We start from the raw sequence: 55463 nt of genomic DNA on the forward strand, positions 1-55463 counted from the left end.
ACCAAGACTTTTGGTGGCCGCCCACCAGGAACCGGTGTCCGTCAGCCGCGACTTTTCTGTCCGCCGATCAAGAGTTCCACGTGACCGCTCTCAGTTCGCCCGCAGGACGGGCAGAGCCCTCCACGAAATGTGTGCCGGATGGGTGATCAGGCTGGTGTGAGCTACGAGGGCGTCAGGAGGCCTGGGCGGTACCGCATCGGCTTGAGCCGGGTGCGGATCGGACCGCCGAGTCAGGTGGCCAGGTCGCTCAGTACGCCGTGCCGACCGACCGGCCTCACTGCGTCGCCATGACGATGCAGCGCCGTAGCTCCTCGACCGCCTCAGGGGCGCCCTCGACCGTCACGCCGCTCGGCTCGCCGGCACTCTCCCGGTTCCACATCCAGCGCAGCACGGCCGTCGGCGGACCGCTCACGGTCACGTCGGCCGCGTCGTCGCCGGCGCCGTCTTCGACGGCGAACAGCCCCGGACCGGTCCGCACCCGCCATGCCGCGCCGTCGGTCCGCACCGTGTATGTCCGGCCCGGCGAGCCCGCCAGGATGTCGGTGAAGTAGTCGCCCCACTCGGCGACGCTGTATGCCGCGAAGACCTTGAGCAGCTCGTCGATGCCGTCGATGGCGAGGTCCGCCGGGACCGGCGTGACCGGCTGGCCGGTGCCGAGCTCGGCGTCGATGCGGTGGATGACCGTCTCCTGCGCCATCCGCCGGATCCAGAAACCGACGGTCTGATCCGGGGCGTACCAGGAGATGGCCGGATCCTCCGGCTCGCGGGCGCCGAACTCGTCGAGCAGCCCGGCGTACGCACGGTCGAGCAGCGCGATCGGCTCCTCGTCCGCGAGCTCCTTCGGCGGCCACGGATCGGGTTCGGCGCCCGCGCGCATGATCAGAGACTTATGCAGGTACACCTCGCCGATGTGACGGGTCAGGTCGGCGACGGTCCAGTCGGGGCAGCTCGGCACCATCGCGCCGGGGTCGGTCGGCACGACGGCCCGCAGGTGGCCGAAGTCGGCCGCGAGACACTCAAGGAGTCGGGGATATTCCATGCCGAACAGTTCAGCACACGCTCACGGCTCGTTCAGTCAGCCCGGCAGCCATCGCCGACCATCATCAGCCTGCGTCGACAACCTCCGTTACGAGCCGGCCGCACCCGGCAAAGTCCACGTTGGCATGAAAAGGGCGCGGCCTGTCCACCCGCTGTCATTTTTCAGCGACGGGGACAAGAGTAGAGCCAAGGTCTACAAGGTCGGCGGCAAGGGCCTCAAGACCGTTCGGCTGTCCACGTCGATCAAGGCCACCGGCGACGCCCGTGGCTGGGGCGCGGTTCGCCTGGCCGGCCCGGTGAAGAAGACTTCCAACAAGATCCCGTTCTCTGTCACCTGTACCGCTGATGGGCAGGGTACCGGCGACGTGTGGGACAGCGTGGCCCCCTCCGCCCAGGAGGCCGAAAAGCCGAACGACCCGGCCAGACGACGAAGAGCCTGCTTCCGTTCCAGTGGCCGTCGCAACACCCCGGTTGAGGGGATGCGATGGACTTCGAGATTCGGAAGGACCGGGAACGCGCTCACGAGTGCAGGTATGCCGCCCGCTCGCGGGCGGCATACCTGCACTCGTGCGACAAGGCTGAAGTAACAAGGAGGCATGCCGGGTCGTCGGCGTCAACACCGGGACAGGCCGGCCCGTTCGGGCCGGCCTTGAGACGACATCGGAGTCTGAGACGCCGAAATCCGTCCCGGCGAACCTGCCGCCCACGCAGGAACCCGAACCGTCACCTCGCACTCGAGGAAAGAACCTCTAAGCCGCGGCAGGACCCTTTCCGGCCTACCTGGTCTGCCCCCCTTCAACACTCATCGACAATGCCGCGTCTCTCCCGGCTCATGTACCGCGGAAGTTGTAGGCGGCCTACCGCTATGGGTGCAGAGAGAATCAGCTTCGCGCAGTATGTCGATCCGCTGCCCGTGTCGATATATTAAGAATGCAACTCATCGACCAAGCGGATTTTCCGTAAAACTGCAAAGAGGAGGTGGGGGCGTCGATGGTCACTGTGGTTGCATTAATGGTCCAGGCGCCTTCGGCTCGTTCCGCAGTGTTCGCACCATTCGTCGGCGCCTGGTCGATCCCTGCTCCCACTGGCTGTAAGCCGTATTATACGAATCGCTGTAATCGAAGCGTGTGCGGCGAAATGAATATTCCCGTTCTTCTCGGAAATCGGGGCTGCTGACCGGACGTCCGTGCTGAGATGCCGCCGTACGTGGAAGGCTTGCGGGCGGGTGGGCGCTACGTCCACTCCGTAGCTGAGTCCTGGCCCGGTAGGTCGCAGGTGAATGAGATCTTCGGATTCCTTTGATTTCCGTTCGCCCGGCCCCTCGAAGGTTGTGCCATATTTAATTATGGAAGCATTTTCGCGAGCACTATAAATTCAATACGATAGGAAGGAGTTTCAATGATGAAGAAGGTGATCCTGGCGTCCATCGGCGCAGGATTAAGTGCAACCCTCCTGCACGGCGGCCCCGCCTTCGCTGCCCAGGACACACCCCCTCCCGCTCCGGACAGCGAACAGGTTGAGATCCTGGCGCGCGCGCCGGACTGTGTCGCTGGGTGGGTGAACAGAGGCACAATCACCCAAACCGCATACGCACAGAATCAATGCGGACACGGAATGCGCCTGAAAATCATCTGGGCGTACGGCGCGGACGGAACATGTTCCTGGGTGGAGCATCAAGGGACCATAGGAAGCCGGGTGGCCATAGAGCCACGCCGCTTCGACGGGGTAAATCTTTGCTGAAATCGCCTACTGTGCGAGGTTCGGCAAGACACTCACTGGACGCCACTTATTCGGCTCCAACCAGGTCGGCGATTAGGAGGCGAAGGTCGGCGCCCCGAGGCCGCAACAGGAATGGGTAACATCGATAAAGGCTTCGGTGTGCCCAGTGTATCGCCACCGTTCGAGATAATTTCCCCGGCTGTTCAGGCAACACAAGAGCGATTAGGAAGTCAGGAGTCGGAAAAGTGAAAACGGCAAGAAAGATTGGCCTGGTAGCAGTGTTGAGCGCTGCCTTGCTGGGACCTGTCGCAATCGGTGCGACTCCGGCCAACGCCGCATCGATCCGGTTCATTGGCTACTTCTACCCGCCCGGCGGAGGCACCTGGGAACAGGCTAAGGCCGAGGCGGCAAGGAGCTGTCAGTCCGAAACGGCAAGATACGCAGCCTTAAACGACTGGGATTACACATCGTGTACCTGGACGACAGGACCCCGTGGTTATGCTTACGCCGGACATGTTTATAGGCGATAGGGGTGGTCGTTGATCGCCGACGAGGTCCCGGATCCCGTTCCTACGGGATCCGGGACCTCGTTGCGGTAATACAAGCGTGACCTTCGGTCCGCATGCCCACGCGCGGGCTTCCTCGATCATCCTCAGTCGCAGACCTTGGTCCAGCGTTCATGGGCGGCCCGGTGGGTGATCAGATCAATGCCTCGATCGCTTGCCAACACGGTGGCTCCCGTGTCTCGCGGTCGCCTCGGTGAAGCTTCAGTAGCCCGAGCCTCCACCATTCGGCTTCCTTGGCCATCGCCCTGATGGAGGACCATGGTGGGTCGGGTCTCACATCGCTACTGTGAGGAGATCACCGCTTGGAGGAGCCGATGCCCGCTGGCCCGTTGCAGCCGGGAGACCCGCGCCTGCTGGGGGAGTTCGAGGTCGTCGGGCGTCTGGGCGAGGGCGGGCAGGGGATCGTCTACGAAGGGTGGAGCCGGTCCGGCGAGCGGGTGGCGATCAAAGTACTTCGCAGCGGCTCGGATCCCGCCACGCGCCGCCGGTTGGCCAGGGAGCTGCAGTCGGCACTGCGAGTGGCACCCTTCTGCACGGCCCGGGTGTTGGCGGCGGAGACCGACCGGCCGGACCCCTACGTCGTGAGCGAGTTCATCGCGGGTCCCGCACTGCAGGATCGGGTGCGTGACGAGGGTCCCCTCCGTGGCGGCGACCTCGATCGTCTGGCGGTCGCCACGGCTACCGCGCTCGCCGCCATCCACAGTGCGGGAGTCATCCATCGGGATTTCAAACCGGCCAACGTGCTGCTCGGCCCGGACGGCCCACGGGTGGTCGACTTCGGCATCGCCCAGTTGCTCGACGCGAGCACGATGCCCTCGGCCATGTCCGGCACCCCGCCGTACATGGCTCCCGAGCAGCTCAGCGGTGTGCACGGATCGCCCGCGGCCGACGTGTTCTCCTGGGCCGCGACCATGGTCTACGCCGCTACCGGCCGGCCGCCGTTCGGCAGCGACACCGTTGCCGCGGTCTTCGGCCGGATACTCAACGCCGAGCCCGACCTCACGGACATCTCATCGCCGCTGCGGGAGACGCTGGCCGTCTGTCTGGCCAAGGACCCCGGGGTACGCCCCTCCGCCCGGGCGCTCATGATCCGCCTGGTCGACTCCGGAGCCCCCACCGTCACGGTTCCCGACGTCGGCCCGGTGCCCACCGCCTACCTTCCCGCCGACTGGAGCGACCGGGCGGATCAGGTTCCGATCACGGCCGGTTCGGCTGGGGCACAGGGGCCGGCCGGATCCGCGTACGGCCCGACTCCCACCCGTCATCTCGGCCCTTCCGACACGGCGGTGCGGGAAACGGTGCCGCGGCATGGTGAGCCGGTGACCCGACGGCGGCGGGGGCCCGCCGCCGTACTGATCACGATCACCGGCGTCGTCGCGGTGCTCGTGACGGCAGCGGTCCTGTACGCCACAGGAACGCTCGGCGGCTCACCCGGTGACGGCTCGGCGAGGCCGGAGGTGGTCACCGGCACCGGTGGGGACTCCGGATCACGCTCTGTCGCAGGCGGACGATCGTCTTCCGAAGCGCCGCCTTCTGAGGCACCGGCTTCCACGGCGCCGTCTTCTGAGGCGCCGGCGGCACCGCCCTCGGCCCAGCCGGGAGGCGGAGTCCCGGAGGCTTTCGCCGGAACGTGGACGGGCCAGGTCGTCTCGCAGGACGCTCGGAAGGAGACCGTCGCGGTCACGCTCATCCTGATGAGTGACCGGTCGGACGGGATATGGCGGGCCGACGGGTGCGAGCAGCAGGTCATGCTGACCCGGGTCAGGGCCGGGAACGTGCTCGACCTGACCCGCGGGCAGCGGAACCAGTGCGTGGGGGGAGACATGACCCTCACGCTGAAGGGCCCGGCGACGCTGGACTTCGTGGGTCAGGAGGGCATCGGCGGGCTGGAGTATCGCGGGAGCCTGAGCCGGTCCTGACCCGGGACCGGCACAGGCACGTGACATCCCTCCCCGGCCTGAAGGACTCTTATCTCTGGTCGACCTTTGGCGGTCCCGCACCGAACGTTGGGAAAGCCCGGTCAAGGTTCGGAGACGCCTCACCGGCGTCGTCATCCGGCGCCGGACATGCGGGTCGCGGAGATCGAAAACGAATCGGGGACGGCGTCCTGAAGGCCGGGGCATCCCCGGACGCCCGGCCGACGTTCAGCCCGCCCGCGCGATCTGGAACGAGTAGGCTCCGGTCTTCGCCGTACCCGATCTGACCACGAGCGCGTACCTGCCGTCGCCGTTGGAGAGCGGGATGTCGGACTCGTATCCGCAGAGTGGGACGGGCTGCCGTGGGGCGGCGATGTTCTTCTCGGCGGCGTCGGTGAGCTCCAGCTCGATGGCCGTGCACGCCCCGGTCCCGCCGAGGACCTTGATGGCCGACGCGCCGTCCGCGTCGAACTCGAAGCGGTCGATGCGTCCCGGGACGTCCAGCCGCCCCGCGCCGTCCGGGCTGCCCTCGCCGATCTGCAGGCCGAGCGTCGCCGGGAACGTGCGGACCTTCACCGTCGCGATCCTGAGACTGTACGGGCCGATGACGTTCGTGCTCCCGAAGACCTCAAGCCGGTACTTGCCCGCCTTGGTCAATTTGATGACCGATGTGCCCCAGCTGAGAGCGATGTCGGACGGGCCGACCGGCTTACCGTCGACCTCGGAGAACACCTGGAGCTGGATGTCGTCGCCGGACATGTCGGTGACATAGAACTCCCTGGCGCCGCCCAGGTCCAGGGTGAACTTGTCCCGCTGCCCGGCGCGGGTGAGTTCGGCCGAGACGGTGCCGCCGTCGACGAGAGTCCCACCCGGCTGCACGGCCGTCTGGGCCTGGGCCGGTTCGCCGGTCTCGGTGGGCTCCGTGGGCTCGGTGGTCGGGGCGGTTTCGGCGGTCTCGGTGGTCTCGGTGGTCTCAGCGGTCGCCGTGCTGGTCACACGTTCCGGAGCGGGCCGATCGTTCCGGCGGGTGTCAACGCCGGCACCGCATCCGGCGACGGTCAGGAGTACGAGGGCCGCGCCGGCGGCAAGCCGGAGGGGCGCGCTGGGGTGTCCGGTGAGGGAGGCTCTCATGCCAGTCATTGTGTGAAGTTCGCTTGCAGTCGGCTTGCCGTCGTGGATGGCCGGTCTTCGAGACCAGGTCGACCACTCGCGCCGATTCGTCCTGCCACAGCCGGTCGCCGAACCGTTGGGATGCGCGTCGCGACCCGAGGGTGAACGTGGGCATGCCGGACTTCGCGCGGCGCCGAGGCGTTTCGACAGCGGCCTCGGGCGTGAACGTTTCCCAGGCCGTCACGGATGGGGCGCCTGCTCCTCGCATGAAACCGCAGATGAGCCGCCCCGGAGCCCGATCCGCCCGGGAGGGCCACAGGTTTATTTGTTGACTACCCCAATTAACTCGTGTTAGCTCCGCGGTACGGCCACTGATCGACATCCGTACACCATCGGCCGGTACGTGAAACGAGAGGTGTTAGCGCTAACAAAGCTGTCGCCGTGACGGCGGTTGGCGCTGACCCTGACCACCGCGCGTCCGCGTGCAGAAGGGAGAACGGCCGTCATGCCGATGTCGCCCCAACAGGGCAGATCCACCCCCGAACAACGCCCGTCGCCGGGAGCACGGATGGTCGGAACGGTCCGGCGTGTCACCAGGGGCATGGTCCTGCTGATCACCACTGTCCTCGTGGTCTCGGTCGTTCTCGTGGTCCCGGCGCGGGCGGCGGTGCCCGTGGTCGGTGGGACCTACCAGATCAGTGTCACCAAGAGCGGTAAGTGCCTGGACGTGGTGGCCGGTTCGAAGGTGGACGGTGCGTTGCTGCAGCAGTGGGGCTGCACCGCCGATGTCTGGCAGCGGTTCACGCTGCGGTCGGCCGGTTCGGGGGTCTACACCATCGCCAATGTCAACAGTGGGCGCTGTGTGGACGTGCCGAGTGGTTCGACGGTCTCCGGGGTGCGGTTGCAGCAGTGGGGGTGCGGTGACGGTACCAAGCTCAACCAGCAGTGGCGTCTGGTGGCGTCCGGCAGCGGCACGTACCAGGTCGTCAGCGTGGTCAGCGGGTTGTGCATGAGTGATCAGGGTGCCTCCACCGACTCGGGGGCGGCGATCATCCAGGAGACCTGCACCGCCAACACCAACAAGCAGTGGCTCTTCACCCCGGTGGGCGGCGGACGCGACTGGTCCAACGCGGCCGACGGATTCGCCTCGACCAGCGGGATGGGCGACGCCACCACGACGGGCGGTGCGGCCGGAACCACGGTGACCGTCTCGACGTACGCGGACCTGGTGAGGTACGCCACGGCGAGCGCCCCCCACGTCATCAGGGTCAATGGCGCGATCACGGTCACGCCGTACGGTACGGAGATCAAGGTCGCCTCGAACAAGACCATCATCGGCGTCGGGACCAGCGGCCACATCGTCAACGGCGGGTTCTTCCTCGGCAACGGCGTGCACAACGTGATCATCCGCAACCTGACGATCCGCGACACCCGAATGGCCTCCGACGACCCGGACGACAAGGACTTCGACTACGACGGCATCCAGATGGACAACGCCCACCACGTGTGGATAGACCACAACACGATCACCCGGATGAACGACGGCCTGATCGACAGCCGCCTGGACACCAGCTATCTGACCGTGTCGTGGAACGTCCTGTCGGAGAACAACAAGTCCTTCGGCATCGGCTGGACCGAGAACGTCACCTCAAGGATGACCATCCACCACAACTGGATCCACGACAACAAGCAGCGCAACCCCAGCACCGACAACGTCGCCTACGCGCACCTGTACAACAACTACCTGCAGAACATCGCCTCCTACGGCAACTACGCCAGAGGCGCCACCAAGATGGTGCTGGAGAACAGCTACTTCGAGAACGTCAAGGACCCGTACTACCGGGACGCCGCCGCCCAGCTGCGGCAGTCGGGCAGCATCGTCGTCAACTCCACCGGCAGGCAGGAGAGCGGTGGATCCGCCTTCACGCCGAGCTCGTTCTACTCCTACACGCTCGACCCGGCGGCGAACGTCCCGGCGCTGCTGCGCGCCTACGCCGGCCCGCAGGCCGACATCGGCCTCTAGAAGCCTCGGTGACCGGAGGCATGAGCCGACGGTCAGGGTTTTGCCGCCGTCCATCTTCGAGGCGACGTATGGCCGTGTGCGGGCACGGAGGTCGGCCCGGTCCGCCGTGACCCGCGGGAGCGCCTTCCCCCCCAGAAGGCGCTCCCGACAAGACGGCACATCCGGTCAGTGCGAAGCGGGCACCGGGTCACCACTCACGGTGGCTGCGCCGGTGCCGTCCCACACCGAGACTAGGACGGCATCACCGGAGTGCACTCCATCCATATCGAGGCCATTTTGGACTGCGTGGTCCCGGAGTTGTTGAAGAAGAACGTCGCCTGCTGCCTGTATCCCGGGAACCCGGCGGGCGGCGACACCGAGCGCACGTAGGGACCCTCCCACCAGATCCTCTTGAAGTACGGGTGGGAGTCGGGGCACTTGAGCCACAGGGAGGCGCCCTCCCACGGTGCCAGGAGCTTGCTGTTCGTGATGGTGACCGTGTCGGGTTCGGTGGCGGCCGAGGCCGGGAGCGCGGTGGTGAGGAGCCCCCCGGCCAGGGCGGCGGCGGCCGCCACACCGGCGATTCTGCGTACTCTCATGACATTTCTCCTTGTGCTGTGTTTCCTGGGGTGCGGAAATTCGTACCGGAATGGCGGGAACGGGCGCGGCAAGCGGCCTGTCATGCGGACGCACGATGAGGCGGTGCGGACCACCACGTTCTCGCCGCGGCGCCCAGAGGGCCTCCGGACTTTTTCTCACCGGCCGAATGGCGAATGTGATATCCGGGCTGAAAGACGACTTTTTGCAATTCCTCCCCCAAGAGATCTCGTGGAGGAGTCTGCTTCCGGCATCTTGGATGTATCTTGGGTCTCGCTTGGAGCGCAGTTCCGCCACGATGCCCAGGGGTCTTCGGGCGGGATCGCCAAGGCTTCCGCCGGGCGGTCGGCGCTTCCGGGGCGCCGCCGTCATCCTCGCCCACAACGTCGGAAGTTCCCCTAGGCTGTGTGTCCGCAGATGATCTAGAACCCTCTTCCCGCCGGATGATCTGACCTGCCCCTGGCGGATGACCGGCGCTGTGCCCTACGTGGCAGAAAGCGCTTTATGTGCATAGAACAGGGTTAAAGTCTAGAATCTACGCTTATGTCGGAACGGGGTAACGAGCAGTCAGGGGCCGCGTCGAAGATCATGCGTCTTGCCGCGGTGGGGGCGGCGGCGGGTGTGCTGGTCGCGGGGATCGCACTACCGGCCGTGGGGGGTGCGGGGCTCGGCATCGTGTCGGCGACCAACGGGCTGAACCTCAACCCCGAGGATCTCGTCGAGCCTCCGCCGGCGGAGGTCACCGTCGTGCAGGACGCCAGGGGCAAGGAGATCGCACGGTTCTACGAGGAGTACCGCGAGGTCGTCAAGCTCGACAGGGTGGCCGAGATCATGAAGACCGCGATCGTCTCGATCGAGGACTACCGGTTCTACGAGCACGGCGCGATCGACATCGAGGGCACGATTCGCGCGTTCGCCAAGAACCTTCAGGCGGACGGGGTGAGCCAGGGCGGCTCCAGCATCACCCAGCAGTACGTCAAGCAGGTGCTGCTCAACTCCGCCGAGACCGACGCGGAGAAGAACAAGGCGCTGGAGGCCAGCTACGCGCGCAAGCTCAACGAGCTGCGCCACGCTATGGCGGTGGAGCAGAAGTACTCCAAGGACGAGATCCTGGAGAAATACCTGAACATCGCCTACTTCGGCGCGGGTGCCTACGGCGTCGAGGCGGCGGCCAAGCGGTTCTTCGGGGTGTCGGCGGACAAGCTCACCCTGCCGCAGGCGGCGACGCTGGCCGGCGCGGTGCAGGACCCCAACGCCACCGATCCCAACCTGGGCAAGAAGCAGCGCGAGCGGCTGCTGAACCGGCGCAACGTGGTGCTGAACCGGATGGCCGAGCTGGGCAAGATCACTCCGGCTGAGGCGGCCAAGGCGAAGGCCGCCAGGCTCGGCTACAAGGGTACGAAGCTGCCGGGCGGCTGCGAGGTCAGCGACTACCCGTACTTCTGCGTCTATGTCCGCAACGAGATCCTGAAAAATCCGGACTTCGGGAAGACGGACAAGGAGCGCCTGGCGTTCCTCAACCGCGGCGGTCTGACGATCAGGACCACCATCGACCCGACCATGCAGGCGGCGGCGGACCGGGCGATCAGGAAGTGGGTCAACCCCACCGACAACCCGGTGGCGGCCGAGGCCCTGGTCCAGCCGGGCACTGGGGCGATCAAGGCCATGGCGGCCAGCCGGACGTACGGCCAGAACAAGGCCAGGAACGAGATCTCCTACAACCTCGTCGCGGACGCCGCGCACGGCGGTGGCGTCGGCTTCCAGGCCGGTTCGACCTTCAAGACGTTCACGCTGCTCAACGCGCTGAACAAGGGCATGAAGGTCGACGACGGCTTCAACGTCGGCGCCGGTTACCTCGCCCCGGGCTACTCGGCGTTCAAGAACTGCAAGGGCGAGAACATCGGTGACCCGACCCACACCGTGACCAACGACGAGGGCAGCCCCGGCTGGCGGACCCTGCAGACCGGCACCTGGGGCTCGGTGAACACCTTCTTCATGACGCTGGAGCAGCACGTCGGGCTCTGTGACACGGTCAAGGTCGCCAAGTCGCTGGGCATCCACCGCTCCGACGGGCTGAAGCTCCAGGAGTACGAGACGTTCACGCTCGGCATCAACGAGATGGACCCGGTGACCGTGGCGAACGCGTACGCCGCGATCGGCGCGCGCGGCAAGTACTGCGCGCCGATGGCGATCAGCCGGATCACCGACCGGGACGGCAAGGTCACCGACTATCAGCCCAAGTGCCGTCAGGCGCTCGACCCCGAGGTGGCCGACGCGGCGGCCGACGTGCTGTCCGGGGTGTTCACCAAGGGCACGATGCGGAGCGTCGGCGGCATCGGCCGCGACGCGGCGGGCAAGACCGGCACCACCGACGGCTACGCCACCGCCTGGTTCGCCGGGTTCACCCCGGACCTGGCCGGCGCGGTCAGCATCGGCGACCCGCGCGGCTCGCAGAAGTACAAGCTGACCGGCGTCACGATCGGCGGACGCTACTACGGCTCGGTCTTCGGCGGCAGCATCCCGGGCCCGATCTGGAAGGACACGATGCTGGCGGCGCTGCGGAACGTGGAGCCGACGTCGTTCACCCCGATCAACCCGGCGCGGTTCGGCGGCTGCGGCCAGAGCTGCCGGCCGGCGCCGCCCCCGTCGAACGACGACGCCCCCGACGGCCAGGAGCAGATCAACATTCCCTTCGGCGGCTACGGCGACTGACGCGGCGCGGGGGCCCGCACCGATCCGATCATCGGTGCGGGCCCTTGTCGCAGGCCGGGTCTACCGGCGGGAGCCGTGTTTCCGGGGCGGCACTCCGGACGCGTCGGTACCGTCGTCGGCCGCCCGGGAAAATGGTGCCGAGCGAAACGATCAATGCTGGGAAGAGCCTGGATTCAGGCCGAGGGCTTCCGGGGTGAACACGTAGCGTTTGAACCAGCGGTGCATCTGGCGCTGCAGGACCGGGTCACCGTGTACGCGTACTCCCCGCTGCCGTAGCAGCCGCGCCCAGGACAGGTCACCGAGCCACCACCGGGTCGCCGCCGCCGTCGGAGCGGTGAGCCAGACGTCGACGGGTGCCCCGGTGTCCTGCCGGCACAGGTCGACGCCGGTCCGGGACAGATGCAGCCAGTACCTGCTGTCGGCCGGCCTGCGGTCGGTGAACTCGATCGCGAGCACGACCGTGCGCTCGGGTAGGGCGGTGGCCTCCACCCGGCGCCGCATGTCCCAGGTCAGTGCGGCGGTGTCGAGATCGTCCTCGGTCAGGGCGGCGCTGTCGGTGGCGACCGCCCACCGGGCCAGTTCCCGCACCACCGGAGCCAGCGCGGCGCCCGCCTCGGTGAGCCGGTAGCCGTCGTCGACGACGCCGGCGGCACGCAGTGCGCGTAGTCGTGCGGACAGCGTCGCTCGCGGGATGCGAGGCAGGCCCCGGCGGATGTCGGTGAAGGTCGAGGCGCCCAGCAGCAACTCCCGCACGATCAGCAGCGTCCACCGCTCACCCAGAAGTTCCAGAGCACGCGCCACCGCGCAGAACTGCCCGTATCCGTTCACCGGTGCATGGTACGAGGCGCTGGTTCAGAAGTTGAACTGGTGGTGGCGGCACGGTCGGCTCGACGATCGAGGTCATGAGCGAGGACATCAAAAGGACCGGCGACGTACTGCGGACGATCGGAAACACGCCGCTGGTGAGGCTGCACAGGGTCGTGCCGCCCGGGTGCGCGGAGATCTTCGTCAAGATCGAAGGACAGAACCCGACAGGCAGCATGAAGGACCGCATGGCGCAGGCGATGATCGCCAGGGCCGAAGGCGACGGGCGGCTGAGGCCCGGCGACACCGTTGTCGAGTACACGGGCGGCAGCACAGGCGCCTCCCTTGCCCTGGTCTGCGCGGCGAAGGGATATCGGCTGCGGATCGTCAGTTCGGATGCCTTCAGTGCCGACAAACTCCTTCAGATGACGGCGTTCGGCGCGGAACTCACCGTCATTCCCAGTGAGGGGGGTCTGATCACCAAGGCGCTGATCCTGAGCATGATCGAGAAAGCCGGGGAGTTCGGTCGCCGGCCGGGCGCCTACTGGACCGATCAGCTCAACAACGCCGACAGCATCGCCGGCTACCACCCGATGGGCGAGGAGATCTGGGAGCAGTCGGGTGGGCGGATCGACGCGTTCGTTCAGTCGATCGGTACGGCGGCCTCGCTGCGCGGGGCGGCGGCCCCGCTCCGGCGCCGCCATCCGGGACTTCGGGTCGTCGCCGTCGAACCGGCCGAGTCCGCCGTGCTGTCCGGAGGCCGGCCCGGTGCCCACCGCATCGAAGGCATCGGCATCGGTTACCCCCCGCCCATGTGGGACCCCACCCTGGTGGACGAGATCGTGCCGATCCCCACCGCCGACGCGGAGGAGATGGCCAGGCGCCTGGCCCGGGAGGAGGGCCTGTTCGCCGGAACGTCGTCAGGGGCGAACGTCCTCGCCGCGATCCGGGTCGGACAGCGCCTTGGGCCGACCGCCAGGGTCGTCACCCTGCTCGTGGACTCGGGGCTGAAGTACCTCAGCACCGAGGTGTACCGGCGCCGTGACAGGCCTTGACGACTCAGCGGCCGAGCAGCGTCAGGGCGGCGTCGACGATGGAGGCGGTGTCGATGCCGTGGACGCGGTAGGCGTCGTGCAGGTCGCTGGACTGGCCGAAACCGGAGACCCCGAGGTTGCGAATCCGGTCGCCGCGCACGCCGGCCAGGAAGGACAACGTGTGCGGGTGTCCGTCGAGCACCGTGACGAGGGGCGCGGGGCGGTCGGCGGGGAACAGGACGTCGACGATGCCGCCGCCGGACGCGCCGAGGGAGCCCCGGGCCTGGAAGGCGCGGTACACCAGGTCGGCGCTGGTCAGGCAGACCACGCCGGCGACGATCGAGCGCTCGGCCAGGTGTTCGGCGGCGGCGATCACCTCGGGCATGACGGCTCCGGCGCCGACGAGGGTGACCTGCTCGGTCGCGGGGTCGTGGTCGGTGATGCGGTAGCCGCCCGCGACGGCGTGCCGCCGGCGCCGTTCGAGGAGCAGCTCGTCCTCCGGCACCCGCGCCAGGGCGGGGTCCAGCGGCCGGGTCGACAGCCGGAAGTACGAGGAGGTGCCGCCCTCGACGCCGACCCGTTCCATGGCGGCCAGCATCGTCCACTCCAGGTCCCGGGCGAACGCGGGCTCCCAGGCGATGCAGCCCGGCTGCTCAAGGCCGATGGACGGGGTCGTGATCGACTGGTGCGCGCCGCCCTCGGACGACAGCGTCACACCGGACGGCGTGCCGACGATGATCGACTGCCCGCCGGCGTAGATGCCGTACGACCAGGGTTCGAGCGCACGTGAGATGAACGGGTCGTAGAGCGTGGCGATCGGGATGAGACGCTCGGCCCAGCGACTCCAGGTGGCGCCGAGCTCGCCGAGCAGACCCACCAGGTTGACCTCGGCGATGCCGAGTTCGATGTGCTGGCCGCCGGTCCCCTCCGACCAGCGGAGCAGGCGTTCGGTGTCGTCGGCGAACCAGTCGTGCCGGTCCTCGATCGACCACACCCCGGTCTTGTTGATCCACCCGCCGAGGTTGGTCGAGGAGGCGACGTCCGGGCTGCAGGTCACCACCCGCGCGCCTGCCTCGGGGGCGGCGCGCAGGAAGTCGACGAGGAAGCGGCCGAGGGCGGCCTGGGTCGAGATCGGCGAGCGGTACGAGCGGCCGAGCGTCCTCGGCAGCGGGCCGAGGGCCCTGCCGGTGACCTGGGGGCGGCGCAACGCCGCGCCTCGGGCGGCGCACAGGTCGGACGCGGCGGTGCCCGGCTCGAAGGCACGCCAGGGGTCGGCGAGGTCGGTGCCGCAGGAGGTGGCCAGCGCGAGCATCTGCGCCTCGGTCAGCAGCGCCGAGTGGTTGTTCGGGTGCCCCTCGGTCGGCAGGCCGCGCCCCTTGACCGTGTAGGCGAACACCACCGTGGGCCGGGTGTCGTCCACCTCCCGGTAGGTGTCGAGCAGCAGGTCGAGGTCGTGGCCGCCGAGGTCGCGGATCGCCCGCGCCAGCTCGGCGTCCGGCAGGGACGCGACCAGGGCGCGCAGTGCCGCGCCGCCGTGTTCCCCGACAAGTCGCGGACCCACCTCGGCGGCGTCGACCCGCAGCAGGCGCTGGTACTCCTCGTTCGGCATCCGCTCAAGCCGCTGCCGCAGCTCGTCGCCGCCCGGCCGTTCGAACAGGGCGGTGATCGCGCGCCCCCACTTCAGGGTGACGACCTGCCAGCCGGCCGCCTCGAACATCGCCCGCAACCGGTGGATCTGCACGTCCGGCACCACCCGGTCGAGCGACTGGCGGTTGAGGTCGACGATCCAGAGCAGCTCGCCCATCCGGGCGACGGACGGGTCGGCGACGGCCTCCCAGATCGCACCCTCGTCGAGCTCGGCGTCCCCGAGCAGGCTGACGAAGCGTCCCGCCGCCGGAGTCGACGCGAAGCGCGAGCGCAGGTAGCGGTGGGAGACGGCGGCCCACAACGGCGCGGTCGCGCCGATGCCGACGGAACCGGTCGAGAAGTCGACGGTGTCGGGGTCCTTGAGCCGGCTCGGATAGCTCTGCAGCCCGCCCAGCTCGCGCAACCTCGGCAGATAGCGGACATCGAGATCGCCCAGCAGGTAGTTGATCGCATGCAGCACCGGCGAGGCGTGCGGTTTGACGGAGACCCGGTCGAGGTGGGTCAGCTCGGAGAGGTACAGCGAGACCATGATGTCGACCATCGAGGCGCTGGAGGCCTGGTGACCGCCGACCTTCACGCCGGTGTCGTTGGGCCGTCCGCGGTTGGCGGCGTCGACGATGGCCGCGGAGAGCCAGAGCACCCGCTGCGCGACCTGCCGTAGCACCTCGGTCCGGGCGGACGCCCCGGCACGCTCGTCGGCGGGCGGGGGCAGGGGGATCGCCATCATCTGTCTCTTTCCTGCGGAGACGTTCATTGCACCCGGAGGTGCCCCGCAGGGCAAGAAAGACGCAGGAACCCGCCCCTTGGCGCACGTTCAAGCGGTCAGGCGGCCTGGAGCGCGCATTCTTCCACCCCCTCGGCGCTACCATCCACCCATGCCTCCGAACGCCGAACTGGACTCGATCGACCGCCGGATTCTGGACCTGCTCGTCGAGAACGGGCGTCGGAGCGTGCGCGACATCGCCACCCGGGTGCGGCTCTCGCCGAGCCCGGTCAAGCGGCGGATCGAACGGCTGGAAAGACTCGGCGTCATCGTCGGTTACACCACACTCGTCGACGAGGGCCTGCTCGGCGACACCATCGAGGCCTTCGCGGAGGTCCGCTTCAGCGGCAACACGGACGTCGAGTCGATCACCGCCTCGGCCAGCCGTATCCCCGGGGTCACCGAGGTGTTCACGGTGGCCGGCGACCCCGACGCCCTGGTGCACTTCCGGGTCGACAGCCTCCAGCACCTGCACCGGCTGATCGACCAGATCCGCCGCGACGAGAACGTCATCGGCACCAAGACCCTCATGGTGCTGGACTCCTGGCGCCGGGTCGAGCGACCGTCCTGACCCGCGCGGGAGCACACCGGTCGCCACCCTGTCGTCGGGATCGTCGAGGCGGTAGCGGACGGCGTTGGGGTGCCCGAGAGGCCACCCACGTGACGTACCGGGTCGGGCGGGTCGGACCCCGACCGATCCCGGCCGCGGCAGGACCCGCGAGACCCGCCTCAGCGGCGGCCGGAGGCGAGTCCCGGAGGCGCCGCGGCCAGGGCCTTCTGGATGGCGTCGATCAGTGCCAGCGCCGACTCCTCGGTGAGCTCGACCGCGACCCGCGCCGAGGGGCCCTCGGCCGGGTTGGTGAAGTCGATGTTCACCGTGTGCTCGTGACAGGCATGGTAGGGGTGGTCGACGTAGACCGCGCCCTGGCTGAGCGTGAACCAGCCGTTGCCGCCCTTGCCCGCGCCGTCGAGTTCGATCTTCTCGGTGAGATAGGTGCACATACTGATCGCTCCGGTCAGGCGCCGAGGTGGCGGCCGTAGAAATTGAAGATCTTCTTCCAGCCCTCCACCGCGGCGGCGGGCCGGTAGGCAGGCCGGTCGGTGGCGAAGAAGGCGTGCCCGGCGCCCTCGAAGGTGTGGAACTCGTGCTCCTTGCCCAGCCTCTCCAACTCGGCGTCCAGCGTCGCGACCTCCTCCGGCCCCGGGTATTTGTCCTCGGCGCCGAACAACCCCAGCAGCGGGCAGGACAGGTCGGCGGCCTTGGAGATCAGCGGCTCGTGCTGGAGCGGGAACTCCGCGGGCGGGGTGTTCACCACGAAGGCGCCGTAGCAGTCCACCGCCGCGTCGATCTGGAGCGAGCAGGCCACCAGGAACGTCTGCCGCCCGCCCGAGCAGAATCCGATCACACCGATCCTGCCGTTGGCGTGGTCGAGGGAGTTGAGGTACGCCGCGGCTCCGGCGACATCGCCGACGAGCTGCTCGTCCGGGACCCCGCCCTTGGCCCGTACGGCGGCGGCCTGGTCGTCGGGGCTGACCCCGGCGCCCTCGCGGGAGTACAGGTTCGGGCAGATCGCCGCGTACCCGCGCGCCGCGAACCTGCGGACGATCTCCTTGGTCGCGTCGTCGTACCCGGGCAGGTGGTGGATCACCACCACACCGCCGCGCGGGCCGTCACCGAGCGGCCGGGCCAGGTACGCCTCCAACTCGGCCTGCTCGTGCCCGGCGACCGTGACCGTCCCGGCCCACATCGCATCGTTCATGTCGTTGCCTCCTGTACCCCCACGGGAGCGGCTGCGAGGTGCCTGGATCTGATCTTATTCAGCGGCCTCGCCACGCCGTGTGACCGGGAGACCTCAGCGGGGCCATCAGATGCGATCGTCGACGCCCTACGTCCCTTGACGATCCCCATGAAGGGACGTGACGGGAGGACCGGGGGCCTCGATGAGCACCCCCAGGCCGTCCAGCAGGCAGCGGAGCCCGAACTCGAACAGAGTGTCCAGGTCGAGGGAGTCGGGCGGAATGCTCGACAGCAGCGGGAATTCCGCCATGCGCGGGAGCACCGCCGTGTCGAGCCACTCCTGGTCGGTGATGCCGGTCTGTTGTACGGCCTCGGTCTCGGCCTCCAGGTTGATCGCGGTTCCGCGTACGTAGTTGGCCACGGTGACGTACACGTGGACCATCGTGGCCGGGACGAGACCGAGGCCGTCCACCGCGCGCATCGCCCACTCGCCCAGTGCCATCGCGTTGGCCGTGGGCATCGGGCGGGTGAACGAGGTGACCTGGGCCAGCCAGGGGTGACGGTGGTAGAGGGCCCACTGCGCCCTGGCGATCAGCTCCAGCCGGGCGCGCCAGCCCGCCGGTGACTCGCTGAGCGCGCACTCGGCCAGCACGGTGTCGGCCATGAGCATGAGCAGTTCCTCCTTGCCCGCCACGTGCCGGTAGAGCGACATCGCCGAGACCTCCAGGTCGGTCGCGATCCGGCGCATGGACAGGGTCGCCAGCCCCTCGACGTCGGCGATCCCGATCGCGGCGCGCACGATCCGTTCGCTGGTGAGCTCGGGCGCGGGCCTGTGGGGAGGGCCGGTGTCCGTGACGGCGCCGTCCGCGACGATGGTCCCGACGCCGGGGGCGACCCGCACAAGCCCTTCCTGGCGCAGGGTCGCCAGCACCTTGCCGGCGGTCGCCATTGCCACGCCCCACTCCCGGATGATCTGCCGGGTCGAGGGCACCCGATCGCCCGGGCGCAGTCGGCCCGTCGTGATACGCCGTCGCAGCTCGGCGGCGATCCGCAGGTACGGAGGCTCTGTCCCGTCCATCTTCCACCCTCCAGGTGCTCTAGTGCACCATATCCTTGTTTACCTGGTCATATGCTGTTGTAATTTTGGTGCACTAGTACATAATTTACAAGGTAAGCGCACTATGCGTACGGTGTGAACACCACCTAGCGAGGAGCGCTCATGAGGACCGTTCTGATCTCCGGTGCCGGTATCGCGGGGCAGTCCCTGGCCTACTGGCTGCACCGCCACGGCTTCACCCCGACCGTGGTCGAGCGAGCCCCGGCTCCACGCGCCCAAGGCCACACCGTCGACCTGCGCGGGGTCTCCTTCGACGTGGTCAGGCGGATGGGTCTCCTGGAGAAGGTCCGGGACGCGGCCGTCGACTCCCGAGGGATGTCCTATGTGGACGCCACCGGCAGGCGCGTCGCCGACATGCCCGCCTCTTTCCTCGGCGGGAACGGTGTGGTCGGCGAGGTGGAGATCCTCCGCGGTGACCTGGTCGACATCTTCCACCAGGCGACCGAGGGCAAGGTGGAGTACGTCTTCGACGACACGATCACCTCGCTGGCCCAGGCCCCCGACGGCGTACGGGTCACCTTCGAGAGGTCTGCGGCGCGCGTCTTCGACCTGGTGGTGGGCGCGGACGGCGCGCACTCGGTGACCCGGTCCCTGGCCTTCGGCGAGGAGTCGCGCTTCAGCCGCGAGCTCGGCTGCCACCTGGCGTACTTCACCGCGCCCAACGTCTTCGGCATCCAGGACTGGGAACTGTTCCACAACCTGCCCGGCAGGAGGGTGGCGGCGCTACGCCCGTCCCGGCGGGCCGAGGAGGTCAAGGTCCTGCTCGGGTTCGCCTCGAAGCCGCTCGACCACGGTGATGCGCGGAGGCAGAAGCAGATCGTGGCCGAGGTCTTCGCCGGAGCGGGCTGGCAGGTACCCGCCATGCTCCGGGAGATGGCGGCGGCCACCGACTTCTATTTCGACGCTGCCACCCAGGTCGTCATGGACGGCTGGTCCCGCGGCAGGGTCGTGTTGCTCGGCGATGCCGGATACAGCCCGTCGCCGTTGGGCGGCGGCGGCACCGGGCTGGCGGTGGTCGGCGCCTATGTGCTGGCCGGAGAGCTGGCCGAGGCCGGCGGGGACCATGAGGTCGCCTTCGCCGCCTATGAGCGGGAGATGCGCGGTCTTGTCCGGCAGCGCCAGAAGCTTCCGCCGGGCGGTGTCAACGGCTTCGTGCCCAACTCGCGGGTGGCCATCGGGATGCGCAACCTGTCGATCAGGCTGCTACCCCACCTGCCCTGGTCCGGCCTGATCGAGAAAATGGTCACCGACCCCGATGCCATCACCCTCAACGACTACGGCCTGCCGTCACCACCCCCCATCCTCTGAACCGGAGCGGCGAAGCGAATGTCGGTGAAGGTCGAAGCGCCCAGCAGCAACTCCCGCACGATCAGCAGTGTCCGCCGCTCGCCCAGGAGTTCCAGCGCGCGCCACCGCGCAGAACTGCCCGTATCCGTTCATCGGTGCATGGTACGCACCAGGCGCCGGAGGTGCTGGTTCAGAAGTTGAACTGGTGGTGGCGGTACGGTCGGCTCGACGATCGAGATCATGAGCGAAGGCATCGAAAGGAGCGGCGGCGACGTCCTGCGGACGATCGGAAACACGGCGCCGAACTCCTTCGGATGGTGGCGTTCGGCGCGGAACTCACCGTCATTCCCAGCGAGGGGGGGCGATCACGAAGGCGCTGATCCTGAGCATGATCGAGAAAGCAGGGGAGTTCGGTCGGCAGGCCGCGCCCCTTGACCGTGTAGGCGAGCACCACCGTGGGCCGAGTGTCGTCCACCTCCCGGTAGGTGTCGAGCAGCAGGACGCCGGTCGTGGCGCCCCGCTCGCGGCGGCGTCGGCGACACCGTCAACACCGAGGGCGACGTGGACGGCGTCCGGGAACTCGTGGTGGAAGGTACTCACCTACGAGGCCACCGTTCCGGGTGCCGGTGGGGCGTCCAGATCGGGGTCGCCCAGGGTCAACGGTAGCGGTCCAGTTCCCACGGATCGTGAGCACTGATGACCGAGACCTCATCGCCGTGGTCGCGGACGAGTTCGCGCAGCCGGGCCTGAGTGCCCAGTCGGAGGTCGTGGTGGACTTCCGAGCTGGTCTGCACGAAGTCGAGGATGGGGTGCGGATGTGGATTTCTGTCGAGTTCCCGGTGGTAGTAGTAGGCGTCACCGCAGTGCAGGAGCCAGCGATCGCCTTCGCGTACGGCGACTCCGGTGTGGCCGGCGGTGTGACCGCCGAGTGGGACCAGCCGGATCTCCGGCGGCAGGCCCTTCGGCTGGACGGAGCTGAACCCGAACCAGTCCTCGCCCGGCTCGGGGGTGTAGGAAACCCACTTCGGGCCGTGTGCCCAGTGTGCCGGGCGGTAGCGGAAGCTGGGTGCCTCGGTGATCGCGGCTTCAAGTTCGGCGGCAAGGACATGGACCTGGGCGTCCGGGAAGTCGGGGAGGCCACCGCAATGGTCTACGTCGAGGTGGGTCACGATGATGTGGCGTACATCGTCGGGTGAATATCCCAGCCGGGCGACCTGGCGAACGGCGGTCTCCTCCTCGGCCAGTACAGGCTGGGCCATCTCGACCCAGTCGGAGCCGAGGGTGTCGCCTGGGTTGCGGATGTCGTCGAGGCCGAGGCCGGTCTCGATAAGGACCAGGCCGTCAGAGTCGGTCTCGACCAGCAGACAGTGGTTGACGGCGTGGGCGGGAGCCGGGCCGTCGTAGGTGGCCTCGATCTGCCGTACGGACCCGCAGTTGAGGTGATGGATGTTCATGGCGGCTAGTCTGTGACTTGAAGCGTGGTTCAAGTCAAGGGGACGTGGTGGTCGAGTCGCTGCTGGACATCGCCGAAGTGGCCGAGCGTTCCGGGCTGGCGCCTTCGGCGCTGCGGTTCTATGAGAAGAGAGGCCTCATCGCCTCGGCGGGTCGCAACGGCCTGCGCCGCGCCTTCCGGCCCGACGTTCTTGAGCGCCTCGCACTCATCGCCTGCGCCCGCGGCGCTGGATTCACGATCGCCGAGATCGCCGGATTCCTGGTGGCCACACCCGACGACACCAAGCTGCGTGCACGGATGGCGGAGAAGGCGCGGGAGTTGGAGGAGGACATCGCCCGGCTCACTCGGATGCGCGACGGTCTCCACCATGCCTCGACGTGCATGCACGAACCGCTCGTAGAGTGCCCCGACTTCAAGCGCACATTCGAAAGCTCGGCGACTCTCACGCCGTCCCCTGGCCATCGGTAGGGCCTGATCAGGTCTTCACGGGACCGGCACGCCGTCGCGTCCGAAGCCCGACCAGGCCCTACCGATCATCATGAACGGCCTGAGGGGACCGGCCGGTCCCGGGGATGATCCGCAGATCGGCCAGAACCGGATGCACTTCGATTCCCATCACGTCAGGAGGGCGCGCCAGCGGTCTGGCCGAGCGCCTCACCGGAATCACGCTGACGCCGCAGCCGCTGGAGGAGTCCACCTACCCATGCGGAGTCGTGCCCAGACCGAGGTGAGCGGTGGTGGATCACTCCGCTGCGGGCTCCACGGGGCACCGTTCTCCGCGGGCCTGCAAGTAAGTCGCAATAGCCCCGCCCTCTCTAAGTAGCCCCGTCAGGGGAGGCCGTACCGTTGTTTGATCATTTTGGCCTCCTCCTCGCTGACCTGGCGGGGGGTGACGGCCAGGGTCTGTCGCAGGTCGGAGATGATCTTCTCGCCCGCGCCCCGGACCCGGGTACGGTGCTGGACGAGCTGGGCGTCGAACCGCTTGGCGGCCGGTCCCGTCCACACCTTGCCCTCGTGGAAGTCCCGGTACGGGGCCTCGATACCGTTCTCGATCTCCTGGACCAGCGGCTCGACCGTCCGCAGGGCATCCCCCAGTGCCGCGTGGAGCGGATTGGGCACCAGCTTGGCCATGATCCGATCAGTCCTTCTTCGGGGTGGGGGAGGTCTCCGTCTTCGCGGAGGGCGCACTGGCGTCGGTGAGCAGCTTCGGCGCGATCAGCTTCATGAGCGCCAGCACATCGGCGGCGTTGTCCCGTCCTGCGGCGCCGATCTCCATCTGGATGCTTATTTCCGCTTTGCCGCGCACAAGCAGCGCGTATGCGTCGTTGGTTTCGCTGTCCGAGGGTTTGAAGTAAGAGCCGATAACCCCGGGAAGTATCTCCGGCAACCGCAAGGCGCCATCTTCGATCTGCTCCTCAACCGCCCCTGGGTACCCTCCCGGTGTGAGGCTGATCTGCAGCACCTTCAGCCGCTCACCCTCTCGCTGGTAGACCGCGCAGCCTCCGGCGCCAAGGCCCTCGGAAATCGTGAAGTCGAAGTAGCCGCGGACCAGCGGATTGTGCACCCCGGTCATCAACTCCACCGCCTTCAATGGAATGTGATCGCAGATGTACGGAGGTGCGGCCACTGTTGGTAACGGACTACGATCGACCGGCACCTCATCGCTCTGGCAAGCCAAGGAGATGGCCAGAGCACAGGCCAACACCGTCATGACGACTAACGCTTTTCTCATCATGATCCGTACTTGGCGAAGCCTTCGGAGAAACCCAGATCCAGGAGGCTCTCAGTCTCCCGCCAAGGTTTTCCTGACAGCCCGTTGTAGAGCCAGCGGTCGTAGGCCTCGACTCGCCGATACTGGTCAGTGGTGTTGGTGGCTGTTTTGTCAATCATCTCGTCCATGATCATAAGGGTCCGGCCATCGTCTTTGAGGAAGTTGTTGGGGTTGTCGCGAGGGTCGTCCCCCTTCTCCAGGCCCTCCAGGGTGGCCCAGGGATGGTTCCGGCCGGCGGGTTCGGCGGAGCCGAAAAGACCGTTTCTGAGCATGGCCTGAGCGGCGAGATCGTGCACAAGCCCTCGGGTCTTGTCGACAGCGGCATTGGCGTCAACACGGGCATTGTCTTCCGCCTTGCCCTTGGCTATTTCTTCCGCAAGTCCGCTCCATGCTCCGACAACACCGGCGGTGATCGACCAGGTTCCCGACTGCGGGATAGCGAGACCGGTATTGACTGCTGCCAGGAGCATCTTCATGTTTCGCTGCTGTGCCTCGTCCAGATCCTTGCCTTCCTCGATCTTCGCCAGGCCAGCCGCATCGGTGATCATTCCGAAGCCTGCTCCGGCCCGCCTCGCACTGTTCAGGAGGGTTTCACCGCCATGCCCGGCGGCCATCTCGGCGGCACCGTGATTAAGGAGCCAGCCAGTGAATACCGCCTGAGCAGCCAGAACGGGGGCAAATGCTTCAGATTCCGCGAACGCCTCCTTCATTACCTGACGAAGCTCCCCCGTATTGAACTGGGCACCCCAGGAGTCAGGTCCGGGTGTGGCGGGATTGTCGGCGCTTCGTACTCCGAACGACACGGGATCGCGGCCTCGCTGAGCGGCGTGGTTGATGTCGCTGATGTAGCCCGCCAAAACGCGTCCCATCGAGGTGGGGCTCACCAAGGAGTCGGGGAGCTTGCCGTCCTTGATTCGTACGGCTTGCAGGTGGACGATCTCCGAGGCGAGTTTGGCCGACAGGAAGCCGCGTGACGGGTTCTGCGGTGAGCCGTCGTGGTCGCGGAAGGTGAGCGTCGCGGCCTCCAGCACCTTGCCCAGAGCCACGCCGTCGTCGCCCAGGCGCCGTTCGGTCAAGAAGCGTTTCAGCATGGTCGGGTCGCCCGCGAAGAAGTCCTGAGCGGCCACCGGATCGCGGCTGAGCCCTTCCAGCAGGGCCACCATGACCCGCGGATCCAACAGCACTCTTCCGCGATCGGCGGACTCGATCTTCCTGGCGGTGGCGAGGAGGAAAGCGGTGCTGAAGGTGCCGTGCTTGAGGGCCGCCGCCATGGCGTAACCCTTCTCCCAGCCGATGTAGCCGGTCGTCCGGCCGACTTCGAGGTCGGACAGGAGTTCCTTGTGCCAGGCGTCGCCCAGCCGGGGGCTCGCCGTGCCGAGGGTTTTTCCGAGGGCGGCCTGCAGGCGCTCGTACTTCTTGTCGTCCTTGCGTTTCGCGTTCTCGATCATCAGCTCGCGGAACCTCGCCGTGCCCAGCGTGTTCATCAGCGCGGCGGCGAACGCCGCGTCCCCCGTCCGCTTCTCCAGTCCTTTCAGGAGTCTCTCGTCGATCTTGCCGTCTTCGACGGTCCTACCGAGGCCGAGGGTTGCCGCGTAGACGTCCGGGTCGTGGCCGGCCTTGCCGTACAGCGTCTCGTCGAAGGCGGTGATCCCGCCGGGGGTCTTGGCGGCGGCGCCCCACTCGGTGAGCTCGGTGCGGATCGTCTCGTTGCGGCGTCGCAGGTCGGGGCGGCTGGTCCCGATCCAGCTCCGCATCTCGCGGAGCGCGCTCAGCCCCGAGGTGTCCAGGTCGAGCCGCTGCAGGGCGCGGTGGATCTGCGGTTCGTTCCGGCCGAGTGCGTCCTCCGCCTGGCCGAGCCCTCGCTCGAAGTCGTCCATCCGCTCGGGATCGATCCCCGAGTACTCGCCGTTCACACTTCGGGCCGGAGTCGCGGGAGAGTTCTGCGGAGCGGGGGAGGGTACGGCGGGGACCGGCTGAGCGGTGCCGGTCGGCGGGGAGGAGGGCCGCGGGTCAGGGGCGGACTGGGGGGACGGCGAGGGCGTGGGGTACGGATGGCTCATGAGGACGCTGGCTCCGGCTCGGTCCGTGAAGGTGACGGCTCCAGCGAACATATTAATTTCAATCCGTCTGCCTCGTAAAGATCTCCATTAAAGTGGGCATAGTTGATAAATATGCTGGCTGCGACCTGATATTTGGCTAAACGGCCGGGTTTGATAAACGAAATCAAAGCGTCGATCGAGCTGGAGCCGGGAGACGGCCCTGCTCCTTCCGCACGGAGGCCAAGGCGTCGATCCGCGCTTCAGTGAGGCCGAGATGAACGCCCCCGCCGATCACTGCTCCCGATGCCATCCCCCGGATACCCCGGCCATCGCAGTCCCTGCCACCAGCCGGCCGTGTCGCCATCCGTAGACCATCCCGCCGACCGGGAAGCCGTCGTTGCTCGACTGCAAACCCAGACACCGCGTACCTGGATGCTCGGCAGAGTCCCTATATGGCTATAAACGCTATATGTGGTGCTTCAGGAGCATGGGTGCCCTAAACGGATAGACCGTAACTGTTGCTCCGGGCTGCCTTAATGTGTTTTGTCCGAAAAATCATGATTGATGCCTTCGGTATGCCACAATGCCATTTCCGGAGGGAAAGGTCACAGTAGCGGGAACAAGGTCGTCGTTTTATTACACTTTCCAGCCCAGGCGGATACCCTGCTTTTTCCTCAGTAGGGCGAATGCGGTGGAGGCTGCGAGTGGCGGACCGTGTCATCGACAATCCGATCATCAACTCGCCCTACCGGGCTCCGACCAGGCACTTCACGTTCGACAACGACGGGATCACCGGTGAGATCGCCGAGGGGCGTCGTCCCAGCGCCTACTTCATCCCGGTGCCGAAGGCCAGAAAGCGGGCCGTCCAGGCCGAACTTGACCTGTCCGAGTTGGGACTGACCGCCGATCAGATCGAGCCCAACCACTTCGTCAATTCCGTACGGGCGAAGGTGGACCGCTGGCGAACGCTGGGCTATCCGCACGTCACCCCGACCACTCGCCATCTCCTGGAGTTTTGGAGCGATCCCGGACGGGACAACCCCATCCTGTTCTGCCAGCGAGAAGCGGTCGAGACCGCGATTTACCTGGCCGAAGCCGTACACAAGGACGGCGATTCCTCGATTCCGAACCGGCTCGGTGAGATCAACAAGGAGTACAACGGCGGTCTCAGCCGGGTGGCGCTCAAGATGGCGACCGGTTCGGGAAAGACGATCGTGATGGCGATGCTCATCACCTGGCAGACCCTGAACAAGGTCGCCAGTCCCAACGACCGGCGGTACGCCAAGCGGTTCCTGGTCGTGGCCCCCGGCATCACCATCCGCGACCGGCTCCGGGTCCTGCTGCCCGAGGACGACGGCAACTACTACCGGCTCCGCGATCTGGTCCCGGCCGAGTCCTACGGCGCGCTCCGCCAGGCGAAGATCGCGATCACCAACTTCCATGCCTTCCAGCATCGGGAGACCAAGATCGGCCGTGGGGTGTCCAAGACCTCCAAGGAGGTGCTGACCGGGAAGAAGGGCGGGCCGAGCCCGTTCCTGGAGACCGTCGGCCAGATGGTCAACCGGGTCGTCGGCGACCTGGGTGGCACCTCGGAGATCGTTGTGCTCAACGACGAGGCCCACCACTGCTACCGCGACCGGATCGCCGACCCGCTGGACGGTGCCGATGCGACCCTGAAGGGGGACGACAGGAAGGAGGCCGAGGACCGCAACGACGAGGCGCGCGTCTGGTTTCGTGGTCTTCAGGCGGTCAAGGCCAAGCTCGGGGTCAAGACCGTCTACGACCTGTCGGCCACCCCGTTCTTCCTGTCGGGCTCCGGCTACCGCGAGGGCACGCTCTTCCCCTGGGTGGTCAGCGACTTCTCCCTGATCGACGCCATCGAGTCGGGCATCGTCAAGATCCCCCGGGTGCCGGTGAACGACAACGCCACGACGAGCGACGTCACCTACCTGAACCTCTGGCGGAACATCCGCGACGGCCTGCCGAAGAAGGGACGGGCCAAGGACGGCGAGGTCTCGGCCGACCACCTGCCCCCGGCGTTGGAAGGCGCGTTGCACAGCCTGTACGACTCCTACCAGAAGTCGTACCAGGACTGGCAGGGCTCCCCGGCGGCCCAGCACGGCGACCCGCCGCCGGTCTTCATCGTGGTCTGCAACAACACCACGGTCTCCAAGATGGTCTTCGACTGGATCAGCGGCTGGGATCGCAGGGTCGACGAGGAGACCACGGTCGCGGTCCCGGGTCGGCTGAGGCTGTTCTCCAATGTCGACGAGCACGGCCGTCGGCTGCACCGGACCCCGACCATCCTGGTCGACTCCAAGCAGTTCGAGTCCGGCGAGCTGACCCCGGAGTTCCGCAGGACTCTCGGTCCCGAGATCGAGGAGTTCAAGCAGGAGTACATCCGCCGCTTCCCCGGCCGCAGTGCCGACAAGGTGGACGACGCGATGATCCTGCGCGAGGTGATGAACACCGTCGGCAAGCGGGACACCCTCGGCGAGCACGTCCGCTGCGTGGTCAGCGTCTCCATGCTCACCGAGGGCTGGGACGCCAACACCGTCACCCACATCCTCGGCGTCCGCGCCTTCGGCACCCAGCTGCTCTGCGAGCAGGTGGTCGGACGCGGCCTGCGCCGCCGCTCCTACGCGGTGGACGAGAACGGCTTCTTCACCCCCGAGTACGCGGACGTGTATGGGGTCCCGTTCCAGTTCATCCCCACGGTCGGCAAGGGGCCCGACCCGATAATCAAGCCCAACCGCCGGGTACGCGCGGCGGGCGACCGGGTCCATGCCGAGATCACCTTTCCTCGGCTGGCCGGTTACCGGATCGAGCTGCCGGACGAGGAACTGATCCCTGCCTTCGGCCCGGACAGCCGGATGACGCTCGACACCGGCATCATCCCCACGCTCACCGAGGTCTCCGGCATCGTCGGCACCGGCCAGACCGACCTGCTGGTGGAGCTGCGCAGCAAGCGGGAGCAGGAGATCGCCTTCCAGCTCGCCAAACAGGTCAGCGAGATGTACCTCGCAGACCCGGAGGACCGCAAGCCGTGGCTTTTCCCGCAGACGCTCGCCATCACCAAACGCTGGCTCACCGAGTGCGTGGCTCTCGCGGGTGACGCGTTCCTGGGGATGCTCACCCTCTCGGAACTGGCCGACCAGGCGGCCCGCCGGATCAAGGACTCGATCGTCACCGCGCGGGGCACCAGGCGCCCCAAATCTCTGCCGATCTTCCGCCCCTTCGATCACATCGGCTCCACGGCGGAGGTGAACTTCTTCACCACCAAGGCGGTCTACCCGACCGCTGAGGAGAAGAGCCACGTCAACTTCGTGGTGCTCGACGGGCCGGGTGGCAACACCTGGGAGGAGAAGGTCTCCCGGACCCTGGAGGCGATGCCCCAGACGGCCGCCTACGTCAAGAACGACCATCTCGGCTTCACCATCCCGTACACGATCGGCGGCCGGACCCGGCATTACTACCCGGACTTCCTGGTGCGGCTGGCGCCTCTGGAATCGGCCGGTGACCTTGTCCACACGCTGATCGTGGAGGTGTCCGGCAGCCACAAGCCTGGCGAGCAGGCGCGGGAGAAGGCCCGCACCGCGCGGAACCAGTGGGTGCCGGCGGTCAACAACCACGGCGGTTTCGGCCGGTGGAGCTACTGCGAGTTGAAGAACCCCACCACGTTCCGCTCCGAACTGGAGGCCGCGATGCAGGCCCTGTACGGCGGGACGGGGACGAGCGTCCAGCTCGGCCCGGAGTGGGACGCCGAAGAAGAAGAGCCCTGGTTGATCAGCAAGGGAGAGGGGGCGTAAGGATGCCGCCGAAGAAGTCCGGGGCCACCCCGATCGGGTCGCTTAAGCACGAGGACAAGCGGGTCAACATCCCGACGGCCGACTCCCACGACCTGCTGGACGAGGAGGCGGCCGAGCCGTCGCGGCTGCTCTACCCGCGCAATGCCGACCTCGATCCGCAACTCGTCTGGAAGGGCAAGGACGAGCAGGACTCCCAGGAGCTGATCGTCGACGCGCCACCGATCTACATCCAGGAGAAGATCGACCCGCGCGTCCTCATCGAGAACCTCCGCCGTACGGCAGAGCGGGCCGAGGAGGAGCCGGAGCTCACGCTCTTCGACACCTTCGACGGGCTCGATGGGATGGACCTGATCGAGTTCTACAAGCACGAGGCCAACTGGTCGAACCGGATGATCCTCGGCGACTCACTCCAGGTCATGGGGTCCCTCGCGGAGAAGGAGAGTCTTCGGGGCAAGGTCCAGATGGTCTACCTCGACCCGCCATACGGGATCAAGTTCGGCTCCAACTTCCAGGCTTCCACCGGCAAGAGGGACGTCAAGGACGGCAAGCTCCAGGACCTCACCCGTGAGGTCGAACAGATCAAAGCGTTCCGCGACACCTGGAAGTACGGGATCAGTTCGTATCTCGCTTACCTTCGGGATCGCCTGGTCGCAGCCCGTGATCTCTTGGCCGAATCTGGCAGCATCTTCGTTCAGATCGGCGATGCCAACCTCCACCTTGTTCGCTCACTGCTTGACGAGATCTTCGACTCGGAGAACTTCTGTGCGCAGATCTCGTTCCGGACGACTACCGGAGCAACGGGAAATCTCTTGCCCGGCACTGTGGATTACATCCTTTGGTACGCCAAGGACGTTGAGCAGGTTAAATATCGCCAACTCTTCCGCCTCAAAGAATTAGGTGGCCAAGGGGCAAGTGCATATTCCATGGTAGAGGAAAGTAATGGCCTGCGTCGCCGTATGACCAAGGAGGAGCGACTTGAACCCTCGTTAGTGCCGGATGGATCTCGCATATTTCGGCTTGATAATCTTACGAGCCAAAGCGCTGGCAGAGAAAAAGGTGAGGGGGCAGCCTCTTGGTTTCCGGTAGAGCTTGAAGGGCGGACCTTTCGTCCAACAATGCAGTCGCGCTGGAAGACAAACGAGTCTGGTATGGCTCGACTGTCAGCAGCTGGTCGCCTTGGTATCGCTGGAAACACTTTATCCTATGTTCGATTTATAGATGATTTTCCTGCGTTTCCAATCAATAATTTTTGGGACGATACGAGCGTTGCAGGTTTCGGTGACCCGAAGATGTACGTTGTCCAGACTAACACGAAAGTCATTGAGCGCTGCATGCTCATGACAACCGATCCCGGCGATCTGATTCTTGACCCTACCTGCGGGTCTGGCACCAGTGCTTACGTCGCCGAAGAGTGGGGGCGGCGCTGGATTACGATCGACACCTCGCGCGTGTCACTTGCCCTCGCTCGGCAACGAATCATGGGTGCGAAATATCCCTTCTATCTGCTTGCTGATTCCAAGGAAGGGCAGCGTCAAGAGTCGAAGATCACGGGGCAGTCTCCTGTTGAAATCGCCACGTACAGAGGCGATGTGCGTAAGGGATTCGTCTATCAGCGAGTTCCTCACATTATGCTCAGCTCGATCGCGAAGAATCCTGACATCAAGGAAGGGATGACACGTAAGCAGATCGAGGAGGCAATCGCTCGACACGCAGAGCAAGAGTTGCTCTACGACAAGCCATATGTGGACAATGACAAAGTTCGAGTAGCCGGACCTTTTACAGTAGAGAGTTTAGCGCCACACAAGACGGTTCCGGCTGCCGCGCAGACCGGTACTGAGCAGGCCGCTAATGAAGAAGACTCTTCCAGCTTCGAGCGGTCGATCCTCGACAACCTGGCCAAGGCCGGAGTGCAGAACGGCCGGAAGAAGGAGCGGTTAGAGTTCGAGTCGCTCGCGCCGTACGCAGGGCAACTGATCCATGCTGAAGGGATCCGCAAGAACGGTGAGGAGGGCACCCCGAAGCGGATCGGGGTGAGCATCGGTCCGCAGTACGGCACCGTGGATCCGAACTGGATCCGCCGGGCCGCCCGTGAGGCGATCACCGGGATGGGCTTCGACCTGCTGATCATCTGTGCGTTCGCGTTCGACCCGCAGGCCGTGAAGACCACCGAGGAGTTCAAGCCGGACGCCGAAGACTTCGCCTCCGTGCAGGAGGAGCGCAAGCTCGGCCGGCTCCCGATCCTGCTGGTCCGGATGAACTCCGATCTGGTGATGGCCGACGTACTGAAGAAGACCGGCAGCGGCAACCTGTTCATGGTCTTCGGCGAGCCGGACATTGACATCCAGCAGACGGCCGAGGGCACCGTAGTGGAGATCCGGGGCATCGACGTCTACGACCCGACCCAGGGCACGATCCGCTCGAACGGTACGAACGAGATCGCCCTCTGGATGATCGACACCGACTACGACGGTGAGTCCTTTTTCGTCCGGCACTGCTACTTCACTGGTGGCCATGACCCGTACAAGCGGCTCCGGCAGGCCCTCAAAGCCGACATCAACGAGGACGCCTGGGCGACCCTCTACAACACCCGCTCACAACCGTTCCGAGCTCCGACCACCGGGAAGATCGCCGTCAAGGTAATCAACCACTACGGCGACGAGGTCCTCCAGGTCTACGACGTGTAGGGAAACTGACCCCGTGGAACACAGGCCCGCGAGAGTGCGTGGTGCCACACGGCCGGATGGCTCTCAAAGCGGCTCCGGCCGTCCGGCTTTGTTGTCAGATCAGTTTTCCACTGCGGATGCCCGTCAGGAAGTTGTCCCAGGCCGTAGGGGAGAAGGTCAGTGTGGGGCCAGATGGGTTCTTGCTGTCGCGGATGGCGACGAGGCCGGGCAGGTTCGTGGCTACTTCCACGCAGTTGTTGCCGCCGCCGCTGAGGGTGGACTTGCGGAACTCGGCGCCGGACAGGTCAGGGGAGATCATGGCTGCTCCTCACCGCGGCGATGAGTGCCGCGGATTTCTCGGGGGACAGGCAGGCACTGCGGAGACGCTCGAATGTCAGGGTAAGCCGCAGAACCTGATCGGCCGCTTCAATGTAGACGTCTCCGCTGGGGCATTCGGTGTAGCCCACGTCTGGATCCTCCTCGTCGAAGCTCAGTACAGAGAAGGCGCCTTCTACGCCGCCGTGTGCGCCGGCCGCCAGGGGGAGGACCTGGAGCGTGATGTTGGACCAGCCCGAGATCTGGAGGAGGTCGTTGAGCTGACGGGCCATGAGACCGGGCGACCCCACCGGGCGGCGCAACGCGGTCTCGTCGACGAGGGCGTGCAACGTTGGCGCATCCGATCCGAGCAGGCTGACCTTCCGGGTCATCCGAGCACTGACGTGCCGGTCCAGCTGGGTCTTGGTCAGCTCTGGTCTTGTCGCACGGATGATCTCGCGGGCGTACTCCTCGCTCTGGAGCAGGCCCGGAATCAGGATCGGCTCCCAGGCGCGGACGGCCGTCGCCTCGGTTTCGAGTGCGATGTAGCAGCCGGTGAACACGTCAGAGTAGGCAGACCACCAGCCGCGTACGGCGGCGTCCTTGCAGAGCTGGACGAGCTCGGCCTTGGTTGAGAAGTCCACGCCGTACAGGTCACAGGCATCGGCGACAGCCGAGGGGGTCACCGCGATTCGTGCGTTCTCGATCCGGTTGAGCTTTGGCCGACTCCACCCGAGCTGGTGGGCCGCCGTCTCCGGTGTGAGCTTGGCTTGCTCTCGGAGCCGTCGCAGTTCACGACCCAGGCGGCGATGCCGGACCGTGGGGCTCTTCGTCATGCCGCTCAGTGTGCTAGGGATTTGGCAAAAAATCTATACGCACAGCAGTTGCTTTGATGCACAGTGTGACTGCATGATACTCCCACGGCCCGAAACGGAGAGTAAGGCTTTGATGACAAAATCGAACAAAAGGCTGCTCGCGCCTACGTCTCGGAGATCTCAATCCTTGGCCGACTCCCAATCGCCAGGAGATCGCGCGAACGTTCCCAGGCCCCGGACGGCGTAGACCACACCCTCCTCACGAAGGCGCACCAGCACCTTGCGAGCCGTCGGCCGGGATACGCCGAACTCCTGGACGATCAGGTGTTCACTGGCGACGGGTTCGTCAACCGCGTAGGTGCCGTTGCGAATACGGTCCTTGATCACATTGGCGATCTGCACCCATTTTGGCTGGTTTGCACGCCAGGCTATCGTCACAAGATCACCGTAGACATCTCTTGTCGCCCCGGGATACCTGCCATGAACAGTTCTAGACAACTAATGACAACAGATGTTCACACTTCATAGTTGTTAAGGGTAGTGAAGTAAGATCAAAAATGAGCCCGTCCATCGCTGCAACGACTGAACGGGCTCCTGACCAGGAAGGCACTCCTGATCCGTGAGTAACCCTAGTGCTCCCGTTCTCGACCAGGCCACGGTAAGCAACTGCGGCTGTTTCGCCGAGGTGCCGCCGATGCCGATGGGCTGTGCCGTTTGCGGGCATGCCCCGTACGCGCACGGCTGTCCCGATCGACCCGCCGATCATGATTACGCCCAGCCGTCCGCCGCGTTGATGGACACCCGCCTGCGGGTCCGCCGGACCGGGGACCGCTCGCTGCCCTGCTTCGAGCCGCTCTGCTTCGAGCCGCCCGCCCTGGCGGCCCCGGCCGAGATGATCCCGCTGGTGCCCGCCCAACAGTCCGCTCAACAGTCTGCCCGGCGGCCCGCCCGGCAGGTCCCGGTGGAGACGACCGCACCGGTGGCCGAACAGCGGCCCGATGAGCGGGTACCGGCCGAGGGGGTCGCGCCGGTGGCCGGTCAGCGCCCTGCCGGTCAGCGCTCCGCCGGGCGGGCCTCGGGTGAGACGGCCCCGCCGATGATCGTCCCGCGCCGTTCCGAGCAGGCCCCGGCCGCCGTACTGGTGTCACCACTCCGCCGGGTGAGCTGCCGTCTCCGGCCCTCGTCCAGGGGAACCCGTACCGGACCGCCCCGGCCCGGCGCAGGGCGCCGCCGCGTTCCGGGCACCGGCCAAAGGACCTGCGTACCACCCCGGGCGATGCCCGCCCTGCCTCCGCACCGGCCGTCCGGCTGGTACGGCACACCCCTCCGCGTCTTTCCCCAACCCATGAAGCGGGCCCGTCCTCCGCGACCAACGAACAGACGGGCCCTTGATCGGATCGAGGTCCAATCAATGAACGATGGTAGGTCCACCACCCCGGAACCCACCACCATTCCCGGCTGGCGGCTCATCCTCAGCGACGCCGGACGGCTCTGGGCCAGCCGGGAGAAGCCTTTCTCCCCGGCCGCCACCCACGCCGGAGCCGAACGCACGGTCGACGGCGACAGCCTGGAGGCGTTGCGCGCCGAGACCGATCGCCAGGAGACCTTCGCCCGCGAGGCAGAGGAGCAGGCAGCGAAGGAACAGGCGGCACGGACAGAGGAGGCACAGCAGGCTCCCGCTCCGGAGGCGCAGGGGCCGAAGACGCGGGCCGGGCAGGTGATCTCATGATCCGCCGCTGCCTGGCCCGTGCCCGGGGCCGTCACCGCGACGGTCAAGCCGCCGCCGCTCCGGTCCCGCAGTACACCTGGGACCATGAGGCCCGTGCCGAGGCGGCGATGCTGGAGATCACCTGGCCGGGCTGGGCCGTGCTCTACGGCACCGGCAGCCGTCTCTTCCACGCCATCGCCACCTGGCCCACCTCCGAACCACTGATCATCTGTGACCGTACGATCGAGGGACTGAAGACCCAGATGCGCGAGGCGGAGACGGCCGCGCTGCACCGCTGGGCGCTGACCTCCACCTCGGCCACCATCGGCCACTTCTGACGAACGGGCACGGCGGCCCCCCTTCCCCGGGCCGGGGCCGTCGTGCCGTCACCGGCGTATCGTTCGAGAGCGAAACGTGGTGTGTGAGCGCGTCATAGCTCTGGCACGTTGGCTTCGACGAATGCGGGAGCCAGCAGTCGGATGCGCTCTTCCTCCAGATCGCCGGCGAGCGCGCGCACAGCCATCTGTACGCCGGTGGCGCGTGCAGAGCCGAACTGCTCCCACAGGAGTTTGCAGCCTTTGGCTACGACGTCGCGGATCTGCTCCTCCTGGGACAACCGTTTGAACGTCGAACGCAGGCTGTCGCCAGTAGCCATCATCAGTCGCACGACATCGCCGGCGTCCTTGTCGGCCAGGCGGTGAGGTGGGGCGGCGCGGTCGTTGATTCTGTCGCGAAGCTTGAAAGCTTTGGCGATCAGCAGCGAGGTCGGACCGGCTACCTCAATCGGGAGTTCTCGTGAGTCGTTCTCCGGTTCGAGGCTTGGCACCTGCAACGAGGAGTGATCAAACAGAGTGGCCTCAAGCCCGAGGACATGCCGGGTGGCGTTCTTGTCGTGGGGTGGTAGGTGCGCGCTGCGCCTACCACGGTTGGGGGCGAGCGTTTCCGGCACGAGAAGGTCCACCTCAACGGGATGGCTCTGGCCATTGATCATTTCCGTGCGAGTCCAGAGCCCTGGGCTGTTGGGGATGGTCAGTTCGAATCCCGCACCGCGCATGGCTTCGTTGAGCAAAGGCTCGTCGCGGATGAGCTTGGGGTTGAGGCTCAAATCAGCGTCGCTGGTGTAAGGGGAACTAGCCAGCACGACACCGGTTGTTCGCAAGTGCACTGCCTGGGCGCCGACCAAGACGATGGCATCGGAGTGCTCGTAGAGTGCCTGTAAGGCGTCCAGGAGGACCCGCCGGGCCACGACGGTGAGTTCATTAAGGTCAACACCGTCGGGGATGCGCGCCATAAGGTTCCTCCGGATCGTCGAAACCCAGCTCATGCCTGTAGCTGAGGTCAAGGCGGGGGAAACTCTATGCCGTCAAGGTCATCCAGACGCCAGTTTTTCTCATGGTCACGCATGTAGTTCAGCACCGCCTCTCCAGCGGCGGGCAGTCGGCCAGGTCCCGACAGGGAGTCCAGCACCAGTTGGCTCAACGCCACGTGGGGCAGGCCGTCGACCTGGCGAACTCCGAAGAATGGGCTCGTATCGGGAGGTTGAAGCAGCAGGACGTCGGCACCCTGGTTTACCGGGAAGAGACCTTGTCCTTCTAGCAGACGAGCGGTGGCCTCCTCGGTGGCATAGAGCATCCCCTGGCCGCCGATGGCCAGGGGAGCCACCTTCGTAGCCGCGAGCGGCCCGGTAAGGGCAATCGAGGTGTGGAGTTCCTGGTGTTCGAGCAGCTTGCCGATGAAGGAGTCCAAACCGTTGGGAGCGAGGAACCCGAGGAAGCGCCCTGGTCTCAGCAGAGACGTCTCCGACGCGCGCAGGCGTAGGAGAGCCTCCCAATCAACCTTCACGACGACCTTGTTTCGACGCCTGATGATCGCCTCCTCTTCCAACGTGTCCAGCAGACGCGAGACATAGGCACCGCTCAGGCCGGTCGTCTCCGCCAGTTCCGTCGCCCGGTAGGTAGGGCGGACATCGGCCAGGACACGGACCAGGCGCCCGGCGCGTGCGCCGCTCAATCCGCGTTGAGCACCGGCCGTACGCGGTCGTGGATCCCGTGCGGCGCCCTGGGTTTCAAGCACTATGGCTGGTTGATTCATCCGGAAAGAGACATTGCCGGTTAGGTCGATGTAGCCGCAGTCCCAGCGAGACAGCAGGGCGCGCGTCTGTGGGCTGATCCATGGAGCGATGACCAGCACAGCGGTGTCCTGGCTGAGGCGGCGCATCAACGAAACCCGGGGCAGCAGCTCTCGCTCCAGGAGAGCCGGAGTCCAACTCGGCTTGGTTTCCACCAGGACACGCCTGGTGAGGCTCCGGTCGGGGCTCGTGATGGTGATCAATGCGTCATGTCCGAGGTCCTCCGCCCGGCAGGCGTCGGCTTCCAGCACCACTTCCCATTGCTGCCCCAGCATCTTGCGCAACCGGTCGATCCCTAGCTCCAGAAGTTGCTCTGGAGTGCTGGGAAATCCATTTTCAGGGGTGCGCGTCATAACTCTATGGTGACATGGCAAGTTTCGGGAATCCATGCTGAGTTGCCAGAAACAGCGAGTTGCCAAAACTTGGCAACTCGCTGTTTCTGGCAACTTTGTCCGATCTGGGCAGCCTGGGCAGTCGCAAGATCGTCGGGTGCGATGGTCAGCGGGCGATCCACGTGGAGATGAGGGTCAGGTACGGCGCGCGGCCCAGACGGTGCGTTCATGACCGCCGTCGAACGCCCCACGACCGTTGCCGGACTCGATGCGGGAGCGGTGGAGTATCGCCTGGAGCGGAGAGGCGAGGCCGTCGTGGTGGTCGCGCACGGCGGGCACATGCGTGCCGGGCTCGCGCACGGGGAGGAGGTTTTCGCCGAGTGCGGCTACAGCGTGCTCGTGCCGTCCAGGCCCGGTTACAGCCGGACGCCGCTGTCGGCAGGGCCCCCTTCGCCGATGTGATCCGTGACCTCTGCGGACACCTGGACATTGAGCAGGTGGCCGCGGTGGTCGGGGTGTCGGCCGGTGGGCGGACCGCGGTGGAGATGGTTGCCCGGCGCTCTGACCTGGTCGAACGGCTCATCCTGCAGAGCTCGCTGGGTTTCGCCGTACCCGGCTGGTCGGGAACATCGCCTTCGCCCCGGGCACCGAGAAGGCGACCTGGGGTGCCATGCGCACGCTGCTGCGCCTCGCCCCCGACCTCGGACAACGGTACCGTGTCGTTCGAGCACGCCGAATCCCTGGTGGACGACTGCCCGGTGCCGAACTCGTCGAGAGCCGGGCAGGTAGCACTTCATCTGCTTCGCCGACGACTACCCTGCCGTCGCCGACCGGATCCGCGACTTCGTGACCTCGGAACCGCCACGTCACGGCTGAGCCGGTCAACGCCGCCACGGCGGTCTCGCCGGGTCTGTCATTGAGACCAACTGAGAAGTGGTATCTGAGCGACGGTTCTCAGTTGACCCTCAGTGGAGAGCCATGGTCCTGTCTGTAAGGACCGCTCGGATTCCGCGTGGTCCTTGGCCAGCTGAGACGACCTCGGGAAGGGCACTGAAACAGAGTCACCTGGGGAACTTCGGGCCGGGGCCATAGCGGACTCCGGTTCCGCCCTGGGCGTCTCCGATCTTTTTGAGGAGTTCTCGTTCGCGCAGGCCGGCCAGAATGTCCCGCGCGGCGAACACATGGATGTCGAACAGCCGCTGCAGCGTCCGGTTGGTGACGAAGCCGTACTCCCGGATGTGGTCGATGATCTTCTGATTCGTCTCGTCGAGCCCCCGGCGATGGTAGGTGATCGCCCGGCCCATCATGGCCACGGCCTCTGACCGCAGGCGATAGGCCGGAAACGCCTTGGCCGCGGTCCGACGGGTGGGCTCCACCAGGTGATATTCCTCTGCCATCATGTGGAGCACCCCCTGAGCTTCGATGGGGGAGCGTTGGATCATGACGGCGAGCTGGAGTGCGTCGACGGTCACGCTGTGCCGAAGGTGGGACAGGGCCAGCAGCACGTTGACATCCCGCGCGGCCTTCGAGGGGAGACCGCCGATGAGGCGCGCGAAGGAGTCGTTGCCGATTCCGCCGGTCAGAGTTGCCCGGACCAGGGTGCCGCTGTCCTCGAACAGGGGAGGTTCCTTGCCCACCCTCAGCATCTCGCGATAGGCCCGGTCGATCCCCTGCCCGGTCCGCTCGGCGAGTTGCAGGCTGGATACCGTCTCGGTGAGCAGGCGATTGCGGGGCGTCGACGGGTGGGTGAGGATGTTCTGCGCGGTCACCCCACTTACCAGCCCGCCCGGACTGATGATCGCCAGCCGTTCCGGAGAGTGCTCGATATCCACGGTCCCGCCGGTCTCGTACGACCTGTGGATGAAGGCGTTGACGATCAGTTCTCGTACGGCCTGGTCGGGATAGTCGGTGAGCTGGAGTTGAACTCCGCCGTTCAGGTTCAGCGGATGTATCTCGCGCCGGGCGTCGATGGCGTCCACCAGGGACTGAATCGCAGGGAGCAGCGGCCGGCCGGAACGCATCCGGCCGGTGGCCTCCGACCCCAGGGTCGGCCGGAACTGGTAGGAGTAGCCGTAACTCGGCACGATCTGTTGGAGCACGTGTTCCTCGGCGAGGACGAGCACCGCCGCGTTGGTGACACCTCCATCGGGGGTGACCAACCGCAGGGCCTCCAGCAGGGCGCGGTCGCTGAGGGCGGCGAGGTGATCCCTGCCGCTGGACGTCAGCAACTGACGGAGCCTGCCGATCTCCACCGCACTGAGGTCGGTCAGGTCAGCGCTGGAGATGTCCGCGGACCAGTCCACCTGACCACGAGCGATCATGACCTCGCGCTGCTGATCGGGCGGGAACGGCAGGCATTCCTTACCCAGGCGACGGGTGGCGAGACCCGCCGCGTTGCTGTGCGGAAGTACCCCCGGAGGAACGGTCACCAGGATCAACCGGGCGTTGTCCACAATTTTTTCATGAACGAAAGGCGTGATGTGGGGCCTTGTCCGGTCGAATACGCCTTTGCGGATCTGGTCAATGGTGTAGGTCGACGGCACACCACGCAGGGCGTCGGCGCGCTCGCGGGCCTTGTCATCGACCCCCAGCACCACGGTGCCACCTTGGGCGTTGACGAAGCAGACCAGGGCATCGGCCAGCAGCCCCAGTGTCGCCTTGGGTGATTCCGCCACGAGCTTGAAATCGAGAGTGTCCGTTTCCAGGTCGTCGGCGGTGACGCCGTGGCCGAGCGCCTGCAGGGCTGCTTCCGCCTCATCGTGCTTCACACCATTGAGGCTAACTGAGAAGTGGTATCCAGAACACGCTTCTCAGTTGAATCTCAACGGTGGCGGTGCTGTGGTTCTTCGGCGCGCGCTCGCCCTGCCCCCATCGTGCGGCGCGGAACGCGTGGCCATGGGCCCTGCCGGTGATTTCGGGGGCTCGCCGGGTTGGTCGGCCCCGGGTGACCTGACAGCGCCCGCCGCAGGTTGCCCGGCTGCCCACGCCGGTGAGGATCAGGGTCCGGCACTGGGGCAGCCGTTCGTGCAGCTCGGCCGCCGCGCTGAGCCCGTCCATCCCGTGCGGCTCGATGTCGATCACGGCCACGTCGGGACGGGTGCGCAGCGCGGTGGCCACGATCACGTCACCGGCCGCGACCTCGGCGACGATCTCGATGTCGTCCTCCAGCGACAGCAGGGCGGCCAGTGCCTGGCGCAACATGGTCATGTCCTCGGCCAGCAGAACGCGGATCACTTGGTCCCCATACGGTGATGAATCTGTCTTTGTCAGGATTAAGGACGTCGAAGCTACTGGACGGGCACCTCCAGTTCCCCGAATTCGGCGATCTTGACGTTCATCGCGGCGGCGTCCTCCGGCGTTTCCACACAGGCCGTCACCGTGAGCAATACCAAGATCGGTAGTGCAATCCTGTACGTCATCCAGCAGATGATGCCGTGCTCATGCCCGCTCGCGGCATACGTCGTTTAGGTTCCTGTGCTCGGCATTTATAGCTCTTTCGCGCCGACATGAACCGGGGGCCTTCCTGCCACTCGGTGCTTCCGAGGGCGTCGCGGGGACGTTGGTCCTTGCGGCGAGTGACGTTCGGCCGGTGCCGGATCCCTCCTGCCGGTGTGTGATGGAGGTGAAGACATGGAGACTCTCCGACGTCACCGTCGCACTGTTCCGCATCGAGCCCGCGCCGCTCTCAACCAAGGAGCAATCATGGCACGTTCGCACAAGCGCTGGCGTGACCTCTCCGACCGGCAACGGGCGGCGATTTTGACGCTGGTCTCCATAGAGTTGTCGCTCACCGCCACGGCGGCCGCAGACCTGTGGTGCAGGCCGGCCGGGCAGATCCGGGGACGTAAGGCGCTGTGGTGGCCGTTGCTGTTCGTCCAGCCCTTCGGTCCGATCGCCTACCTCACACGGGGCCGCATCCCCTCACCCCGCCAGTAGGACTTGCTGGTTCGTTCCGCCGGCAGGCCGGAGCCGTCCACGAGGGTGATGCGCTGATCGGCTGAGCCGGTGTAGGGGCCGTAGAGGATGAACGCCGTCGGCGAACGCTTGCCGACGAACTCCTTGCCGATGGACAGCGCCTTGCCGGAAGGGACGCTCACCAGCCGGCGCACGCCGTCGCCGAAGGCCGGGCGGTGCCGGCGCTGGGCCGGGGCGGAGGAGCAGGGACCGAGCCGGACCGCGAGCATGCCGCCGCCGTTGAAACGGTTGTCCTTGACGGACAGCTGCCCGCCGGCGCGGCCGGCGAAGTCGGTCCTGTCCTGACCGGCCTGCGGCAGCCACTGCTGCGACCTGTCCTTCTTCGCGCACGGGCCGGTCACGACGGTGTCCGCCATGGTCAGGCAGCGGCCGTTCGCCGCGTTGCGGATCGTGAGGTACCCGTCGTCGTCGACGCTGCGCTGCTACGTCTGCGCGGAGCCGTACAGGGTGACGATGGTGTGCAGGTGGCGGCCTGTTGTCCAATGGACAATAGGCTGCCGGGCATGACATCCAGAAGGCGTAGGCGCAGTCCCGAGGAATCGCGGGCGGAGCTGCTGGCGGCGGCAGCCCGGCTGATCAGAGAACGAGGCCCGGACAATGTCAGTTTGCGACAGATCGCCGCGGCCGCCGGTGTCGCCCACGGGCTCGTGACGCACTACTTCGGCACCTACGCCGCCCTGGTCCGCGAGGTACTGATGGCCGAGAACGATCGGATCGAGGAACGGGTACGCGAGCGGATCAGCGCCGAGCGGGGCGTACCCACCGCAGCGGGGATCACGAGAGTGCTGTTCGACACCCTGGCCGACGAGCGCTACCTGCGCCTGTTCGTCTGGGCCGAGATGCATGCCGACTATCGGGGGGCCGCGCGGCCGGAGCTGGTGGAGCTGATGGACGCGATCGAGGCGGGGATCCGCGCCGCACTGGCCGGGCGGCGCGTTCCGAGCCGGTCTCGTATCGAGGCGGTGGCGCTGATCGGGCTGTCGGCGGCGTACGGGTTCGCCATCGGCGGGCGGTCGTGGCTGGCGGGCATGGCACACGATCCCGACGATCCCGCGCATGAAGCGGAGTTCCGTGTCCAGCTGGCCGCGATGATGGGGGCTCACATGGTGGAGGAATCCGGGTTGGAGTCTCCTGAATGAGTTATTGTCCACTTGGATAATAGGATGTCGTCAGTCACGCTGATCGACGGAACAGGACTGAGGCATGGCCGAGCATCCCCGTGCGGACCACCAGGTGCGCGCCTCCGGCGAGGACCGTGAGCATGCGGCCGAACGACTGCGGACGGCCGCCGCCATGGGGTGGATCGAGCTGGCCGAGCTGGACCAGCGGCTCACCGAGATCTATGAGGCGAAGACCAGGGGCGAGCTGGAGCGCGCGGGCCGCGATCTCCCCGAGCCCGGCCGTACGGACACGCTGGTGGTGGAGGACGCGCCCAGCTCCCGCTTCGCGGTGAGCGTGTTCGGCTGGTTCACCCGCCAGGGTCAGTGGGTCGCCCCGCGCGAGTTCACGTCGTTGTCGATGTTCGGCGGCGGCGAGATCGATCTGCGCGACGCCCGCTTCACCGACCACGAGATCCGGATCCGGGTCTTCGCCCTATGGGGTTACACGGAGGTCGTCGTTCCCGACGACGTCGAAGTCGAGGTCAAGGGCTTCGGCCTGTTCGGCGGGTTCGACAGAAGCGCCGCGCGCAGGAAGCGTGGCGCGCCGCGGATCGTCATCAGCGGCCTCGCCCTGTTCGGCGGCGTCGGCACGAGGGCCAAGCCGGCGCGGAAGACGCCCTGACCAGAACCCGGGCACAAGGGCAAGGACACCGCCACCACTTCTGACGTATAAGCGTTGGCGTCGCGGTCCTCGCGCGGGCTAGCGTTGTTTCCGTCGTGCGCCAGGACGCGGGTGCGAGTCGGCAGATTGGAGACGCGGGATGACTGCTCAGCTCGTCGCGCTCTGTTTCGACGCGAACGATCCACTCCGTCTCGCGCGCTTCTGGGCCGGGGTTCTGGGCTGGGAGACGGTCGACGACCCCCACGACGGCATCGCGCTCCTGCCGAGCGATGACACCGGGTTCCGGATCCGATGCCTTCCGACCCAGGAGAAGAAGACCGGTCCGAACCAGATGCACTTCGATCTGACGAGCACGTCCCTGGAGGACCAGCAGCGGACGGTGGCGAGGTCGCTCGAACTCGGCGCGCGGCACATCGACATCGGGCAACGCCCGGAGGAGGGTCATGTGGTGCTCGCCGACCCCGAGGACAATGAGTTCTGCGTCATCGGGCCGGGCAACGACTTCCTCGCCGACTGCGGATTCGTCGGAGCGCTCGCGTGTGACGGTTCGCAGGAGGTCGGGTACTTCTGGAGCGAGGCGCTGGGCTGGCCGTTGGTCTGGGACCAGGACCAGGAGACCGCGATCCGCTCGCCGCACGGCGGTCCGAAGATCACATGGGGCGGTCCGCCGGTAACGCCGAAGACAGGGAGGAACAGGCTGCACTTCGACCTGGCTCCACCTGCGCACGGTGATCAGCAAGCGGAGGTCGACCGTCTCGTCTCCCTCGGAGCGACTCGAATCGACATCGGCCGGCGCGGGGTCGGTCGGGTGCCGATGGCCGATCCCGATGGCAATGAGTTCTGTGTGCTGACCCCCCGATAGCGTCACCGGACCCGGGGCCGGTGGTAACGGACATGCAGATCAGCGAGCTGTCCCGATCACCGCCCCGGCCAGAACGGGTCCCGGCCGATGAAACCCAGCAGTTTGGCCTGGGTACTCGCACCGTCGGGCACCTCGACCCGGGCGCCGTACTGGCCGGAAGAGCGAAGGACCTGCTCCATCTGCTCCATCTGACCGAGGAGTTGGGCACAGAAGTCGGGGTCCAGCCGGTCGTCCTGGCCGGTGGCCCTGGAGAGATCCCAGGTGTGCATGAACACGTCGGCGGTGTAGAACCGGTCGATCGCGGTCTCCACCGGCAGGCTGCCGACGTGTGGATTGACGAGTTCCCGATGCGCCGTCCCCGCATCGTCCAACACCGCCTGCACACCGTCGCAGTGAACCCGCCACGCGGCGACCGGGTCCTCGTCCACCGACGGTCCGTGGGGCAGTTCGATGCCGGCACCGGAGGCGAGAAACCCGGGGAACCATTCGATCAGGTGACGCACGACGTCGCGGGCGGCCCAGCCGGCGACCGGGGATGGCGCGTCCCAGGACCTGGTGCCGCGAACCCGGTCCGTGAACAGCCCGGCGACCCGCAGGTGTCGCTCGGCCGGGTGGTCAGACAGCGCCATCGGTGAGCATCCTCTCCAGCTTCGCGTAACCCTCGTTGACACCGATCTCCATACCGCCGCGCAGCCACGCGTCGCGGCTTTCGAAGCTGTCGACCAGCGACTGTGTCCGCAGCCGCGTACGTCCGTCGCCCAGGTCCTCGAACCACAACGTCTCCAGCGCGACTCCGTCGGGATCGCCGTCGAACGTGAAGGTCTGCACGATACGGTCCGGCCGTACCTCGTGGAAGCAGCCGTGGAACCCGTACTCCGTGCCGTCGTGCACCGAGACGTACCGCCAGCTGCCACCGGTACGCGCGTCCCAGTGCTCGATCCGGGTGGCCGTGGCATCGGGGCCCACCCAGCGGGTGAACAACGCAGGATCGGTGTGGGCGCGGAACAGTTGCGCGGGCGTGGCCGCGAAGTCACGAGTCATCCGGATGACCGGCAGCCTCGGGTCGGCTTCGATGACCGTCTCCGTGATCCTGTTCATGTTCGTCTCCGTTCATCTCCGCCAGAACGGCGTCAAGGCGGCGGTTGCGCCGCTCGACACGGTCCCGGTGGCGCTCGATCCAGCTGTCCATCAGGTCGAGGGCCTGGACCTCCAGGCGCACCGGCCGGGGCTGCGGCCCTCGCGGCCGGCTGACGAGCCCGGCGTCCTCAAGCACCCGCAGGTGTTTGTAGACGGCCTGCAGCGTCATCCGGTACGGCTCGGCCAACTGGCTCACGGTCGCGTCGCCCTCGGCGAGCCGGGCAACCATGTCACACCGGGTCGGATCCGCGAGGGCGGCGAAGACCCGGGACAGCGTGTCCGTGGTCATCCCCTCCCCTTTCAACTCAATGGTTGAAAGGACCATAGGGCGTAGATCACCCACCGGTCAACCCGCTGGTTGAAAGTGCGTGTCCCCTCGCGGCGTGGAGACCGCATCCCGAACCGTCCTCTGGTGAATCACCCCGCCGCGGGCCCGCCGCACCAGGCCGTCAGGATGAGATCAAGGACGTTGCGCGGATATGCGCTTCAGCTTGCGACGTTCGAAGCCGTTGGGATGGCGGACGACCACGCCTGCCGGGCCGCCGGTGCCGGTGAGACGGATCAGCGGCGTGCCCGGCAGCCGGTCGGAAGTGGTCTTGTCCCTCAGGCCGCCGAGGCCGGGATCCATCCCGCCGGTCTCCACGGCCCAGCCGTCGGGGAGAACGATCGTGACCCCGGCCATCTGGCCGTGCGCTTCCACCTCGACCACGGGCAGCCGGCAGTCGGCCTGGGTGAAATCGAGCTTGGCGCCGCCCATGCCGCCGTACGCGACTACTTTCGCGGGTACCTGCCAGCGCCCGACGCGCGCCGCGCCGTGCAGGCCCCCCTTGAGGACCAGCGGCTGTCCCGGGTCCAGCGAAACCACGGGCGGCAGGTCGGCGGTGAGGGGCGCCAGATCGGCGTAGGTTTTGGCGGTCAGCGCCTGTTCCAGCCTCTCATCGAGCTCGGCCAGGTCGATACGGCCTTCGGCCGCCGCCTCGTTCAGCCGTGCCACCACCGCTTCGCGCTCGGCATGGGAGACGCGCAGCTCACCACGGTGGAAGGATTCCGGGTATTCAGCGGTCATGTAGTCGATGATACGGAGATATGGGGACGAACGCGGCCACCGCCGATCACTGTGAATCGCGTGGGCCGAGGATGAGACGGTAGCCGCGGGTCACGTGTGGTTTCCACGCCTGGGGAAACAGGCAGGCGTATCGCCTACTCGTTTTCGGGGAGGTACGCGGGTGTGATCGCTTCCCACAGGGTCCATCCCAGGGCGCGGTAGAGCGCGAGGCCGTCCCGGGTGGCCACCAGGACGCCGGTCGCGGCGCCCCGCTTGGCGGCGGCGTCGCCGAGCGCGGTCATCAGGACGCTGCCCAGGCCCCGGCGGCGGTGTGCCGGATCGGTCAGGATCCTGTCGGCCACGGCTGCCGGGCCGGCCACCCCCATCTGCCCGCTCGCGGCCGTCGTTCCGTCGGCGTCGTGTATCCGGACGGTCGTGATCCCGCCGTCCGTCGCGGTGTGCAGCGTGTAGCCGTCCGGAGCGAGCGCGGTGGCCCGGCGCAGCGGCACGGTCATCAGGTACTCCGGCTCGCCGACGGTCCAGGCCGGGGTGAGCAGGGGCACCACCCGCTCGGCGGACGCGGACGCTTTGATCCAGGTGCCCGGAGCAGTCAGGGTGACGGCCAGCTCGGCCACCTGGTCGAGGTCGAAGAGCACGTAGCGGACGCGATGTCCGGGCAGTCCGACATCCAGCCGGAATCCACCGGCCACCTCGACCGGGGGCCGCAGCGAACGGGAAACGGCCCAGCCGCCGACCCAGGCCCGGACCACCTCGGGTGTGGTCGTGGGCTGTTCCTGACCGACCACGCTCACGGCGTCCTCCCGAGGGGGCTTTCCACCCTCGACAGCTTATTGCAGGTAAGTCGCAGTAAGCCTGCGCCGCCCCTGCCTGGGGCGACAGGAAAGGGACACCGGCCATGAACGGCGAGTGCCCCTCCAAGCCTGCCGCCGACGGGGACCTGGCTGCGCCGTACGACCGCACCGCGGTGAGCACGCCGGTGACGGTCGGCGAGAGGGGCCGTACCGGATGCGGTGGCCGGCCGGCGTGATCGGTTCTTCGGCCGCCCACGGGGAATGGAAGGACCGGCCCCGCTCCGGAGCAGGGCCGCGGCGATCCTCAGGCCGGAGTCGTCGTTGACGGCTTCGGCTCCAGTTGGACCTGTGTCTCGGAGTCGGTGAAGCCCACCGAGCGGTACACGCGGATCGCGACGTAGCTCGGATCGGCCACCATGACGAGCGTGTGCGCGTTCAGCCGTTCCAGAGCGTGCCGACCGGCCGTGTACACGAGGGTTCCGGAAAGGCCCTGGTTTCGATATGCCGGGTGGGTGTCGACGGCCTGGTAGCGCGCGAGTCCCGAACCGTCGGTGAACAGGCCGAGCCCGGAGACCATGCGGTCGTTCACGAAGGCTCCGAACCACGCGCCGCATCCGCGTTCCTGCAGCCGGCGCATGGCCGCCAGGTTGCGCTGCGCGAACACCCGATATCCCTCGACGTCGGGACCGGAGTTGGTGGCCTCCTGCAGTGCCAGTGCGGCGGACCAGTCCTCGTCGCCGTCCAGGACGCGGAAGTGAGCGTCACGGTTGGGGCGCGGCGGCGGGTGCACCGTGTCGGCCGTCATCACCGTGCTCCGCTCGACGTCGAGACTCGCCGCCGCCAGTTCCTCCGGCTCACCGGCGTCGCCGGTGACACCGTCGACACCGAGGGCGACGTGGCCCGCGTCCGGGAACTCGCGGTGGAAGGTGCTCACCCACGAGGCCACCGTTCCGGGGGCCGGCGGGGTGTCCAGCAGGATGAAGTTCCCCCAGTGATAGGTCGGGTTGGCGGGCGTCCGGACAGCCAGGTAACCGTCGCGCCGGTCGACGACGCTGCCTTGCAGCCCGAGCAACATCAGATCGCTCCGGTAGCCCAACGACCGCACAGCCATGGTCAAACCGTACCGGCTCCCATCGGCGATGGGTATGTCCGGCGGGGTCTGCCTGTGCCCGCCTTCCAGGCCGGCGGCGAGCCGCCGCACCTGTATCGGTCGCTCGGCCACCCGGTGTCGCTCGACTTCCGGCGGCCGCGGCCGGACGACATCGCCGGGTCCGGGCCGGTCGTGCGTGCCCGGCTGCTGCGTGAGCCCGACGAGAGTACGGAGACAACGCGACAGCCCGCAGACCGGCATGGCCCCCCGCTGGTCACCGGCTCTTGGAGGGCTCTCCTTCCAGCGCGCCCCTGATCATGGCGAAGCTCTCCGTGATCTTCCCGGCGAGGCTGCGCGGGATCTCAAGGAAGCCCACTGTGTCGGCGTCGGCCCAGTAGCAGTAGGTCCCGTCGTCGGTGTTCCGGCAGGAGGCCGCGCCGCGGAGCGGACCGGTCCCCACGTAGACCCAGTCCGTCTGCGGGTTCTCCCGCTCGCGGTCCTGGGCGGTCAGCCAGTCCACGGCGGCCTTGGGGTCGGTCACCTCGGCCTGCGCCCCGGTGGCGTAGAAGGATCTCAGGCGCGGGGTGTCCTGGTAGAACGCGGTGAGCTGGGTGCCAAGGATCTTGTGGTGCGGACCGTCCGGGAGCTTGAAGCGTTCCTCGGCGGGGGTCGCCGACTGGAGATCCAGTGCGCCGATCGCGGTGGGGAACGGCGTCGCGAAGGTTCCTGGGGGTTTCGGTGGGTTCTGGGGCGATGAGCCGTTCTCCTGATCGGTTTCGAGGGTGAAGGTACATCCCGTGAGAACGCCGGCCGCGAGCGTCATGAGGGAGATTCTTGCGATGTTCATGACATGAGAATGATCCAGTGCACTTGTGCGCGGGTTGGATCTCTCTGGCGCCTGGTGGAGACCCGCGATGGACGGGGCGCGGGTGTGTGAAGGTGCTGGACGGAACACCCGTCGTGGACGTGAAGCCGGTCCTCGGCCGATACGGGGGTCACGTCCTGCCGGGGGTGATCCCGCACCGTCGGGGCCGTTCGGCCTCGTCGGCGTGGCCGAGCCGTCTCAGCAGACCGATCGCCTGGGCCAGAACGTCGGGACGGCCCAACTCGGCGGTGCTCAGGTAGGCAAGAACCGCTCTGTCCGCATGACCGGTCTCACACAGCAGCAGGACCGCCCATATCAGGGCGTGGGTGTCGCCGGTCTCGGCGCGGGCCCGCAGCCAGGCGATCGTCTCCCGGGCGCGGCCGGTCTCGTACATCAGGTCGACCGCGTGCGCCAGAGCGTGGGTGTCGCCTGCCTCGGCGCGGGCCCGTAGCCAGGTGATCGCCTCCTCGGCCCGCTCCAGCTGGTACAGCAGGACGGTGAGCCGCCCGAGGGCGTGAGTGTCGCCGCTCTCCGCGCGGGCCCGTAGCCAGGTGATCGCCTCCTCGGTCCGCTCCGACTCCTGGAGCAGCTCGACCGCCTTCCACAGGGCGTCGATGTCGCCTGCCTCGGCGCGGGCCCGTAGCCAGGTGATCGCCTCCTCACTGCGGCCCACCCGCTGGAACAACTCGACCAGCCGCCAGCGGGCATCGAGGTTCCCGGCTTCCGCGGCGTACCGGTAGGCGGCGATCGCCTCCTCGGTCCTGCCGGCGTCACGGGTGCGTCCGGCTCCGGTGGTGGGGATCTCCCCGTGCTGTCCCGACCCGTTGGGGAAGGCAGCGGTCCGCTGGGGGATGTCAGGCGGCGGCCGAAGCAGGCCGTCGCTCTCATCGCGGCTCATCACTCATCGCAACACCATCACTCCGTATGGAGCCCGCGGACGGCGAAAATAGACAGTATTAAGGTGGCATAAGTAATTCTGCCATCTCGTGGAGATCGGCTTTCTGCCTCCCTTTGGAGTGGCAATAATAGATATTTAGGCGTTGTTTAATATTATTCAGGCGATATTTCCGGAATTAGTGGTTGGTTTTGCGGGTTCCGTCGGGCCCGTCAGGTTGGCCGACATCCGGGTCAGGACGTCGATCGTGGCCAGGTACTCCTCGGCGCCGATCCCCTCGGTGAGGCGGGCGCGGTCGGCGTTCACCTGCCGTCGCAACTCCTGGTGTGCCCGGATCCCGGTGGCGGTGAGGGTCAACCGCCCCTCTCCTTCCGGTCCTTTCAGCCAGCCCCGCCCGCGCAGGTCGTCCACCAGTGGACGCAGGGAGGGCCGCCGGTCGTCGAGGAAGGGGGCGAGGGCGGTGTCGAGGCCGGCGGGGGTGGGGGAGTCGGTGGCGACGACGTTCAGCACCTGCCAGTGGCGGCGGGTCAGCCCCTGGCCTGCGAGTAGGCCGTCGAGGGAGCCCTCGACGAGGCCGTGGAGGTGCTTGATCCAGTAGCCGATGGGGCGCCTCTGGCCGGTGATCTCGGAGGTGTTCACGGTGCCGCCTCTCCTTGGCAGATACATGTATTTTGACAATAACATGTATTAGTACATGTATCATTGGGGCATGGAAGATCCTCAGGTGGCCGCCGTCGAGCGGGCGATGGTGGCGATCCGGCGCAGCCAGACCCGCCGCGCCCTCCAGCGCCTCGCGGGTGACGTCGAGCTCGACCCCGCACTCTTCGGGGTGATCGACGCTGTGGAGGAAGGGGCGGAGGCCGCGACGGTGACCTCCGTCGCCGGTCGGATGGGCGTCGACCAGCCTCGTGCCAGCCGCCTGGTGGCCAGGGCCGTCGAGGCGGGACTGCTTCGCAGGGTGGCCGACCCGGCTGATGGCCGCCGCAGCACGCTGGAGCTCACCGAACTGGGCGCCGGGCACGCCGAGCGGGTCCACCGCTTCCGCCGCGAGGTCTTCGACGCGGCGATGCGCGGCTGGTCCGAGCACGAAAGACGGGAGTTCGCCCGCCTGCTCACGGCCTTCGTCGCGGAGCTGGGCGGGCGCCACCGGGAAGGCGGCCGGGTTGAACACCCCCTTCCGCCGGATGTCCCGGCGAGCCGCTCGAATCGGGGCCCCGATTCGAGCGGCCTCGATCAGGCGGAGCCGGTGACGGAGACGAACCCGGAACCGGGACGGTAGTCGGGGGACTGGTGCCTGAAGTAGGTGTTGTAGACCTGGCAGTAGTGACCACCGCGAGCCAGCAGTGTGCTGTGGTCGCCCTCCTCGACGATCCGGCCGTGATCCAGCACGATGATGCGATCGACGTGCTCGATCGTGGACAACCGGTGCGCGATGACGATGGAGGTGCGGTCGGCCAGCACCCGGTCCAGACCCTCCTGGATCTGGGCCTCGGTCAGCGGGTCGACGCTGGCGGTGGCCTCGTCCAGGACCACGATCGCCGGATCCTGGATGAGCAGGCGGGCCAGCGCGACGAGCTGGCGCTGGCCCATGGACAGGGCGCGGCCGTGTTCGCCGACGTCGGTCCGCAGGCCGTCGGGCAGGGCGTCGATCCAGTCGCCGCCGCCGACCGCCGTGGCGGCGGCGAGCACCTCCTCGTCGCCCGCCTCCGGCCTCGGGTATCTGATGTTGTCGGCGACGGTGCCGCTGAACAGGAACGGAACCTGCGGAACCGCGCCGATCTGCCGCCGGTACCCGGCCAGGTCCAGCGTGCGGATGTCACGGTCGTCGATGCTCAACCGGCCGTCCTGGAACTCGTAGAACCGGGTGATCAGCTTGCTGAGCGTCGACTTGCCCGCACCGGTGTGACCGACCAGCGCGACGCTCTCGCCCGCCTCGATGGTGAGGTTGAAGTCCCGCAGGACGGGGTTGTCGGCTTCGTAACCGAACCGGACGTCGCGGAACTCGACGCGGCCCGCCAGCCTGCCCACCGGCTGGGGGTCGGTCTGCACGACCCGGGGCGGCGCGTCGATCAGGGCGAAGACCCGCTCGGACGCGGACAGGCCCTGCTGGAACTGGGACCAGAACGCGGCGATGGAGGTCAGCGGGAACCAGAAGAGCGCGACGCCCTGGAGGAAGAGGTACCAGTCACCGGCGGACAGGCCGCCGCCGAGCACCGTGGTACCACCCAGTTGGATGAGCGCGACCGTGGCCAGTCCGGCGACCAGAAAGAGCACCGGGAAGATGCCGGAGAAGACGAAACCCTGCCTGAGCGTCACCTGGTAGCTCTGCTCGTTGATGGGCCGGAACTCGTCGTAGACCCGCTGCTCCTGGCGGAAGTTCTTGGCGACGCTGATTCCGCCCATGGTCTCCTGCAGGGTGGCGTTCACCCGGCTCAGCGAGCGTTGCGCCCTGCGGGTGCTGCTGCGGGCGATCCGCCGGAACAGCAGCGCGATGCCCACCACCACGGGCACCACGAGAAGGGTCAGCAGGGCGAGCTCGACGCTGCGCAGGAAGAGCAGGATCGTGACGAAACCCACCATCAACACCTGGCTGATCAGGTCCATCGTCAAGGTGGAGACGGTCGCGAAGTCATCGGTGTCGGAGGTGACCCGACTGACGATCTTGCCCGACGGGTTCTCGTCGTAGAACGACAGGTCGCGTTCCAGTACGGCGTCGAACGCGTCCTCGCGAAGACGCAGCACGACGTCTCCGGTGACCTTCGCGCTGTACCACTGGCGGATGAAGTTGAACAGCCAGCCGAGCACCCCGGCGAGCAGCAGGCCGACGGTGAGCTGCCGGCCCACGTCGGCGATCGTGCCGTCCTCGATCCCGTCCACGCCCCAGCTGACCAGCAACGGCATGGCCGCCTGGGTCAGTGAGGAGAGCACGATCATGGCCGCGACCAGGATCATCGAGCCCAGCTTCGGCCGGAAATAGGACAGGATCCGGCGGAGTAGATCACGATCGTTGTAGGTGCGGTCGTAGTCCTCGGCGTCGAGGCCGTCCATGATGAAGCCCATCAGCCCTGCCCTCCCTGCTCGCCCGCGAGGACCACGGCCGGGTCGGTGGTGTCGGTCAGGTCGACCTCGTCGTAGTGGGCGAAGATCCGCCGGTAGAGGCGGCTGCGGGTGAGCAGTTCGTCGTGCGTGCCATAGTCGACCAGCTCGCCTCGGCGGAGCAGCAGCACCTTGTCGGCCCAGCGGATCTGGGAGAGCCGGTGGGTGATCAGGAATGTGGTGCGCCCGTCGAGAACGCGGCCGATGGCCTGCTGGATCCTGTCCTCCGTGGCGGAGTCGATCGCACTCGTCGAGTCGTCGAGCACCAGGATCGCCGGATCCGTCAGCAGTGCCCGTGCGATGGCCAGGCGCTGACGCTGGCCACCGGAGAGGGTGATGCCGCGCTCTCCGATGACCGTGTCGTAGCCGTCGTCGAGCTCGCCGATGAACTCGGCGGCCTGGGCCTCCTCGGCCGCCTTCACGACGGCGCTCCGCTCCGCCTGCTGGCCCAGCCCGAAGGCGATGTTCTCGGCCACGGACCGGGAGAACAGCACGATGTCCTGCTCGATGGTGGAGATCTGGGAGCGCAGCGAGTCGAGGTCCCACTCGCGCACGTCCACATCGTCCACCAGGATCCGGCCCGCGGTGACGTCGTAGATCCGGGGGACCAGCTTCGCCAGGGTGCTCTTGCCCGAGCCGGTCTCGCCGACGATCGCCACGGTCTCGCCCGGCTGCACGGTGAACGTCACCCCGCGCAGCACCGGATCGTCCTCCCCGTAGCCGAACGTCACGTTCTCGAAGCGGATCGCCCCGCTGATCGGTGCGGCGTGGCCGTCGGCACGCTGCCCCAGTTCGGTCTCGGTGTTCATGATGCCGAGGATCCGGCGGGCGGACACGATGCCGATCTGGACCAGCGAGAAGGTGAAGATCGACATGTTGGTCGGGAAGCCGATCATGTTCATCAGGCTCATGAAGGCGACCAGCTCGCCGATCGTGATGGCGCCGGCGGCCTGGAGGTAGAGGCCGTGCCAGAGCGAGGCGGCCATCGCGAACGCGAAGAGCAGGGTCGGCAGGTAACGGGCCTGGACCAGGCCGTTGTGGACGAAGGAGTCCCGATAACGCCGCGCGCGTGCCCGGAACCGCCGCCGCTCCTGGTCCTCCTGCGCGGACACCTTGATGACCTCGATGCCGCGGACCGCCTCGTTCAGCCCGGCGTTGAGATCGCCGAACTGTTCGCGCATGCGGGTCGCCACCGGATTGAGCTGCCTCATGTAGTGCCAGAGCGCGAGAACGAAGACGACCGCGAAGACGCCGGGCGCCAGCAGCAGCCGCGGGTCGATCGCGGCGATGAAGACCAGGGGCACGAGACCGGTCAGGCTGGAGTCGACGATCAGGTCGATGCCTGGGCTGATCATGATGGAGAGCTGCCGGATGTCGTTGGCCGCCCGTGCCATCAGGTCGCCGACCCGCTGTCTGTTGTGGAAGGTCTGGCTCTTGCCGAGCAGGCTGACGTAGAGCTCGTCCCTGGTGTCCCGCTCCAGCCGCTTGGCCAGAACCTCGCTGGCCAGGCGTGCCACGAGGTCGAAGGCGCCGCGGGCCAGCACGATCGCCAGCAGTCCCAGCGAGATCAGGCCCAGTTCCCGCGCCCCGCCACCGCCCGCGCCCAGCACCGCGTCGAAGGCCGCGCCGGTGAGCCCGGGGACCGTGGCGTTGAGCACGACCATGATCAGCGATGCGCCGAGGAATCCGGTCAGCTGGAGCGGGTGGCGGCGAACATGGGACCAGAACCAGCGCACCGGACCCCGCCTGTCATGCGGGCGACCGGAGACGGAGAACTCCGAACCGCTGGTGGTCACAGGTTCGCTCCCAAGCAGGTCGAGAATGAAAGTCGAACTTGCTTTCTATCACCGGGCGCCGACACTTTCCCACGCATTTTCTCGGCCCCGCCCTGCCTGTCACGGACGGACGCGCAGACCACACCGAATATCGGGATGCCCGTAGCCGAAATCGGCGGATACGCCGTGCGAGGACCTTTGAAGAGGAATCGCCGTGGGGCACGGTGAGGCCGGTCAGCCCACATGCAGGATATGACCCCCTTCCTGCCCTGGAAGGGGGTCGATCGGCGAGGATGTCCTAAGGTCGTTGCCCGGCCTTGTCGACCAGGTGGGTCTCCAGTTGGGCGCTGAGCACGAGAGGGGTGCCCGCCGGTAGGAAGACCGGGTCCGAGCCCGTGTACCTGATCGTGCGGTCTGCGACAGTGACCCCGTACGTCCCCAGGTAGCGGAAATCATCCGGGCTCAGGATGAGCTCGTAGCGTGCCCAGTCGTCGGTGTGGCTGAAGGCCACCCCGTGCCGGCCCTCGGCGTCCACGGCATCCGGACGCACGGCCACTCCCTCGATCAGGGGCAGTGCGCGGAACAGGGCGGCGCGTACCTCCGGGCTGAGAGCCTGCTCGCCCATGAGCTGGTAGATCGCCTGGAAGAGCCGCTGCTCCCTGGACTCCTCATGTGGGCTGCCATCGCTGTTGAACATCCTGGCCATGGACTCCGCCGTGACCTTGTCGATCCGGCTGAGCAGTTCCTGCGGGGTGATGGGAGGCTCGGCCAGGTCGGCCGCGGAGATTCCGGGATGGGTGCCCTGAACGAGCAGTTCGCCGCCGGGCTGATACCAGGCGGTCTGCTTGCCGTCCACGCTGGTCCACATCTCACTGGTGGTGCGTTCGTCGAGATTCACGCCGCCCCCGTCGCCGGGTGCGGCCAGCTTCTCCCTGATGTACAGCCACTGGTCCGGCGAGGGCTTTACCCTTCCGCGAGCCTCGGCCGCCTCGGCCGCGCGCTCGCTGAGCTCTTGGACGCTGGCCACTGGCGTTGTCGAGGGCGCC

51 protein-coding genes and 1 pseudogene (1 of these 52 running past the window's edge) are annotated in these 55463 nt (G+C 67.0%); 19 read left to right on the top strand and 33 right to left on the bottom strand.

Annotation, left to right across the window (positions count from 1 at the left end):
• Positions 1-274: 274 nt before the first annotated feature.
• Positions 275-1039, bottom strand: a complete 765-nt coding sequence (locus tag AB0K21_RS31920; RefSeq protein WP_343979332.1) for a maleylpyruvate isomerase family mycothiol-dependent enzyme — start codon at positions 1037-1039, stop codon at positions 275-277.
• 1397 nt (positions 1040-2436) lie between these two features.
• On the opposite strand from AB0K21_RS31920, the gene AB0K21_RS31925 reads away from it, so the two are divergent.
• Both AB0K21_RS31925 and AB0K21_RS31930 read left to right on the top strand, forming a co-directional pair.
• Complete coding sequence (locus AB0K21_RS31925; protein ID WP_343979328.1) at positions 2437-2778, top strand: hypothetical protein; 342 nt, start codon at positions 2437-2439, stop codon at positions 2776-2778.
• Between the two features lie 859 nt (positions 2779-3637).
• Positions 3638-5242 carry a serine/threonine-protein kinase gene (locus AB0K21_RS31930; protein WP_343979325.1) on the top strand — a complete coding sequence of 535 codons (1605 nt, stop codon included), beginning with the start codon at positions 3638-3640 and terminating at the stop codon, positions 5240-5242.
• 225 nt (positions 5243-5467) lie between these two features.
• On the opposite strand, the gene AB0K21_RS31935 is transcribed toward AB0K21_RS31930, so the two are convergent.
• A complete protein-coding gene (locus AB0K21_RS31935) occupies positions 5468-6370 on the bottom strand; it encodes a hypothetical protein (protein WP_343979323.1) in 903 nt (300 codons plus the stop codon).
• A gap of 547 nt (positions 6371-6917) precedes the next feature.
• On the opposite strand from AB0K21_RS31935, the gene AB0K21_RS31940 reads away from it, so the two are divergent.
• Complete coding sequence (locus AB0K21_RS31940; protein WP_343979320.1) at positions 6918-8372, top strand: RICIN domain-containing protein; 1455 nt, start codon at positions 6918-6920, stop codon at positions 8370-8372.
• A 230-nt stretch (positions 8373-8602) separates the two neighbouring features.
• On the opposite strand, the gene AB0K21_RS31945 is transcribed toward AB0K21_RS31940, so the two are convergent.
• Positions 8603-8950, bottom strand: a complete 348-nt coding sequence (locus AB0K21_RS31945) for a hypothetical protein (protein ID WP_343979317.1) — start codon at positions 8948-8950, stop codon at positions 8603-8605.
• Between the two features lie 541 nt (positions 8951-9491).
• Here AB0K21_RS31945 and AB0K21_RS31950 point away from each other — a divergent pair.
• Positions 9492-11660 (top strand): transglycosylase domain-containing protein, encoded by a 2169-nt coding sequence (locus AB0K21_RS31950; protein ID WP_343979314.1) that lies wholly within the window; start codon positions 9492-9494, stop codon positions 11658-11660.
• Positions 11661-11810: 150 nt separating this feature from the next.
• On the opposite strand, the gene AB0K21_RS31955 is transcribed toward AB0K21_RS31950, so the two are convergent.
• On the bottom strand, positions 11811-12488 hold the full coding sequence (locus AB0K21_RS31955; RefSeq protein WP_343979311.1) for a helix-turn-helix domain-containing protein: 678 nt from the start codon (positions 12486-12488) through the stop codon (positions 11811-11813).
• Positions 12489-12562: 74 nt separating this feature from the next.
• Between AB0K21_RS31955 and AB0K21_RS31960 the strand changes: the two genes are divergently transcribed.
• Positions 12563-13519 (top strand): cysteine synthase family protein, encoded by a 957-nt coding sequence (locus AB0K21_RS31960; protein ID WP_343979308.1) that lies wholly within the window; start codon positions 12563-12565, stop codon positions 13517-13519.
• Positions 13520-13523: 4 nt separating this feature from the next.
• Here AB0K21_RS31960 and AB0K21_RS31965 read toward each other — a convergent pair whose 3' ends face one another.
• A complete protein-coding gene (locus tag AB0K21_RS31965; protein WP_343979304.1) occupies positions 13524-15872 on the bottom strand; it encodes a pyruvate dehydrogenase in 2349 nt (782 codons plus the stop codon).
• A gap of 148 nt (positions 15873-16020) precedes the next feature.
• On the opposite strand from AB0K21_RS31965, the gene AB0K21_RS31970 reads away from it, so the two are divergent.
• Positions 16021-16479, top strand: a complete 459-nt coding sequence (locus AB0K21_RS31970; RefSeq protein ID WP_343979301.1) for an Lrp/AsnC family transcriptional regulator — start codon at positions 16021-16023, stop codon at positions 16477-16479.
• 158 nt (positions 16480-16637) lie between these two features.
• On the opposite strand, the gene AB0K21_RS31975 is transcribed toward AB0K21_RS31970, so the two are convergent.
• The 3 genes from AB0K21_RS31975 to AB0K21_RS31985 all read right to left on the bottom strand — a co-directional run bounded on the left by AB0K21_RS31975 (position 16638) and on the right by AB0K21_RS31985 (position 18724).
• Positions 16638-16910 carry a DUF6295 family protein gene (locus AB0K21_RS31975; RefSeq protein WP_030905835.1) on the bottom strand — a complete coding sequence of 91 codons (273 nt, stop codon included), beginning with the start codon at positions 16908-16910 and terminating at the stop codon, positions 16638-16640.
• A gap of 14 nt (positions 16911-16924) precedes the next feature.
• Entirely contained in the window at positions 16925-17668 is a 744-nt protein-coding gene (locus AB0K21_RS31980; protein ID WP_343979298.1) for a dienelactone hydrolase family protein, read from the bottom strand.
• A 126-nt stretch (positions 17669-17794) separates the two neighbouring features.
• A complete protein-coding gene (locus AB0K21_RS31985) occupies positions 17795-18724 on the bottom strand; it encodes a TetR/AcrR family transcriptional regulator C-terminal domain-containing protein (RefSeq protein WP_343979295.1) in 930 nt (309 codons plus the stop codon).
• A gap of 141 nt (positions 18725-18865) precedes the next feature.
• Between AB0K21_RS31985 and AB0K21_RS31990 the strand changes: the two genes are divergently transcribed.
• Entirely contained in the window at positions 18866-20071 is a 1206-nt protein-coding gene (locus tag AB0K21_RS31990; protein WP_343979292.1) for an FAD-dependent monooxygenase, read from the top strand.
• Between the two features lie 635 nt (positions 20072-20706).
• Here AB0K21_RS31990 and AB0K21_RS31995 read toward each other — a convergent pair.
• Positions 20707-21504 (bottom strand): MBL fold metallo-hydrolase, encoded by a 798-nt coding sequence (locus AB0K21_RS31995; RefSeq protein WP_343979289.1) that lies wholly within the window; start codon positions 21502-21504, stop codon positions 20707-20709.
• A gap of 47 nt (positions 21505-21551) precedes the next feature.
• On the opposite strand from AB0K21_RS31995, the gene AB0K21_RS32000 reads away from it, so the two are divergent.
• Together AB0K21_RS32000 and AB0K21_RS32005 are read left to right on the top strand one after the other, a co-directional pair.
• Positions 21552-21971 carry a MerR family transcriptional regulator gene (locus AB0K21_RS32000; protein ID WP_343979287.1) on the top strand — a complete coding sequence of 140 codons (420 nt, stop codon included), beginning with the start codon at positions 21552-21554 and terminating at the stop codon, positions 21969-21971.
• Between the two features lie 104 nt (positions 21972-22075).
• The gene (locus AB0K21_RS32005; RefSeq protein ID WP_343979284.1) at positions 22076-22234 is read left to right on the top strand and encodes a DUF6461 domain-containing protein; all 159 of its coding nucleotides are present in this window, start codon (positions 22076-22078) and stop codon (positions 22232-22234) included.
• Between the two features lie 97 nt (positions 22235-22331).
• Here AB0K21_RS32005 and AB0K21_RS32010 read toward each other — a convergent pair whose 3' ends face one another.
• From AB0K21_RS32010 to AB0K21_RS32020, 3 genes are read right to left on the bottom strand one after another with little or no spacing between them, the layout of a single operon-like run.
• Positions 22332-22634, bottom strand: coding sequence for a hypothetical protein (locus AB0K21_RS32010; protein ID WP_343979281.1), 303 nt, complete (start codon positions 22632-22634; stop codon positions 22332-22334).
• Positions 22635-22641: 7 nt separating this feature from the next.
• Entirely contained in the window at positions 22642-23238 is a 597-nt protein-coding gene (locus AB0K21_RS32015) for a hypothetical protein (RefSeq protein ID WP_343979278.1), read from the bottom strand.
• Positions 23235-25187 carry a hypothetical protein gene (locus AB0K21_RS32020; RefSeq protein ID WP_343979275.1) on the bottom strand — a complete coding sequence of 651 codons (1953 nt, stop codon included), beginning with the start codon at positions 25185-25187 and terminating at the stop codon, positions 23235-23237. Before AB0K21_RS32020 ends, AB0K21_RS32015 begins: the two co-directional genes overlap by 4 nt.
• Positions 25188-26017: 830 nt before the next feature.
• Here AB0K21_RS32020 and AB0K21_RS32025 point away from each other — a divergent pair.
• Both AB0K21_RS32025 and AB0K21_RS32030 read left to right on the top strand, forming a co-directional pair.
• A complete protein-coding gene (locus AB0K21_RS32025; RefSeq protein WP_364155418.1) occupies positions 26018-29122 on the top strand; it encodes a BPTD_3080 family restriction endonuclease in 3105 nt (1034 codons plus the stop codon).
• Between the two features lie 2 nt (positions 29123-29124).
• Positions 29125-31806: a site-specific DNA-methyltransferase gene (locus AB0K21_RS32030; protein ID WP_343983859.1), complete on the top strand. Its 2682-nt coding sequence runs from the start codon at positions 29125-29127 to the stop codon at positions 31804-31806.
• A gap of 94 nt (positions 31807-31900) precedes the next feature.
• Here the strand turns inward: AB0K21_RS32030 and AB0K21_RS32035 are convergent, their stop codons facing one another.
• The 3 genes from AB0K21_RS32035 to AB0K21_RS32045 all read right to left on the bottom strand — a co-directional run bounded on the left by AB0K21_RS32035 (position 31901) and on the right by AB0K21_RS32045 (position 33353).
• Entirely contained in the window at positions 31901-32104 is a 204-nt protein-coding gene (locus AB0K21_RS32035) for a DUF397 domain-containing protein (RefSeq protein WP_343983857.1), read from the bottom strand.
• On the bottom strand, positions 32091-32936 hold the full coding sequence (locus AB0K21_RS32040; RefSeq protein ID WP_343983853.1) for a helix-turn-helix transcriptional regulator: 846 nt from the start codon (positions 32934-32936) through the stop codon (positions 32091-32093). Before AB0K21_RS32040 ends, AB0K21_RS32035 begins: the two co-directional genes overlap by 14 nt.
• Before the next feature lie 159 nt (positions 32937-33095).
• Positions 33096-33353 (bottom strand): GntR family transcriptional regulator, encoded by a 258-nt coding sequence (locus AB0K21_RS32045; RefSeq protein ID WP_343983850.1) that lies wholly within the window; start codon positions 33351-33353, stop codon positions 33096-33098.
• Positions 33354-33534: 181 nt separating this feature from the next.
• On the opposite strand from AB0K21_RS32045, the gene AB0K21_RS32050 reads away from it, so the two are divergent.
• Together AB0K21_RS32050 and AB0K21_RS32055 are read left to right on the top strand one after the other, a co-directional pair.
• Positions 33535-34644, top strand: coding sequence for a hypothetical protein (locus AB0K21_RS32050; RefSeq protein WP_343983847.1), 1110 nt, complete (start codon positions 33535-33537; stop codon positions 34642-34644).
• A complete protein-coding gene (locus AB0K21_RS32055; RefSeq protein ID WP_343983844.1) occupies positions 34641-34961 on the top strand; it encodes a hypothetical protein in 321 nt (106 codons plus the stop codon). Before AB0K21_RS32050 ends, AB0K21_RS32055 begins: the two co-directional genes overlap by 4 nt.
• 92 nt (positions 34962-35053) lie before the next feature.
• Here the strand turns inward: AB0K21_RS32055 and AB0K21_RS32060 are convergent, their stop codons facing one another.
• Positions 35054-35947: a hypothetical protein gene (locus tag AB0K21_RS32060; RefSeq protein WP_343983841.1), complete on the bottom strand. Its 894-nt coding sequence runs from the start codon at positions 35945-35947 to the stop codon at positions 35054-35056.
• Positions 35948-35961: 14 nt separating this feature from the next.
• A complete protein-coding gene (locus tag AB0K21_RS32065; protein ID WP_343983838.1) occupies positions 35962-37104 on the bottom strand; it encodes a helix-turn-helix domain-containing protein in 1143 nt (380 codons plus the stop codon).
• Positions 37105-37311: 207 nt separating this feature from the next.
• Here AB0K21_RS32065 and AB0K21_RS32070 point away from each other — a divergent pair, with 207 nt between their 5' ends.
• Positions 37312-37545 (top strand): hypothetical protein, encoded by a 234-nt coding sequence (locus AB0K21_RS32070; protein WP_343966762.1) that lies wholly within the window; start codon positions 37312-37314, stop codon positions 37543-37545.
• A gap of 599 nt (positions 37546-38144) precedes the next feature.
• Here the strand turns inward: AB0K21_RS32070 and AB0K21_RS32075 are convergent.
• The 3 genes and pseudogenes from AB0K21_RS32075 to AB0K21_RS32085 form a co-directional block, all read right to left on the bottom strand.
• Positions 38145-39851, bottom strand: coding sequence for an ATP-binding protein (locus AB0K21_RS32075; RefSeq protein WP_343966761.1), 1707 nt, complete (start codon positions 39849-39851; stop codon positions 38145-38147).
• 185 nt (positions 39852-40036) lie between these two features.
• Positions 40037-40317 (bottom strand): annotated as a pseudogene (locus AB0K21_RS32080) (response regulator); the annotation flags it as partial.
• A 53-nt stretch (positions 40318-40370) separates the two neighbouring features.
• Positions 40371-40502 (bottom strand): hypothetical protein, encoded by a 132-nt coding sequence (locus AB0K21_RS32085; RefSeq protein WP_343966760.1) that lies wholly within the window; start codon positions 40500-40502, stop codon positions 40371-40373.
• Positions 40503-40785: 283 nt separating this feature from the next.
• Between AB0K21_RS32085 and AB0K21_RS32090 the strand changes: the two genes are divergently transcribed.
• On the top strand, positions 40786-41019 hold the full coding sequence (locus AB0K21_RS32090; RefSeq protein ID WP_343966757.1) for a hypothetical protein: 234 nt from the start codon (positions 40786-40788) through the stop codon (positions 41017-41019).
• Here the strand turns inward: AB0K21_RS32090 and AB0K21_RS32095 are convergent.
• Positions 40980-41414 carry a hypothetical protein gene (locus AB0K21_RS32095; RefSeq protein WP_343966755.1) on the bottom strand — a complete coding sequence of 145 codons (435 nt, stop codon included), beginning with the start codon at positions 41412-41414 and terminating at the stop codon, positions 40980-40982. The genes AB0K21_RS32090 and AB0K21_RS32095 overlap by 40 nt on opposite strands.
• Before the next feature lie 147 nt (positions 41415-41561).
• On the opposite strand from AB0K21_RS32095, the gene AB0K21_RS32100 reads away from it, so the two are divergent.
• From AB0K21_RS32100 to AB0K21_RS32110, 3 genes are all read left to right on the top strand, one after another.
• Positions 41562-42197: a helix-turn-helix domain-containing protein gene (locus AB0K21_RS32100; RefSeq protein WP_343966753.1), complete on the top strand. Its 636-nt coding sequence runs from the start codon at positions 41562-41564 to the stop codon at positions 42195-42197.
• Positions 42198-42261: 64 nt separating this feature from the next.
• Complete coding sequence (locus tag AB0K21_RS32105; protein ID WP_343966751.1) at positions 42262-42840, top strand: DUF1707 domain-containing protein; 579 nt, start codon at positions 42262-42264, stop codon at positions 42838-42840.
• Positions 42841-42979: 139 nt separating this feature from the next.
• A complete protein-coding gene (locus AB0K21_RS32110; RefSeq protein ID WP_343966748.1) occupies positions 42980-43702 on the top strand; it encodes a VOC family protein in 723 nt (240 codons plus the stop codon).
• A 56-nt stretch (positions 43703-43758) separates the two neighbouring features.
• Here the strand turns inward: AB0K21_RS32110 and AB0K21_RS32115 are convergent, their stop codons facing one another.
• The 9 genes from AB0K21_RS32115 to AB0K21_RS32155 form a co-directional block, all read right to left on the bottom strand.
• Entirely contained in the window at positions 43759-44331 is a 573-nt protein-coding gene (locus AB0K21_RS32115; protein WP_343966746.1) for a maleylpyruvate isomerase family mycothiol-dependent enzyme, read from the bottom strand.
• A complete protein-coding gene (locus tag AB0K21_RS32120) occupies positions 44318-44800 on the bottom strand; it encodes an SRPBCC family protein (protein WP_343966744.1) in 483 nt (160 codons plus the stop codon). Before AB0K21_RS32120 ends, AB0K21_RS32115 begins: the two co-directional genes overlap by 14 nt.
• On the bottom strand, positions 44733-45128 hold the full coding sequence (locus AB0K21_RS32125) for a metalloregulator ArsR/SmtB family transcription factor (RefSeq protein WP_343966741.1): 396 nt from the start codon (positions 45126-45128) through the stop codon (positions 44733-44735). The genes AB0K21_RS32120 and AB0K21_RS32125 overlap by 68 nt, the downstream gene beginning before the upstream one ends.
• Positions 45129-45299: 171 nt before the next feature.
• Positions 45300-45905, bottom strand: a complete 606-nt coding sequence (locus tag AB0K21_RS32130; protein ID WP_343966739.1) for a DUF1707 domain-containing protein — start codon at positions 45903-45905, stop codon at positions 45300-45302.
• A gap of 134 nt (positions 45906-46039) precedes the next feature.
• Positions 46040-46696 carry a GNAT family N-acetyltransferase gene (locus AB0K21_RS32135; protein WP_364155426.1) on the bottom strand — a complete coding sequence of 219 codons (657 nt, stop codon included), beginning with the start codon at positions 46694-46696 and terminating at the stop codon, positions 46040-46042.
• A 304-nt stretch (positions 46697-47000) separates the two neighbouring features.
• Positions 47001-47807 (bottom strand): GNAT family N-acetyltransferase, encoded by an 807-nt coding sequence (locus AB0K21_RS32140; RefSeq protein ID WP_343966728.1) that lies wholly within the window; start codon positions 47805-47807, stop codon positions 47001-47003.
• Positions 47808-48060: 253 nt separating this feature from the next.
• Entirely contained in the window at positions 48061-48633 is a 573-nt protein-coding gene (locus tag AB0K21_RS32145) for a hypothetical protein (protein ID WP_343966725.1), read from the bottom strand.
• A gap of 148 nt (positions 48634-48781) precedes the next feature.
• A complete protein-coding gene (locus AB0K21_RS32150; protein ID WP_343966723.1) occupies positions 48782-49549 on the bottom strand; it encodes a hypothetical protein in 768 nt (255 codons plus the stop codon).
• A gap of 156 nt (positions 49550-49705) precedes the next feature.
• Positions 49706-50185: a MarR family winged helix-turn-helix transcriptional regulator gene (locus AB0K21_RS32155; RefSeq protein ID WP_364155429.1), complete on the bottom strand. Its 480-nt coding sequence runs from the start codon at positions 50183-50185 to the stop codon at positions 49706-49708.
• A gap of 70 nt (positions 50186-50255) precedes the next feature.
• Between AB0K21_RS32155 and AB0K21_RS32160 the strand changes: the two genes are divergently transcribed.
• Positions 50256-50825 (top strand): MarR family winged helix-turn-helix transcriptional regulator, encoded by a 570-nt coding sequence (locus AB0K21_RS32160; RefSeq protein ID WP_343966719.1) that lies wholly within the window; start codon positions 50256-50258, stop codon positions 50823-50825.
• On the opposite strand, the gene AB0K21_RS32165 is transcribed toward AB0K21_RS32160, so the two are convergent.
• From AB0K21_RS32165 to AB0K21_RS32175, 3 genes are all read right to left on the bottom strand, one after another.
• Positions 50780-52606 (bottom strand): ABC transporter ATP-binding protein, encoded by a 1827-nt coding sequence (locus AB0K21_RS32165; protein WP_343966717.1) that lies wholly within the window; start codon positions 52604-52606, stop codon positions 50780-50782. The genes AB0K21_RS32160 and AB0K21_RS32165 overlap by 46 nt on opposite strands.
• On the bottom strand, positions 52606-54438 hold the full coding sequence (locus tag AB0K21_RS32170; RefSeq protein ID WP_343966715.1) for an ABC transporter ATP-binding protein: 1833 nt from the start codon (positions 54436-54438) through the stop codon (positions 52606-52608). Before AB0K21_RS32170 ends, AB0K21_RS32165 begins: the two co-directional genes overlap by 1 nt.
• Before the next feature lie 277 nt (positions 54439-54715).
• Positions 54716-55463, bottom strand: the 3' portion of a protein-coding gene (locus tag AB0K21_RS32175; RefSeq protein WP_364155431.1) for a CU044_5270 family protein. The gene runs 197 nt beyond the window's last position; only the last 748 of its 945 coding nucleotides appear in the window; its start codon lies beyond the right edge, outside the window; the stop codon is at positions 54716-54718.

This window comes from Streptosporangium sp. NPDC049248, from assembly GCF_040678965.1.
In the GTDB taxonomy this organism is placed as follows: domain Bacteria; phylum Actinomycetota; class Actinomycetes; order Streptosporangiales; family Streptosporangiaceae; genus Streptosporangium; species Streptosporangium fukuiense.

Excerpts from the sequence above, each read along its gene's own strand:
- AB0K21_RS31920 (WP_343979332.1), bottom strand. The coding sequence starts at position 1,039 with ATGGAATATCCCCGACTCCTTGAGTGTCTCGCGGCCGACTTCGGCCAC.
- AB0K21_RS31925 (WP_343979328.1), top strand. The coding sequence starts at position 2,437 with ATGATGAAGAAGGTGATCCTGGCGTCCATCGGCGCAGGATTAAGTGCA.
- AB0K21_RS31930 (WP_343979325.1), top strand. The coding sequence starts at position 3,638 with ATGCCCGCTGGCCCGTTGCAGCCGGGAGACCCGCGCCTGCTGGGGGAG.
- AB0K21_RS31935 (WP_343979323.1), bottom strand. The coding sequence starts at position 6,370 with ATGAGAGCCTCCCTCACCGGACACCCCAGCGCGCCCCTCCGGCTTGCC.
- AB0K21_RS31940 (WP_343979320.1), top strand. The coding sequence starts at position 6,918 with ATGGTCGGAACGGTCCGGCGTGTCACCAGGGGCATGGTCCTGCTGATC.
- AB0K21_RS31945 (WP_343979317.1), bottom strand. The coding sequence starts at position 8,950 with ATGAGAGTACGCAGAATCGCCGGTGTGGCGGCCGCCGCCGCCCTGGCC.
- AB0K21_RS31950 (WP_343979314.1), top strand. The coding sequence starts at position 9,492 with ATGTCGGAACGGGGTAACGAGCAGTCAGGGGCCGCGTCGAAGATCATG.
- AB0K21_RS31960 (WP_343979308.1), top strand. The coding sequence starts at position 12,563 with ATGAGCGAGGACATCAAAAGGACCGGCGACGTACTGCGGACGATCGGA.
- AB0K21_RS31965 (WP_343979304.1), bottom strand. The coding sequence starts at position 15,872 with ATGATGGCGATCCCCCTGCCCCCGCCCGCCGACGAGCGTGCCGGGGCG.
- AB0K21_RS31970 (WP_343979301.1), top strand. The coding sequence starts at position 16,021 with ATGCCTCCGAACGCCGAACTGGACTCGATCGACCGCCGGATTCTGGAC.
- AB0K21_RS31975 (WP_030905835.1), bottom strand. The coding sequence starts at position 16,910 with ATGTGCACCTATCTCACCGAGAAGATCGAACTCGACGGCGCGGGCAAG.
- AB0K21_RS31980 (WP_343979298.1), bottom strand. The coding sequence starts at position 17,668 with ATGAACGATGCGATGTGGGCCGGGACGGTCACGGTCGCCGGGCACGAG.
- AB0K21_RS31985 (WP_343979295.1), bottom strand. The coding sequence starts at position 18,724 with ATGGACGGGACAGAGCCTCCGTACCTGCGGATCGCCGCCGAGCTGCGA.
- AB0K21_RS31990 (WP_343979292.1), top strand. The coding sequence starts at position 18,866 with ATGAGGACCGTTCTGATCTCCGGTGCCGGTATCGCGGGGCAGTCCCTG.
- AB0K21_RS31995 (WP_343979289.1), bottom strand. The coding sequence starts at position 21,504 with ATGAACATCCATCACCTCAACTGCGGGTCCGTACGGCAGATCGAGGCC.
- AB0K21_RS32005 (WP_343979284.1), top strand. The coding sequence starts at position 22,076 with ATGATCCGCAGATCGGCCAGAACCGGATGCACTTCGATTCCCATCACG.
- AB0K21_RS32010 (WP_343979281.1), bottom strand. The coding sequence starts at position 22,634 with ATGGCCAAGCTGGTGCCCAATCCGCTCCACGCGGCACTGGGGGATGCC.
- AB0K21_RS32015 (WP_343979278.1), bottom strand. The coding sequence starts at position 23,238 with ATGATGAGAAAAGCGTTAGTCGTCATGACGGTGTTGGCCTGTGCTCTG.
- AB0K21_RS32030 (WP_343983859.1), top strand. The coding sequence starts at position 29,125 with ATGCCGCCGAAGAAGTCCGGGGCCACCCCGATCGGGTCGCTTAAGCAC.
- AB0K21_RS32035 (WP_343983857.1), bottom strand. The coding sequence starts at position 32,104 with ATGATCTCCCCTGACCTGTCCGGCGCCGAGTTCCGCAAGTCCACCCTC.
- AB0K21_RS32040 (WP_343983853.1), bottom strand. The coding sequence starts at position 32,936 with ATGACGAAGAGCCCCACGGTCCGGCATCGCCGCCTGGGTCGTGAACTG.
- AB0K21_RS32055 (WP_343983844.1), top strand. The coding sequence starts at position 34,641 with ATGATCCGCCGCTGCCTGGCCCGTGCCCGGGGCCGTCACCGCGACGGT.
- AB0K21_RS32060 (WP_343983841.1), bottom strand. The coding sequence starts at position 35,947 with ATGAGCTGGGTTTCGACGATCCGGAGGAACCTTATGGCGCGCATCCCC.
- AB0K21_RS32065 (WP_343983838.1), bottom strand. The coding sequence starts at position 37,104 with ATGACGCGCACCCCTGAAAATGGATTTCCCAGCACTCCAGAGCAACTT.
- AB0K21_RS32070 (WP_343966762.1), top strand. The coding sequence starts at position 37,312 with ATGACCGCCGTCGAACGCCCCACGACCGTTGCCGGACTCGATGCGGGA.
- AB0K21_RS32085 (WP_343966760.1), bottom strand. The coding sequence starts at position 40,502 with ATGACGTACAGGATTGCACTACCGATCTTGGTATTGCTCACGGTGACG.
- AB0K21_RS32090 (WP_343966757.1), top strand. The coding sequence starts at position 40,786 with ATGGCACGTTCGCACAAGCGCTGGCGTGACCTCTCCGACCGGCAACGG.
- AB0K21_RS32095 (WP_343966755.1), bottom strand. The coding sequence starts at position 41,414 with ATGGCGGACACCGTCGTGACCGGCCCGTGCGCGAAGAAGGACAGGTCG.
- AB0K21_RS32100 (WP_343966753.1), top strand. The coding sequence starts at position 41,562 with ATGACATCCAGAAGGCGTAGGCGCAGTCCCGAGGAATCGCGGGCGGAG.
- AB0K21_RS32105 (WP_343966751.1), top strand. The coding sequence starts at position 42,262 with ATGGCCGAGCATCCCCGTGCGGACCACCAGGTGCGCGCCTCCGGCGAG.
- AB0K21_RS32110 (WP_343966748.1), top strand. The coding sequence starts at position 42,980 with ATGACTGCTCAGCTCGTCGCGCTCTGTTTCGACGCGAACGATCCACTC.
- AB0K21_RS32115 (WP_343966746.1), bottom strand. The coding sequence starts at position 44,331 with ATGGCGCTGTCTGACCACCCGGCCGAGCGACACCTGCGGGTCGCCGGG.
- AB0K21_RS32120 (WP_343966744.1), bottom strand. The coding sequence starts at position 44,800 with ATGAACAGGATCACGGAGACGGTCATCGAAGCCGACCCGAGGCTGCCG.
- AB0K21_RS32125 (WP_343966741.1), bottom strand. The coding sequence starts at position 45,128 with ATGACCACGGACACGCTGTCCCGGGTCTTCGCCGCCCTCGCGGATCCG.
- AB0K21_RS32130 (WP_343966739.1), bottom strand. The coding sequence starts at position 45,905 with ATGACCGCTGAATACCCGGAATCCTTCCACCGTGGTGAGCTGCGCGTC.
- AB0K21_RS32140 (WP_343966728.1), bottom strand. The coding sequence starts at position 47,807 with ATGGCTGTGCGGTCGTTGGGCTACCGGAGCGATCTGATGTTGCTCGGG.
- AB0K21_RS32145 (WP_343966725.1), bottom strand. The coding sequence starts at position 48,633 with ATGAACATCGCAAGAATCTCCCTCATGACGCTCGCGGCCGGCGTTCTC.
- AB0K21_RS32150 (WP_343966723.1), bottom strand. The coding sequence starts at position 49,549 with ATGAGCCGCGATGAGAGCGACGGCCTGCTTCGGCCGCCGCCTGACATC.
- AB0K21_RS32160 (WP_343966719.1), top strand. The coding sequence starts at position 50,256 with ATGGAAGATCCTCAGGTGGCCGCCGTCGAGCGGGCGATGGTGGCGATC.
- AB0K21_RS32165 (WP_343966717.1), bottom strand. The coding sequence starts at position 52,606 with ATGGGCTTCATCATGGACGGCCTCGACGCCGAGGACTACGACCGCACC.